Origin of the sequence: Aliiglaciecola sp. 2_MG-2023 (assembly GCF_030548145.1) — a bacterium.
Classification (GTDB): domain Bacteria; phylum Pseudomonadota; class Gammaproteobacteria; order Enterobacterales; family Alteromonadaceae; genus Aliiglaciecola; species Aliiglaciecola lipolytica_A.
This window is the reverse complement of record NZ_JAUORY010000009.1, coordinates 115,343-173,013: the sequence shown is the minus strand read 5'-3', so window position 1 is coordinate 173,013 and position 57,671 is coordinate 115,343. Positions and strand designations below refer to the sequence as shown.

At 39.3% G+C, this 57,671-nt stretch carries 51 protein-coding genes and 2 pseudogenes (2 of these 53 running past the window's edge); 22 read left to right on the top strand and 31 right to left on the bottom strand.

The features are described from left to right. The 3 genes in view from Q4567_RS11695 to Q4567_RS11685 are tightly spaced (at most 30 nt apart) and all read right to left on the bottom strand, a layout consistent with a single transcriptional unit that may run on beyond the window. Positions 1–1,617 carry the 5' portion of an RHS repeat domain-containing protein gene (locus tag Q4567_RS11695; RefSeq protein WP_216048992.1) on the bottom strand. Its footprint begins 2,934 nt before the window's first position, so 1,617 of the gene's 4,551 nt are visible here — the first part of the coding sequence; the start codon lies at positions 1,615–1,617; the stop codon falls past the left edge of the window. A gap of 5 nt (positions 1,618–1,622) precedes the next feature. Next, positions 1,623–2,051, bottom strand: a complete 429-nt coding sequence (locus Q4567_RS11690) for a hypothetical protein (RefSeq protein WP_216048993.1) — start codon at positions 2,049–2,051, stop codon at positions 1,623–1,625. Between the two features lie 30 nt (positions 2,052–2,081). After that, a complete protein-coding gene (locus Q4567_RS11685) occupies positions 2,082–3,773 on the bottom strand; it encodes an alpha-amylase family glycosyl hydrolase (RefSeq protein ID WP_216048994.1) in 1,692 nt (563 codons plus the stop codon). Positions 3,774–4,041: 268 nt separating this feature from the next. Between Q4567_RS11685 and Q4567_RS11680 the strand changes: the two genes are divergently transcribed. Further along, complete coding sequence (locus tag Q4567_RS11680) at positions 4,042–4,230, top strand: hypothetical protein (protein WP_216048995.1); 189 nt, start codon at positions 4,042–4,044, stop codon at positions 4,228–4,230. A gap of 365 nt (positions 4,231–4,595) precedes the next feature. On the opposite strand, the gene Q4567_RS11675 is transcribed toward Q4567_RS11680, so the two are convergent. The 4 genes from Q4567_RS11675 to Q4567_RS11660 all read right to left on the bottom strand — a co-directional run bounded on the left by Q4567_RS11675 (position 4,596) and on the right by Q4567_RS11660 (position 8,308). Continuing rightward, the gene (locus Q4567_RS11675) at positions 4,596–6,026 is read right to left on the bottom strand and encodes an IS1182 family transposase (RefSeq protein ID WP_303500489.1); all 1,431 of its coding nucleotides are present in this window, start codon (positions 6,024–6,026) and stop codon (positions 4,596–4,598) included. A gap of 304 nt (positions 6,027–6,330) precedes the next feature. Further along, the gene (locus Q4567_RS11670; protein ID WP_216048997.1) at positions 6,331–7,263 is read right to left on the bottom strand and encodes a hypothetical protein; all 933 of its coding nucleotides are present in this window, start codon (positions 7,261–7,263) and stop codon (positions 6,331–6,333) included. Positions 7,264–7,336: 73 nt separating this feature from the next. Next, complete coding sequence (locus tag Q4567_RS11665; RefSeq protein ID WP_216048998.1) at positions 7,337–7,591, bottom strand: hypothetical protein; 255 nt, start codon at positions 7,589–7,591, stop codon at positions 7,337–7,339. A 465-nt stretch (positions 7,592–8,056) separates the two neighbouring features. Continuing rightward, positions 8,057–8,308 carry a helix-turn-helix transcriptional regulator gene (locus Q4567_RS11660; protein WP_216048999.1) on the bottom strand — a complete coding sequence of 84 codons (252 nt, stop codon included), beginning with the start codon at positions 8,306–8,308 and terminating at the stop codon, positions 8,057–8,059. A gap of 233 nt (positions 8,309–8,541) precedes the next feature. Between Q4567_RS11660 and Q4567_RS11655 the strand changes: the two genes are divergently transcribed. Further along, complete coding sequence (locus Q4567_RS11655) at positions 8,542–8,778, top strand: hypothetical protein (protein WP_216049000.1); 237 nt, start codon at positions 8,542–8,544, stop codon at positions 8,776–8,778. Between the two features lie 326 nt (positions 8,779–9,104). Here the strand turns inward: Q4567_RS11655 and Q4567_RS11650 are convergent, their stop codons facing one another. Then, a complete protein-coding gene (locus tag Q4567_RS11650; protein ID WP_216049001.1) occupies positions 9,105–9,938 on the bottom strand; it encodes an HD domain-containing protein in 834 nt (277 codons plus the stop codon). Positions 9,939–10,253: 315 nt separating this feature from the next. On the opposite strand from Q4567_RS11650, the gene Q4567_RS11645 reads away from it, so the two are divergent. The 3 genes and pseudogenes from Q4567_RS11645 (at position 10,254) to Q4567_RS11635 (ending at position 11,586) form a co-directional block, all read left to right on the top strand. Continuing rightward, positions 10,254–10,850 carry a type I restriction-modification system subunit M N-terminal domain-containing protein gene (locus Q4567_RS11645; protein ID WP_252729257.1) on the top strand — a complete coding sequence of 199 codons (597 nt, stop codon included), beginning with the start codon at positions 10,254–10,256 and terminating at the stop codon, positions 10,848–10,850. Further along, a pseudogene (locus tag Q4567_RS11640) lies at positions 10,831–11,160 on the top strand (ATP-binding protein); the annotation flags it as partial. The gene Q4567_RS11645 and the pseudogene Q4567_RS11640, both read left to right, overlap by 20 nt. A 66-nt stretch (positions 11,161–11,226) precedes the next feature. Then, on the top strand, positions 11,227–11,586 hold the full coding sequence (locus tag Q4567_RS11635; protein ID WP_303500499.1) for a response regulator: 360 nt from the start codon (positions 11,227–11,229) through the stop codon (positions 11,584–11,586). A gap of 472 nt (positions 11,587–12,058) precedes the next feature. On the opposite strand, the gene Q4567_RS11630 is transcribed toward Q4567_RS11635, so the two are convergent. Then, positions 12,059–12,877 carry a hypothetical protein gene (locus tag Q4567_RS11630; RefSeq protein WP_303500488.1) on the bottom strand — a complete coding sequence of 273 codons (819 nt, stop codon included), beginning with the start codon at positions 12,875–12,877 and terminating at the stop codon, positions 12,059–12,061. An 803-nt stretch (positions 12,878–13,680) separates the two neighbouring features. After that, a pseudogene (locus Q4567_RS11625) lies at positions 13,681–14,130 on the bottom strand (integrase core domain-containing protein); the annotation flags it as partial. Positions 14,131–14,409: 279 nt separating this feature from the next. Here Q4567_RS11625 and Q4567_RS11620 point away from each other — a divergent pair. After that, entirely contained in the window at positions 14,410–15,264 is an 855-nt protein-coding gene (locus Q4567_RS11620) for a hypothetical protein (RefSeq protein ID WP_216049004.1), read from the top strand. Between the two features lie 22 nt (positions 15,265–15,286). Here Q4567_RS11620 and Q4567_RS11615 read toward each other — a convergent pair whose 3' ends face one another. The 5 genes from Q4567_RS11615 to Q4567_RS11595 form a co-directional block, all read right to left on the bottom strand. Next, entirely contained in the window at positions 15,287–17,788 is a 2,502-nt protein-coding gene (locus Q4567_RS11615) for a DEAD/DEAH box helicase (protein ID WP_216049005.1), read from the bottom strand. After that, positions 17,785–18,678 (bottom strand): DUF1837 domain-containing protein, encoded by an 894-nt coding sequence (locus tag Q4567_RS11610; protein ID WP_216049006.1) that lies wholly within the window; start codon positions 18,676–18,678, stop codon positions 17,785–17,787. Before Q4567_RS11610 ends, Q4567_RS11615 begins: the two co-directional genes overlap by 4 nt. A gap of 63 nt (positions 18,679–18,741) precedes the next feature. Next, positions 18,742–19,707, bottom strand: a complete 966-nt coding sequence (gene kwaB / locus Q4567_RS11605) for an anti-phage protein KwaB (protein ID WP_216049007.1) — start codon at positions 19,705–19,707, stop codon at positions 18,742–18,744. Continuing rightward, positions 19,707–20,285 (bottom strand): anti-phage protein KwaA, encoded by a 579-nt coding sequence (gene kwaA, locus Q4567_RS11600; protein ID WP_216049008.1) that lies wholly within the window; start codon positions 20,283–20,285, stop codon positions 19,707–19,709. Before kwaA ends, kwaB begins: the two co-directional genes overlap by 1 nt. After that, positions 20,282–20,869 (bottom strand): recombinase family protein, encoded by a 588-nt coding sequence (locus Q4567_RS11595; RefSeq protein ID WP_216049009.1) that lies wholly within the window; start codon positions 20,867–20,869, stop codon positions 20,282–20,284. Before Q4567_RS11595 ends, kwaA begins: the two co-directional genes overlap by 4 nt. Positions 20,870–21,103: 234 nt before the next feature. Here Q4567_RS11595 and Q4567_RS11590 point away from each other — a divergent pair, with 234 nt between their 5' ends. From Q4567_RS11590 to Q4567_RS11580, 3 genes are all read left to right on the top strand, one after another. Next, a complete protein-coding gene (locus tag Q4567_RS11590; protein WP_216049010.1) occupies positions 21,104–21,712 on the top strand; it encodes a DNA-binding protein in 609 nt (202 codons plus the stop codon). Between the two features lie 537 nt (positions 21,713–22,249). After that, entirely contained in the window at positions 22,250–22,507 is a 258-nt protein-coding gene (locus tag Q4567_RS11585; protein WP_216049011.1) for a hypothetical protein, read from the top strand. Next, positions 22,483–24,609 (top strand): diguanylate cyclase, encoded by a 2,127-nt coding sequence (locus Q4567_RS11580; protein WP_368509320.1) that lies wholly within the window; start codon positions 22,483–22,485, stop codon positions 24,607–24,609. The genes Q4567_RS11585 and Q4567_RS11580 overlap by 25 nt, the downstream gene beginning before the upstream one ends. A gap of 295 nt (positions 24,610–24,904) precedes the next feature. Here the strand turns inward: Q4567_RS11580 and Q4567_RS11575 are convergent, their stop codons facing one another. After that, positions 24,905–25,729: a WYL domain-containing protein gene (locus tag Q4567_RS11575; protein WP_216049013.1), complete on the bottom strand. Its 825-nt coding sequence runs from the start codon at positions 25,727–25,729 to the stop codon at positions 24,905–24,907. A gap of 103 nt (positions 25,730–25,832) precedes the next feature. On the opposite strand from Q4567_RS11575, the gene Q4567_RS11570 reads away from it, so the two are divergent. The 7 genes from Q4567_RS11570 to Q4567_RS11540 all read left to right on the top strand — a co-directional run bounded on the left by Q4567_RS11570 (position 25,833) and on the right by Q4567_RS11540 (position 34,130). Then, positions 25,833–26,642 (top strand): hypothetical protein, encoded by an 810-nt coding sequence (locus tag Q4567_RS11570; RefSeq protein ID WP_216049014.1) that lies wholly within the window; start codon positions 25,833–25,835, stop codon positions 26,640–26,642. After that, positions 26,635–29,508 carry a hypothetical protein gene (locus Q4567_RS11565; RefSeq protein WP_216049015.1) on the top strand — a complete coding sequence of 958 codons (2,874 nt, stop codon included), beginning with the start codon at positions 26,635–26,637 and terminating at the stop codon, positions 29,506–29,508. Before Q4567_RS11570 ends, Q4567_RS11565 begins: the two co-directional genes overlap by 8 nt. Beyond that, on the top strand, positions 29,498–30,868 hold the full coding sequence (locus Q4567_RS11560; protein ID WP_216049016.1) for a hypothetical protein: 1,371 nt from the start codon (positions 29,498–29,500) through the stop codon (positions 30,866–30,868). Before Q4567_RS11565 ends, Q4567_RS11560 begins: the two co-directional genes overlap by 11 nt. Then, the gene (locus Q4567_RS11555) at positions 30,861–31,424 is read left to right on the top strand and encodes a hypothetical protein (RefSeq protein ID WP_216049017.1); all 564 of its coding nucleotides are present in this window, start codon (positions 30,861–30,863) and stop codon (positions 31,422–31,424) included. Before Q4567_RS11560 ends, Q4567_RS11555 begins: the two co-directional genes overlap by 8 nt. Before the next feature lie 18 nt (positions 31,425–31,442). After that, a complete protein-coding gene (locus Q4567_RS11550) occupies positions 31,443–32,435 on the top strand; it encodes a nucleotidyltransferase (protein WP_216049018.1) in 993 nt (330 codons plus the stop codon). Next, the gene (locus tag Q4567_RS11545) at positions 32,435–33,382 is read left to right on the top strand and encodes an S-4TM family putative pore-forming effector (protein WP_216049019.1); all 948 of its coding nucleotides are present in this window, start codon (positions 32,435–32,437) and stop codon (positions 33,380–33,382) included. Before Q4567_RS11550 ends, Q4567_RS11545 begins: the two co-directional genes overlap by 1 nt. Positions 33,383–33,902: 520 nt before the next feature. Then, a complete protein-coding gene (locus Q4567_RS11540; RefSeq protein WP_252729258.1) occupies positions 33,903–34,130 on the top strand; it encodes a helix-turn-helix transcriptional regulator in 228 nt (75 codons plus the stop codon). A gap of 270 nt (positions 34,131–34,400) precedes the next feature. Here Q4567_RS11540 and Q4567_RS11535 read toward each other — a convergent pair whose 3' ends face one another. Together Q4567_RS11535 and Q4567_RS11530 are read right to left on the bottom strand one after the other, a co-directional pair. Next, entirely contained in the window at positions 34,401–35,786 is a 1,386-nt protein-coding gene (locus tag Q4567_RS11535) for a PhoH family protein (RefSeq protein ID WP_216049021.1), read from the bottom strand. After that, positions 35,786–37,150, bottom strand: coding sequence for a PhoH family protein (locus Q4567_RS11530; protein WP_252729259.1), 1,365 nt, complete (start codon positions 37,148–37,150; stop codon positions 35,786–35,788). The genes Q4567_RS11535 and Q4567_RS11530 overlap by 1 nt, the downstream gene beginning before the upstream one ends. Before the next feature lie 396 nt (positions 37,151–37,546). Between Q4567_RS11530 and rapA the strand changes: the two genes are divergently transcribed. The 5 genes from rapA (at position 37,547) to Q4567_RS11505 (ending at position 43,986) form a co-directional block, all read left to right on the top strand. Further along, a complete protein-coding gene (gene rapA / locus Q4567_RS11525) occupies positions 37,547–40,387 on the top strand; it encodes an RNA polymerase-associated protein RapA (protein WP_303500487.1) in 2,841 nt (946 codons plus the stop codon). 35 nt (positions 40,388–40,422) lie between these two features. Continuing rightward, complete coding sequence (locus Q4567_RS11520) at positions 40,423–41,121, top strand: RluA family pseudouridine synthase (RefSeq protein ID WP_216049023.1); 699 nt, start codon at positions 40,423–40,425, stop codon at positions 41,119–41,121. Positions 41,122–41,144: 23 nt separating this feature from the next. After that, a complete protein-coding gene (locus Q4567_RS11515; RefSeq protein WP_303500486.1) occupies positions 41,145–42,035 on the top strand; it encodes a DUF3530 family protein in 891 nt (296 codons plus the stop codon). Positions 42,036–42,207: 172 nt separating this feature from the next. Beyond that, positions 42,208–42,531 carry a hypothetical protein gene (locus Q4567_RS11510; protein ID WP_216049024.1) on the top strand — a complete coding sequence of 108 codons (324 nt, stop codon included), beginning with the start codon at positions 42,208–42,210 and terminating at the stop codon, positions 42,529–42,531. Between the two features lie 99 nt (positions 42,532–42,630). Further along, positions 42,631–43,986, top strand: a complete 1,356-nt coding sequence (locus tag Q4567_RS11505; protein WP_303500484.1) for an MFS transporter — start codon at positions 42,631–42,633, stop codon at positions 43,984–43,986. Between the two features lie 67 nt (positions 43,987–44,053). Here the strand turns inward: Q4567_RS11505 and Q4567_RS11500 are convergent, their stop codons facing one another. From Q4567_RS11500 to rppH, 7 genes are read right to left on the bottom strand one after another with little or no spacing between them, the layout of a single operon-like run. Next, positions 44,054–45,007, bottom strand: coding sequence for a sensor domain-containing diguanylate cyclase (locus Q4567_RS11500; RefSeq protein WP_216049026.1), 954 nt, complete (start codon positions 45,005–45,007; stop codon positions 44,054–44,056). A gap of 6 nt (positions 45,008–45,013) precedes the next feature. Beyond that, positions 45,014–46,057: a response regulator gene (locus Q4567_RS11495; protein WP_303500482.1), complete on the bottom strand. Its 1,044-nt coding sequence runs from the start codon at positions 46,055–46,057 to the stop codon at positions 45,014–45,016. Between the two features lie 12 nt (positions 46,058–46,069). After that, positions 46,070–46,903, bottom strand: coding sequence for a thymidylate synthase (locus tag Q4567_RS11490; RefSeq protein WP_216049028.1), 834 nt, complete (start codon positions 46,901–46,903; stop codon positions 46,070–46,072). After that, on the bottom strand, positions 46,904–47,734 hold the full coding sequence (gene lgt, locus Q4567_RS11485; protein WP_216049029.1) for a prolipoprotein diacylglyceryl transferase: 831 nt from the start codon (positions 47,732–47,734) through the stop codon (positions 46,904–46,906). An 8-nt stretch (positions 47,735–47,742) separates the two neighbouring features. Next, a complete protein-coding gene (locus tag Q4567_RS11480; protein WP_216049030.1) occupies positions 47,743–48,543 on the bottom strand; it encodes a sulfite exporter TauE/SafE family protein in 801 nt (266 codons plus the stop codon). Then, positions 48,544–50,832 (bottom strand): phosphoenolpyruvate--protein phosphotransferase, encoded by a 2,289-nt coding sequence (gene ptsP, locus Q4567_RS11475; protein WP_216049031.1) that lies wholly within the window; start codon positions 50,830–50,832, stop codon positions 48,544–48,546. A gap of 13 nt (positions 50,833–50,845) precedes the next feature. Next, positions 50,846–51,367 carry an RNA pyrophosphohydrolase gene (gene rppH, locus Q4567_RS11470; RefSeq protein WP_216049032.1) on the bottom strand — a complete coding sequence of 174 codons (522 nt, stop codon included), beginning with the start codon at positions 51,365–51,367 and terminating at the stop codon, positions 50,846–50,848. Between the two features lie 129 nt (positions 51,368–51,496). On the opposite strand from rppH, the gene mutH reads away from it, so the two are divergent. Continuing rightward, positions 51,497–52,180 (top strand): DNA mismatch repair endonuclease MutH, encoded by a 684-nt coding sequence (mutH, locus tag Q4567_RS11465; RefSeq protein ID WP_303500498.1) that lies wholly within the window; start codon positions 51,497–51,499, stop codon positions 52,178–52,180. A 393-nt stretch (positions 52,181–52,573) separates the two neighbouring features. On the opposite strand, the gene thiH is transcribed toward mutH, so the two are convergent. The 6 genes in view from thiH to thiC are tightly spaced (at most 3 nt apart) and all read right to left on the bottom strand, a layout consistent with a single transcriptional unit that may run on beyond the window. After that, positions 52,574–53,689: a 2-iminoacetate synthase ThiH gene (gene thiH / locus Q4567_RS11460; RefSeq protein WP_303500479.1), complete on the bottom strand. Its 1,116-nt coding sequence runs from the start codon at positions 53,687–53,689 to the stop codon at positions 52,574–52,576. Continuing rightward, positions 53,676–54,446 (bottom strand): thiazole synthase, encoded by a 771-nt coding sequence (locus Q4567_RS11455; protein WP_303500477.1) that lies wholly within the window; start codon positions 54,444–54,446, stop codon positions 53,676–53,678. The genes thiH and Q4567_RS11455 overlap by 14 nt, the downstream gene beginning before the upstream one ends. Before the next feature lie 3 nt (positions 54,447–54,449). Then, complete coding sequence (thiS, locus tag Q4567_RS11450; protein WP_216049035.1) at positions 54,450–54,665, bottom strand: sulfur carrier protein ThiS; 216 nt, start codon at positions 54,663–54,665, stop codon at positions 54,450–54,452. Next, positions 54,662–55,552: a HesA/MoeB/ThiF family protein gene (locus tag Q4567_RS11445; protein ID WP_303500476.1), complete on the bottom strand. Its 891-nt coding sequence runs from the start codon at positions 55,550–55,552 to the stop codon at positions 54,662–54,664. Before Q4567_RS11445 ends, thiS begins: the two co-directional genes overlap by 4 nt. After that, the gene (thiE, locus tag Q4567_RS11440; protein ID WP_303500474.1) at positions 55,552–57,252 is read right to left on the bottom strand and encodes a thiamine phosphate synthase; all 1,701 of its coding nucleotides are present in this window, start codon (positions 57,250–57,252) and stop codon (positions 55,552–55,554) included. The genes Q4567_RS11445 and thiE overlap by 1 nt, the downstream gene beginning before the upstream one ends. Before the next feature lie 3 nt (positions 57,253–57,255). Next, on the bottom strand, positions 57,256–57,671 hold the 3' portion of the coding sequence (gene thiC / locus Q4567_RS11435) for a phosphomethylpyrimidine synthase ThiC (RefSeq protein ID WP_216049038.1). The gene runs 1,549 nt beyond the window's last position; only the last 416 of its 1,965 coding nucleotides appear in the window; the start codon falls outside the window, past its right edge; its stop codon occupies positions 57,256–57,258.

The following is a 57,671-nucleotide window of genomic DNA, read 5'->3' as shown; positions in this document are numbered from 1 at the left end:
ATCAGTTTCCGAGATACTACTTTGCTGTAATTTATCAAGAAGCCATTGGTCTTTATTGTGCTGGTATTGATTAAGAGTGAATCTTGAGTTTCCAGAAATGCTACTGATCTCATCAATTCTATCTGACGGAAGCGAAGTGCTATTTGAAAAAGTCTCTTTATACTTAGATATTGCGAAGTAAGAAGAGTAATCAATGTATTCTTTAAAATAAGTATCGTAACCGTTATCGGCTTTGTAGCTAGTGAATTCTTTTATTTTCCGCACATCTCTGCAATGAGGTGTTGAACTGTAGTTTGGAGAATTTAACTGTTTATGGCAACCAGAAGTGCCAAGTTTGTATGAGTCCCATTGCACCTCATTCTTGACCAACAAAGCTCCCTCTTCCCATCGAGAATTGAACACCCACCCAGTTGATAAAAGCTCCCCTAAGTACACTTCTCGTTTGTATATTTCTCCCATAAAATCAGCACTGCTGTGTATATAGTTAACCTGCGTTAAAGCGTTGCTCTGATCATCTACATTGTATTCATATACAACAGAACGATGTCCTTGAAATCCAGGGTAATTAAGTTCAGGCGATGTCAATGTATATGTGAACTGTCGCGTGGCTATATCTGGACCGGAAATAGTTTTGCTGCTAACGGTTAAGCTGTTTCTACTATCTTCCCAATATCCTTGATATGAGTATTCAACTTTTAACTTTGAAGGAAAAGTAATGCTTTCTATGGATGTCGGTGCTCCCGTGAAAGGTCCAGTATGAGTATATTTTGTAATATTACCATCTGGGTCAGTAATGGATTCTATTTCTTTCCTGGCGTTGTAGTGGAAAGTTGTTTCATAGTCTTTTTCGCTAGACTTTAAAATTAATTTATCCAATCTACCGTTAGAAATGACTCGTTGAATTTCAACACCATTTGCAAGTAAAGTACCAGAGGAAAAATCAACAATATTCCCATCTTTATCAGATACACTTGCCAATGACCAAGTGAAATAGTTTGAAGTGCCACTTGCAGACTGTTTAGCTCCAAATTTAAACTTGACTCCATCTGGATAGGTTATAACAGGTAGTGCAGATTCGCATGTAAGAACACCATTATCTTTAAACAGTGCTAAAGAACCTTGAGGCATATCTCCAGTATTATATCCTAATGGTTTTGAGTATTGAGGTTGACCTACTGAGCTTTTTCTTAACCCAAGCTGGCTGAGGTTACCTAGACAACCAAATCCTCTCAAACTGAAGTAACCTCCAGTAGAAGAACTGCCTCTTAGTTGAAGTCTCGTATCACGCCCATTCAGCATTAAAAATGGCTCAACTATGCCACCACTGAACCCTTTGACTTCATAGCCAACTTGCACTTTCGAGCCATTTGAGAAAGGAATGCTAGCCACTTCAAATGTATGCCTTAATTTCAAATCCTGAATGCTAATTGATTCTGAAGGCAGGTCGCTGTAGCTGCTTTTGAAAACGGATCCAAACCCTTCTTCGCTTGAAGAGTCTGGTGGTATTATTGGATCATCCGCTTTAACCGCTACAGAAAATGAGAGCGCCAAAGCAATTAAAAGTGGTTTAAAGATGGCATTCTTATAAGTATTTGTTTGTACGATGCTAATTTTCACTGTTATTACTCCAAAGTCTCAGCGACAGGACTGCCTAACAAATCCGTGTGAATAAAAATAACTTTAGTATTTGGATCGATTTCTTCTATATCCACCCTAGCTTGACCAGCATATAGCCAACTTGAGGAGCTCGGGGATGTACATTGACGATAAAAAACACCGAAGTGATAAGTAGCAGGAACAGTAATATTATTGATGTATTTATACTTGATATAGCTCCAACGCTGATAGAGAGTAGAAATAAGCTGACCGTTTCTTCTAACTGATATTTTGTAACTGTTTAAATTTGAACAACGGCTAACATCTGCTGTATTGGTCCACTGTATTTTAACCGTTCCATTGTCATCAATGGTTGGTGCTAGCACTGCCCCATTAACGGGAAAAAAAGATAAAGTGATTAATAGTGAGAATAATAATTTAATTGTACTTGTCATAGTAATATCAGCTCCATGGTTACTTGACTTTTAGCGTGCTATATCCAGAAGCATGACATCGCCATGATTCAATTTTATTGTTTGCGGAATTTGAATTTCTTGGCCTGAGATTAGCTCAAGTCCATATTTACCAGTGTGAGTACCCATTTCGATTTCAACAACGTGGTTGGGATAGGGATTTGCCAGCAGCAATCTGAACTCAGTTTTGTTTTCATATCTTAAATAAATGGCTCGAGCAGAATCGTCTTCGATAGAAACAGATTCAACAGCAGACATTACGGTATCATTAGTTTTGACTTCTAAAGCTGCTTGATAGAAACGTAAGAGAGAATTAGTGTCTTGAAGTTGGGAATCAGCATCTTTATCTTTGTCTAAATTTACTGCGTCTTCAAACCAAGGAAGATAACTTCTATTCCAGTCAAGCGTCACTTCATCTATCCAAGGCGTATGACCAGAATTGAAACCAGCGTTCTGAGTTTTGTCCCAAAGCATGATCCCTCGCTTGTATATATGCTCGCCTATATTGCGTTGCGAGATACCCAATTCTTCACCATAATATACAGAAATATTGACCGGACTAAACACGCTCAAGGCCGCGATTATTTTTTCTTCGCCATCATTGTTTACCGTCAATCCTTTGTATCTGACGACATCGTGATTATTCAAAAACGTATAAATTTGCTTATCTTTGGGCTTAAAGTCCAAAAGCATTTTATAATCGCTCTGAATAGATTGATTGATGAGAGAGCCTGTTTGCATTTGGCTTTCTAATTTTAATGTCTCCTCACTTAATGTGTCTCTAATCCCATTAAAAAACTCAAAGTTAAAGACTGCATCGAACCCGTTCTCAATCTTCAAATACTGAGAGCTTGTTTCAATATCAGCAAAAGTTTCTCCAATGACAAATACTTGAGGGTCGATATCTTTGATATAGCCAATCAATTCAGAAATAAGTGCAAAATTCGAAGCTGTATCCTCTTGTAGTGGGTTGGAACCTTCTTCAACCAAATGCCTTGCTGCATCAATCCTAAAACCATTTACTCCTTTATTAATCCAGAAGTGAAGTATGTCCTTTACTTGCTGTCTAACCTCATCATTCTTAAAATTCAAATCTGGGCTGGCATAGCCAAATAATCCATAGTAATACCCATCACGTTCTTTTTTGGTATGCCAGACAGATGTAGCAGGAGATGTTTCATCCCAAGGTTGCCCATAATCTTCAGGTAATTCACCGTTCCACCTATAAAAATCTTGGTAACTGCCATCCTTAGAATATGAATTCACAAACCAAGGATGCTGGTCAGATGTATGATTTAACGGAATGTCTAAGATTATTTTTAATCCATTGGCATGCGCTTCACTCAACAACTTATCGAAGTCTTCCATTGAGCCAAAATCGAAATTTATCGATTTGTAATCAATAACATCGTAACCGTGATTAGAAGGACTCGCGAATATTGGACTCAACAAAATAGACGTGACATTGAGTGATTTGATATACGGGATTTTTTGAGTAATTCCTTTTAGGTCGCCGTTTCCATCATTGTTGGTATCGAAGAATGACCTTACCCAGACGTGATAGATGACATTATTCTTCCAAGAAGGGTCTAAAGGCTGTTTTTTAACTACGGATACATCTTTTTTAGCCAAATCGACATCGATATTTGGCTGGCAAGACACGCAAAAAGATAAACATAATAAGGTAAGAGAAAGCTTAGTCATAAAGTGAGTCCATTCGACTGCGTTTTAAAATCCTTGATTTAGTTAGACTTCCTCGTGCTATGAATAACTAAATTTATTTCGGTACAAATGTTTACCGTAGAGCCAAAATATCACCATTAATCCGAAGGAGCAATATAGATAAACCAAATTATTCTCAAGTATTTTGACCCATTCAAACTTTACGTGATTATTTACACATGCTTGGTACCCGGGCACAGTGAATGGTAGATCTTTCGCCTACAACTTTTATTACAAGGAATTGGTGGTCGTGGACCAGTCTGCTATCCAAACGCTGGCAAATGTGCCTGACGCTTATGCCGTGATGTCACCGGCGGAGTATCTTGCCGAACTATATGCAGTCTATTACTACCTGGATGCAGACATCAGTTTTCTGCCCGAACCAATCAGGGCATGGTTTGAAGAGAATATTGGAGTGCGTGGCTCTCAGCTAGATTAGTGAATCATGTGAAACAGACATTATCCTACTGATTCATCTAAAGAGGGACTATAACATAATTTCAAAACCGAAGAGTTGAACGTTCGTTTTTTCCAACAGTTAAACTTACTGTTCAACCGATTAAACTATTCTGAGGAATATGACTCTAGAGGCAAGTTTAAATGTCCGCTCTTTGTCCAGACTGTGTGAAAACCACTAAAGCAACTGCGTCTTTGCCGGATCTAGCCCACTTTTTGCAAAACTAATGTGCAGTTTCTTTTTTAAGTTTCAGGTTTATCAAGAATTGTAGCTGATACGAAAATAAAATAAGTGGTGAGCAGGTTGTTGGGCTTAATTAGGCAACTTAACGGTAAAAAAAGCCGCGATTATGCCTTCATTGCTTGTATCAGTGTCGGTACGCCAAATATCGATATCATTCGTCTAAGGTTATAAGCCAACACATGCAGGCTCATCTCGGTTTTGACGTTTTTTAACCTTCTCATTAAAAAGTGAGTCGACCCCATCCACATTTTAATTGTGCCAAACGGGTGTTCGACGGTTTGTTTACGCAGAACCGTCGTTTCTGGTGACTCATCTAATGTCGTTTGCATCGTATCTATTAGTTTTTCGTGCACCCATCGCCTCATTCGTCTGGGGTCACGTTTAGCTGTAGTGCATTTTGCTCGAATAGTGCAATCGCGACAGGCAATATGATTGAAGTAAACATCTTGCTCTAGGCCACTATCAAAGACCCGCATTCGATTTTGTAACTCTTCTCCCGCAGGGCAAATATAAATATCCTTTTCTTTGTCATATTTGAATAACGATTTATTAAAAATGCCTTTGAGTTTGGCACCCGATGTATCGCTTTGGGGGATAAGTGCGGTGACACCAATATCGTCCAATAACTTGATATCGTTTCGACTAAAATAACCTTTGTCTGCGATAACGGTGATGTCCTGTTTATTGAGTGCTTCCTGAACTTGTTTGGCGACTAATGTGAGATACCCCATGTCGGTAGATTGAACAATGTCATGGCTGACAATTAGATGATGTTTGGTATCTACTGCGCTTTGCACGTTATAGCAAACTTGCCTGTTCAGATGATGTAACTTCATTAATCGAGAATCAGGGTCGGTAAGTGATACTTGTTTATCTGGATGCTCTTGAACGGTTTCCTCCATTTTTTTGAGTTCTGCCAAGCGTTTTCTTAACCACTTAATTTTTGATGATGATGCTTTTTCTTCAGTTTGCTGATTGTCTTTGTCTTGCTTATCTAATCCGTCAAGATACTCTTGAATACTATTTTCAACGCGCGTGATATGAAACTTTACTTTGCTAGATGTGTAGTTTCTTGATTTATTGTTGACGGCTTTAAACTTGCTACCATCAATGGCAATCAGTGACTCGGAAAACATGTTCATCTGGCGACATAGCTCGATAAACTGACGGCAGACCCCTTTAACTGCTTTGCCATTATCTTTTCTAAAATCAGCGATAGTTTTAAAATCGGGTGTTAAGCGCTCAAGTAACCACATCAACTCAACATTCCGATGTGACTCTTTTTCGAGTCTACGGGAAGATTGAATGCGATTCAGATAGCCGTAAATATAGAGTTTAAGTAAGGTTGCAGGATGATAACCGGGGCGACCTGTACGTTTGGCATGTACTCGTTCAAACCCTAGTTCAACCAAATCGATTTCATCCACAAATACATCGATAACACGAACAGGGTTATCATCAGTGACAAAATCGTCTAGTGCTTCAGGAAATAGAGTCGTTTGTTGTCGTCCTTGGTCTTGAATGTGATGAGACATAGCAGCGCACTTGATGTTTGTGATACTACTAATTTTACCCTATGACAAAACAGTTTTGGCGGCTTAACTAGACTGATTGATCATATGAAAAAGCTGCTTAGACCAAAAGATGATCAAGACAGAGTTTTCACACAGTCTCGGTCGTAAGCCGTCGTTCAAAGACAACGAAACCAATTACCGCTATTCGCTCACTTCCGTCGGTCAAGGTTGAGTACCAATACCGACCGTTGAAGTTCACGTTAAGTAACGATTTACCAAGAGTTGAGTTTTCTACCAAGATATGATTTAAGCCATAGCAGTGAGGTCATGGTCGAAGAACCCCTCCCCCCATTGACGAAACAATTGACAACAATGTCATCGCAATGACTACGATCACACCAATTACGCCAATTACGCCAATTGTTAATATCGCATTGCCAGTGGATTTCGAAGTACCAACGATGGATGCTTTGATAGTCTTCCTAAAAACTTGTTGGCGCTTTACGGATAAATCCATCTTATCGTAGAACATTCCAATTAAATGGGCAGAAAAGTTGTTGTTCTCTGTTTCATTCAACAACATCGCCCCGCCCCCAGGCAATGGGAAGCGTGTAATGTTGTCGCATAAATTCGTTACCAATACTAGCTCATTTACTTTGGTTTTATTTGTAGGCGATATTGAGGGAAGGTCTTTCTCTTGAGCGGTTTTTGTATACCAATTAAGGAAAGCCTCATGTGAATTGGGAGGGCATGCAATTAACTCAAGCTGATCGCGCTTTAGCATGTGTGCGGGTATTTCAATATTTGAATGTCGGGCATTTGTCACGACTGCATGTTCTATGTCAGTCCATTGAGTATATTTCTTTTGAATGACTTTTTCTGCCAGCTCAGATGCATCCTTAGTTCGTAAACCAATATAAAATGCCTCTTTGAGCGGACTGACGACATTATTATAGATTTCCAAATCTTCATTTTTGGAACTAAAATACAATTCCATCGGAGTATCACAAGTGAGAGATTTTTCTAGTAGCTGTATTACTGATGTAAATGAAAAGCCGGTCTTGTTACATTGTGCAATCACGGCCTTTTTTTCTGTCGTGAGTATTGCTTTTAAAACGGCTAATTCTATTTGATTTTCATGCTGACTTGTTGTTAGGTGGCTATAGCTTTTGAGGATGGACTTTTTGCGCTCTTCAATTGGTTTATTATCTTGCTCAAAAAAATTAAATTTGGTGGAAGAAACACCTAGATTTAACAAGTATACGTCGGTGGCTGAAAAGAAATGTGTTAATTCTGGTAAGTCCGCTAGAGATAGCTGGCTGTGACGAAGTTTAGCGCCAAAAAAAAATTTGCATCAGATGTGGGTAAATTCTACACATAAATACTTGGTATTCGTTGTATGGCAAATGCTCTGACTCATCTAGAGATAGTCGACCTTCGATTATTTGATCCAAAACCCTAACAGTATCATGTTTAGCTGTACTTCGTTGCAACGCAGCTTCTAATTGCTCACTTTTAATATTTGCTTTTAGCAACGATAACGCCGCACTAAAGTGGTGGTCATCAATCAAGTAATTAGGGTACATGTTTGAACCTTTTTGATTTTAAAAGCAGTCTATGGTCGACAAGGTGGCTATGAAGACGTCTTATGTTATAGAGTATTTATATGTAATCAAATAAATCGGTTTTTGCGTCACTTCGCGTCAGTGAAATTCTTGGTTCTCATGTGTCCTTAGTCGCCAATCTTCCGTAATTGGAATACTAACCAAAAACATCGCATACTTTAAAGTAATTAGGTAACTCGAACGGCCGGTCCTCAAAACGGTCATACAAATTGAAAGAAAAATTACTAACTGACATCTTGTCTACGACAAAGTCGCTCGGTAATTAGACCGACAGTTTCCCTTGGTAATCACACTAGTACACTTGTTCATTGTGATTACCAAGGGAGACTGAGACTGCATCAGTTGCTGTTTCTTCCATATAACTTTTATTTTTACTCATCCATAAAACTCTATCAAAATGCCTATTGTTATGAGCCTATTAAATGATCACCTATCAGATTCCGATCCGTTTTTAAGTTGTTTCAATCCATGTTTTGGATCCAAGCCTAACGCTTCACAGTACTGCACATATTCATATACAAAAAGTTTTCGCTGTCCTTTTTCTATTTTACTGACTGTTTGGAAAGGCTCGTCTAATAGTAAGCCTAACTCACGCGCAGTCATGCCCTTCTTAATACGCTCATTTTTAAGCCAAGAAAGCAATCGGGTGTAACTTTGGTCATTGGTGGACTTTTTCATCTTGTCCCTATTATGACGACATGGTACGATGTCCCGAAATTAGGGACGAATGGATTGAAAATTTGAAGTATTGTGTCAGATTTTAGCTGGCCTATTTCAAAATGATAATGAGATTAGAATTCCTAAGTCTACTGAATAGAAGAAGTTAGCTGTCCTATTTTGAAATATTTGTCCATCAGCAAAATATGATAATGAATATCTAGCATCTAAACTATAAACACGAGGTGTTTTTCATGAGCAATGAAGATAGAAATAAGAATAGCCAATATACAATGTTCAAAACATTGGACGATACCGGTCTGCATTCAGCGCATATTACTATCTCAAACCCAACAGATTTGGCCATAAGGGTTGACACATCTAACTCAGGCAAAACCACTTCCCAATTGACAATTGAAATCGCAGGTGAGGACTTTGATAAATTAACGAAAAATTGGGTTGAGATGAGGTCTAAGGAAGAGCGGGGTTGAAGCATATACCGATAGCGATTTACGTTATAGATGTTGTGGCATTAAGGGAAACTCTGCCGCAAGCCAGCCAAGGATATTGCTTTCTAATCCGAGATGAAGAGAGGGGAATAAATATCTCGGCCTCAAGCGGCCGAGTTTCAAGAGCTGTTTAGCTTAAGCAACACCGCCAAGTGCAATAGTATTAATATATTTCAAAGCATCATAAATATTCACCCGCGCTACAGCAACTTTAGCTGTGCAGCTAAGCTCCAATATATGTTCGGGTTCGTGCTATTTGGAGGCGGGTTTGTCACTGTCAGCCCATGTGTTAATTTTAAAACTATTTGTTATTCGTCGTTTACCGCAGTTTCTAATAATTGTACTTTTAAATTAAATTGATCATATAGCCGCTTAGATGAAGATGAGCATACTTTTGCTACTTTTTTGCACCAGTCTATATAAGCTAACTTCCGTTCAAGCGACCACTGGCTAGGGATAGAAGATACGTTAGATATTACTTCAGCTAATTTGATTGATTGCGCAGCATTACTCCCTATGGAAATCTGATTAAGTAATTCTATTTTTTTATCATCAGAATTTTCCGCTGAGTTGCACGTCAGCTCTAGAACTATTTTTGAAACTTCGCTTCCAAATAGGTACTTTAGACCAATACTGGTAACCTCAGTATCTTCTAAAATGTTATGCAAAACTGCCGCTATAAACATATTTTCATTGCTATTTGATTCATAAAACTGGATGAGTTGCACCACTTCAATCAAGTGGTTTACATATGGCTCGCCAGTACTCTTACATTTTTGGTTCGCATGATGTAGTGAGGCAAATTTAATCGCAGAATGTAGAGAGCAGGAATGCTGATATCCGTATAATTTAGCGCTGAACACACAGCGAATTAGTGTCTCATAGGGTTTCATCTCATCTGTAGTGGTATGCTCAATAGGTAATGTTGATAAGACAACAGCATGTAGTTCATTGCCTTTAAGACTGCTATTTGAAATTAAGCATTGATATTCGCTTGGCAACTCATATACGTCAAAATTTCCTAGGCCGGCATAGAATCCGTATAAATATTTCTTGCGCTCTGGACTGTAATAAAGAGATTTAGCCGCTATCCAGTTGCTAATATTTTTTAACGCTATCTTAAGACTTGTATCGTACCCCATGATTTCTCCCGTCTAGCTTTCTATTAATACGCTGAATCTAACTTAAGTAGCCAAGCCTGATGTACGAATAGGAGAATTAGGAGTGTGAGTTCATATCATCATTATTACCGTTACTTAGCCGAATCTTAATTCATGAAAAATAAGCGGTCAATGAAAAATAAACGTAACCATTTGTATTTAATACACTTTTAAAATAAATGATTGACAAAATATCAAAGAAAAACTCTCTATCAGAACATTTAGCTGTTGGTAACCATTAACAAATGTAAATCAATCACCCCTTATATAAAGGAAATTATAAGAAGGATTATAAAAATGGCAGATTTTAAAAAGATAGAAGAATTAGAAAAACGATTATGGTCAGCAACTGACTCACTTCGAGCCAACACAGGCTTAATAGCGCAAGAGTATTCCCGACCAATACTAGGCTTAATTTTCCTTAAGTATGCTGAATATCGTTTTTCACTCGCAAAAAGTATGATTGAAGAGCAAAACAGTTCACGGCGTCGAGGTGGGGCTTTATTTGGTCATGGTATTAAATCAAAAATTCAAGCAGAAGGCGCTATGTATGTGCCGGATGATGCACTCTACTCTAATTTATTGGCATTACCAGAAGGTTCAAACATCGGTATTAATGTTAACAACTCCATGAAAGCACTTGAAGCAGATAACGAAGCAATTAAAGATGCCCTGCCTAAAACTTATACTCGCTTTGAAAACGATATACTCAAAAGCTTGCTTAAAAACTTTAACGACATCGACTTCAGCCTTGGTTCTGATATTTTCGGTCGAATTTACGAATACTTCCTTAATGAGTTTGCTAAAACAGAAGGTCAAGGTGGTGGTGAGTTCTTCACGCCCTCAGCATTAGTAAAGCTAATCACAGAAGTGATTGAACCTTATCAACGGTAATCGTTTTAAACAAATTTTGGTTAACTTTGTATCTAACGCAATTAAGTTTACTTTAATCGGTAGAGTAGAAATTAGAATATCTGTAGAAGCTAAAGCTTTAGAATTTACAGTGAAAGATACGGGTATTGGAATGTCTCAGGAAACCATTGATACGTTGTTTGATCGCTTTTCTTAGGCAGACACCTCAATAACACGAAAGTTTGGCGGCACTGGATTAGGTATGTCTATTTGCAAAAATTTAGTGAATTTGATGCAAGGTAATATCACCGTCTCTAGTGAACTAAAACTAGGTGTTGAATTTACCGTTACGTTACCGCTAGAACGGGCAGAAACAACAATTTATAACGAACAGGCTTTCAGATCTGAATTACCTAATTTGAGCAATAAACGAATATTATTGGCAGAGGATAATCAGATCAATCAAATGGTATTTCAAGCTATGCTTGAAGCAACCAAAGCAGAGTTGGTTATAACAAATGATGGGCAACAGGCAGTCGATTTATTCCAAAATGGACAATTTGACATTGTATTTTTGGATATTCAAATGTCTGTGATGGATGGGATCGAAGCTTGCCAGCTTATTCGGCGAATTTCTAAAGATGTACCATTAGTGTCTCTAACTGCCAATGTATCTTCTCAGGATATAAAAAAGTATCTAGCTGTTGGGTTTGATTATCATATTGGTAAACCTATAGACCTAGAGGCGTTATTTATGCCACTTAAAACTTTGGTGTAGGCATTTTGAGTTTTATTACCTCGACTATTATTCGAGAAACAGTGAATGTAGGCAATGTCGGAATTTTTTTCGTTAGTAGATTGGTAAAAATCGACACACTCGCCAAAATCTTCAGTCCATTGAGTATCTACAAACAAGACACCTATAATTCCGGAAAGGTTGTCATGCCCGCAATAGAGTTCTTATTAGACAGTTCACTTATAAATTAAAAGCCAGCATAAAGTGCTGGCTTTAAAAATATCAACTCGTTCTACTACAGGATATAAATCACTTGTCTAGAGACTTTTTATTTTCCAATACTATTGAAAAAAGAAAGTAACCTATCCAGCTAAAAAGTAGTGTCCCTAAAAGCCATAAAGCTTTTTTTGTTCCTGAATGTTTATTCGAAATTAGAACAAGGACTATAGGCAAAAAAATTATCAGTAATACGAACAATACTTGAACATATCCAATAGATCCCATCATTTGCTCCTTAGTGAACTTTACATGTAACGGTAAGACCAGTTTCAGTCTCTTTCGATGAACAAGTCATAGAGATACCACTTCCTGTACCACCACCATTAATCGTGACTGGAATGTTTAGTCTGTTGATCGCTTCTAAGTAATTGTTTACGTTAGTTTCACCGGACAATTCAACTGGCGCACCAGATGCGACAGCTGTAGATGTCTGGTTAATGGTGTTATTTTGACTATCAACCATCTCGATAAACTCCCCCGATAAGCTACCATTAAAGCTTATTTTAGCAGTACTACCATCTGAAAAAGTAATATCTAATATATAAGGGTAATCTTTAGTTAAATAAAACATATCCATTATTTGATAGATTTGATAATTTAGATAATCCTCAAATGTGCGATTTTCAATTGCATAATCCATAACATCATTAGATTTATTTGATTTAACAACATCATAGGCACTATCTGCGATTTCGCTTGGGATTGTTACATCAAGAGCGCTAATTTTAGCTGCCCCCCACAAATCTAACAATGTACTTACTTTTTGAATTTCGTCAGTGGTAGGTACGAGAGTTATAATATGAACAGAAGGTGGAACCCCTGGCTCTTGAGTAATTATATTTATAACTCTATACTTTTTATGCTGAGCAGCAGGACGATTAACCACCGTAACGGTGTTCATAGAACCTCCGTGGTCTATGGCATCGAACCTAGCTTTTGTTTCAAAATCATATTCCGAAACGCAACTGTCACAATAACTAAATAAATTTTCACTTAAGCTCAATTTTGAGTAAAAACTACAGATAACTACTAAACTTACAACTATATATTTCATTACAACTCCAATTAAATAATTTTATATTCCATTTTAGAAATTTTATATTTGGGTACGTTCTTGTGCCTTATTATCGAGCTAATAGAACCCGCCCTAAAATTTCGGGTGAGGATGTTATCATGTTAAAACCAGTGATAAAAGGTAATATTTTTATACACCCTTTGGAGCAAATGAATTGGCGAATGATAAAAATACTTCTACATCAAAACTTTTTACTAGAGCATAAATATCCACACACAAGGAATAATTGTTAACAGCAGTTTAAATTTCGCCTTTTTCGGTGATGGAGGTACGCGAGGTAACTGATAACTGAATGCACGGTTAAAGTACCTCTTTTACGATAACCTTCTAATCTATTTTCACGTACCATGGCAGGAATTGCTCAATATCGATTTCTAAGTTGATAGGCTGCGACAGCAGGTGCATTAGGTAACCGAATAACAACTAAACCAATTGTTTTGGCGGTTTCGATGATTGCTTAAAGCACTGCAACAGCCAATCATAAGAGGCTTTATCTCGTGTTCAGCGGGTGCTAGCAATGTGGATTTTGGTCGTGGTCACAACCACAATTTTAAACGCTGAATCAGGTGCTTGCTGATTACATGAAGGACGCGTTTATGCCCTCAGGGGCGTGTTCACAAGTAGAGTCAAGTCATCCGCATAGCGGGCAAATTTGCTAACGCATTTCTTTAAATCTTTGTCCAAAGGATCGATAATTATGTTCGCTAAGAGCGGTAATAATGCCTTGCATCTGTTTCACCGCTTGTTGTCCATTTCGACTTGATAAAGCTAAAATGTGTGATTCATAGAGATCGTTTCAATCTTGAGATCTCTAAATCTAGTTTGTAATTGGCATCCTGAATCTTTTCATTACTAATTTCATAGTTATCTAAAACTTCATCTGAGAAAGGTGTTCCGTTTGAGACTATGAAATACTTTTCCATTGGCGTTTTACCTTTATGCACGCCGTGTGGACGATTCCACTTGTAGTAGTGCTGCCATTCAGAGAGTTGATTATCCAAGTAATCAGAATCAATATCTACAGTTGCGTAGAATTCGGCTCTATCCGTTTTTTGCGAACGCTCGACCTTTCCATTTAAGTGTGGCGATGCCGGTTTATTTGGACGAAATTAATACCTAGTGTCATCATTTGATTCTGAACTTTCTCAGCAAAAAACTCTCTACCTCGATCTGTTTGGAAACGTCATCTCTTCAACCACTGCGTCAATAAAGTCTAATGTGTTTGCAGCTGTACTGTAACCCTCCCTTTTATCGATCACATTTAAAGAAAGTTTCCCTGATTGTAGCCGTAGGCTGAGATAACATAAATATACTGGTCACATATATGCCACAATATAGAGCAAAGTTACTTTCTTTAGGCTAACCCTATTTAGTATTAGTTAAAGTTAGGTTTACAATAATGACACACTGTATGTTAAAACAGTTGTTATGGACTTTTTCTTATAAATATGAGAAATTCTCTTACAATAGTACAAAGCATTTAAATACATTTGATTACATAACGGATTATTATGAACAAATTAAAAAAGAGCATTACTGTCAGGTTTTTCTCAATTGAAGCTGAGAACTCTTTTTTTAGTGAGTTTATTTCCAATTACCAAGCTAATCAAAGTAACGATAATCAAACTCGGATTATCAACATTCGAAATAAGAAGCACTTAGTAAAAGCATTTAACTCTACCAAGCTAAATGTTTTTCCAGTAACAGTAGTTCGTGAAAGGAATACATGGCAAACAAAAGCCACAAGCGATGGTAAGATTTCCTCCATAGCGATAAACCAAGGTATTATTGGTGACCCATATTTTTTTAAAATAGTACCAAATTTAAAGCTTGTTATCGGCTTTACGTCGGGGCCAAGTGTTAGCTTGAAAAGCGTTGGAACGTCATTGTTGGAACAGTTCAGTAATAATAGATCAAGTAAAATTAAATTAGAGCTTATTCCAAAAGAAAAAGAGTTTTCAAAATTAACTGAAATAAGTGATTACAGTAGTCTGCATTTTAAAATAGGAACATCGTCACTTTCAGATGTATCTGAAAATGCCCCCCAGTTAATTCGAGATTTAAGTTGTGCTCCATACCTAGAGAGCAACATGCAACTTGCTTTAGATTTTGCCATTGATGAAAAAGAAGATTCGGGTTTATCAAAAGAGAATGTCATTGAGATTGTAAATTATTTATCAAATCATGATGACTGTACACTTTTAAAAGTTAAAGGAAAAAATGAAGACGGCTCTGTAGTTCATTTAGATTTTGGTAATGCATTCTTTAATTATAAAACTGAAATTACTACACGCCATAAATATATCGATGAAAAAGCTGCTCAAGAAGTTTTAGAAGCAGCCCTAACCAGTTTTAAATCCTTGTAATAACGAGTGCATAATCGTTATTTTATTTAGACATTGATAATATTTCTTTTCTGGTTATAGGGTGAATGCCAGCCAACACGTCATTATTGAGCAACTCTAAAAGTTTATGTAAAGAACCTACTTCAATATTATCAGCAAGCGTTTCATTAATTTCTTTAGAAGCTTCACGAGATAAACCGATATTAATTAATTCAATCACTCTATCGTCACTTGCTCCTATTTCAATAAATGTATGTAACTTAGTACTCGATAGTTCTAATTTTTTTAGGGCTATAACATTTGTTAGTAATACTTGATAGCACCGTAAAGCATTTGCCATTCTAAACCTAATATCATTATTAATAACTTTAATAACATCCCTCACGGCTTTATTAGGGTTTATTCCATCCCCCTTATTTTTGCGTTTTTCCATCCATAAGATTTGTTCATTTATAATCTCTTTTAAACTATCACCTTGAACCCATTTAGCGGCAATAACGCACATGTATGACATATGATATTCTCCAGTCGGAGCATAAACACCAAACTCCTCCAACTTCTCACAGACTTTTACTAATACGCTATAGAGACTTTTTGATTTTGGATGGGGTAATATCCAATCAGTCAAATCATCAATTCCATTCAAAAAATTAAACAATTTGTTTTGTTGTATATAACCAATAGTAGGACTTGCTTCAAGTGTGAAGGGTGCAACTTTCAAGCTTCTATAAGCAATTTTAACTGCGTTCTCCAAGGCAGTAATTTCATGTTGGCTTAACTCTAACTCAGGAGACTCTAAAGTGTTATATAATTTCCCTTCTGCAATTTCTTTAATCAATTTGTTTGCAATAGTGTAAAACTTATACTGGTTGTCCTCATCGTGCGCAAAGGTTCCGGCTAATGCTTGAAATACAAAGACGAGTTCCTCATTTAAAGCTTTATAATATGTAGGGATTTTGTCTTCATCACCATCATTTTCATCGAAATAATCATCTACTTGCCATTCATCAGGTTCAACTATAAAAATATTACCAGCAAAATGTTCAAGCATTCTTCCAGCTCGACCAGTAATATTATTAATTTTGACATCATCCAATCTTTCTGGAGCACCCCTTCCTTTTGACTGCATAGGCTTAAATAAAAACAAGTTCTTGGCAGGTAGATTAACACCTTCGGCTAGTGTACTAGTACATGCAACAAATTTTATCTGATCCTCTTTAACAAGGTTTTCTATCAGAACTCTCAATGAACTAGGTAGTGGTCCATAGTGAAAGGCAACTCCTTTGCGCAGGTTATTAGCCAATGTGAAACGATTATGGATAAACTTTTCCACATAATCTGCGGCCTCTTCAAGCTCATCAGTTGTATCAAAACTGTCTATCTTACTAGCTATATTTTGTGCAATATTTTCACAGTGGTCAGTTTGATTTCTATAAATAATATTACTTTGCCCCTGCCCAAGCCGTAAGGATATGTCTGCCAAATGTAGGCCTGTAAAGTTCTTTGGAATTCGTATACTGTCGTTGGTATTGAGTCTATTAATAGCTAGTTCTCTACCTACAAGCTTTACCTCCATCATAATTTTCGCAACAGGAGAAAAAGATGTAATTTCTTTTTTGAATTCAACATCTTTAAATACAGATGAAAAGGAATCTTGATAGCTTGCAGAAGGCATACTTACAATTACTTGAGGGAAACTATTTTCCAGCAATTTATCTATTGTTAAGTGAAGTAATACGCCTCGGCTTTCATCAGCAATATTGTGAGCTTCATCAATAAACAAAAAGTTAAAAGATATGTCACCTGATTGCAGTGCATCAAATAACCTTTCTTGAGTCATTACGAAAAATGTTCTATCGGCATAACCACCATCTTGAGGAACAGTGCAAATTTCAATTTCCTGCTCAAAACTTTGTTCTTTGGCAATTTCATATAATTTACTAGCCACTTCAGAAATTAACGCTCTAGTTGGAACGATTATCGCAGCAAAAGCACCATCTGAGTCAATCATCCGACGTGTTAAATAACTCAAGATAATATGAGTTTTTCCCGCTGAAGTTGGCGCAACAGTTATAACATCATTATCGGACATTAAGTTTTCCCAAAGCGTTCTTTGGAAGTCCGTGAGTGGAAAATTTAATTCCTCTACTGTATTCAACTCTTGTCTGAACTCCATTTCAGCTTCAGAATAAAAACTATATCTAAAGTTGAGTTCGGGATAATTATTTTCAATAAGTGTAATATTAGGAAAATCACCTGCGCTTGAAAATACCTTATTCGCAATACCTATTACCTCTGGGTATGTATCACCAGATACATCTATAAGCATTGAGAGCAATGCTGCCCCTTCTTTTCGAAACTTGCTATCATTAACCTGATATAAGTATTGGGCTACTGAAGCCAACTGTTTTACATGTTTCCTATCAAGCTCCCCATTACCTCCAACCATCTTGAATATATAAGAGCGAAACAATTCATTGCTAGCACTTTTAAAGTCGTCACTAGCCATAGCTTTTAAAGTAAGCTTTTTTACAAATTCACTCATTTTTTAATATCCATATATTTAATAAATTGCTTAACGAGATCATCAATACACTCGAAAGGTAATATCATCAGTACCGTTTTATTGACAGGCAACTCTTGTTTTTCAAGTTTCCTATAAAAATCACCTATATAATCACCAGCAATATCAATATACTTTTGTTCGAATTCATCCGGAGTACATTCTTGCAACTCAGGTTTCGCAAAACCAATGAAGCAGGAATTGTGCAATATATCTTCGAGGTCAGAATTTGAAACAGGATTCAAAATATCTAAAAGGTGATCTTCCAACTCTTCATCTAAATTTGGGAAGTCCATGAAGCTATCAATTAAATCAAACTCATCTTGATATTTATCTTTTGCAGATTTAATTGATTTAGTAGCATCACTTGCGGCAGACTTGAAATCCTTATAGAGCTTAGATTCACCAAGGAAAAGTTTAAACTTTCCATCATAAAATTGCCCATGTACACCATCTGCACCAAAAACAGGCACCTTGCGAGAAGTCTTAGTAGAGATTTTACTGAGCAACTTTGGGGCTTCTAAATAAACATCCATTAACGTAAATAATATTAACTCTCCCAACTCGCCTTGAGCTGTGTGTTGGCTCAGTTTTCGAATTGCCTTTTCAAAGAGTCTATTAGCAGCGCCATCTTTCTTGATGCCAAGTTTCTTTTCAATTTCAGAGCATTTAAAAACAAAATTAGCCATTATTCCGTTTTTAATTGCTAAAAATAATTGTGTAAGTGCGTCATTTGTATCGGCAGGAGGCAAATAAACTAGCAAAGTTTCGACACATCTTTCATCAGCTAACTGAAAGGAAACATTCACTCTTCTTAAAACTGTTTTAATTTCTTCGTTATTTTTTATTTGTGGCTCTAAACGTGCTTCCATATCGTTTTGTTACGTCCCTTTAAATTAGATCTATTTTAATGAAAACCATCTAAAAATATTATGCTATGTAGTATCATTATCAGCTTGCTCATCAGCTTCATCTTTAGCTAAGCTTGTATAGTGGAAACTGGTTAATTCAGAAGTTAAGAAATCATCCATCAATAATTTAATAAATAAATTCTTTGACACTTTAGTATCCAATTGAATCTTATCGTTGGCTGCGTTGAATCTAATTTTCCCCCTCAATGATGGGAATGCTCTACAAAATTCAACAATGCGCTGATTTTCAATGCCAGCTTTTAAAACAGGGGAATTCTTTGCTATCTTGGTGAGTTTCCTAGCAGTTGTTACATCGTCAATTAACTCATGTAAAGTTTCAGGATTTTCCAACAACTCAATAGCTTCAACAGCTTCGACCGCTAGCATAGCTTCTTTTTGTATCACTTCGTGGAAGCCAAATGACTTTTCCAACGTTTTAAGATCAATTACCAGTAAGGAATCATCAATCCTAAAAAATTGAAAATTTGAACTTAACCTGAAGAACTCTTCTTTTAACTCTTCAAACCGATGAGCTGATTTTTTCAAAAAGAAACTGGATCGCCCGTATATATTAATTTGAGCCATCGTTTTATATAATACAACTTGATTTTGTTCGTCACCTATTTCAATGATAAGAGAGGATACAGAAGTAATTTCATCATTCTCAAGATCAAAAGTATCTTGATCATCTGACTCGATCACTGACTGTAAGCCCTGCAAAGACTCAGGTACATCAATATCATATTCGTAAATAACATTCTTTCTTTCGTCAGAAGTAGATAAAGGAACAACACTTAATTCTTCATCATTAATTATTGTATCGACGAGATTTCCGACAAACATTGCTCTAATACTAGGAAGATCATCCGCTCTTATATCTAGTTTTTTCGGAACAATTTCGCCTTTCAAAAGTACATATACTGTAACGCCAATTTGTTCGATATTGTCGGAGAAGTATTGCAGCTTATTATTAAGTTCTTCCTTGTTCATTATTCAACTATTGCTCCGTAGTATATTCTTTCATCTAATTTAATGTATGACACTCGATCTAAACTTTTTAACTTACATCGAGTAATGATTATTATATTTTGCCTAGACTCATGGTTTTTGAAGTCACCATCAGCCTTATAAATATGAAATCCCAGTAATGCTAATGAAGGGTTTGCATAGAACAAATCCGTCTTTATGTAGATAACCCCCATAAAGACTAATAACAAAGCTAACACAATCAAATATCGAGTACTTTCAAAATCAAAGGTTACCAATGGAATTATATATGTCGCCAAAAATGTTAAGTGTTCGTAGTTGATACTTTCAACCTTAACCAATTTAAAAGGAATATTGGTTGAGCCTTTTATTGCAAAATCAAATTTTTTGAATTCATACCCACCCCAAATCAAACATACAACACATATTGCCGGGACTATGATAGAAGAATTTAAATTTTCGATACCAACAAAGTGACAACTATCCCCCCAACAGATCGGAATCTTCGCCGTAATTATTATGACTAACAAAAATAATAACCAAAGAGAAATAATGTATAGCCCAAATTTCCGTCTGATCATTTATCCTCCTTTTTAGTAATCCCTTTCGCGATACGTTCTAATGTGCGATGAACAGTAGGTCTACCAATACCATATTTTCGTGAAAGAGCGGATATAGATTCGCCTTTTAATTTCGCTTGATATAACTCTTTAGCTTGTTTGTCTGTCAAGGCAGATGTTCGGCCAAGGTGTTTACCTTTGGCCTTCGCTTCTGCTCGCCCCTCCGCAGTTCTCGCCTTTATCAAATCCCGCTCTAGCTGAGCGAAGACTCCACACAAATTTATCATAGCGTTAGAGAAAGGATTATCATTGCTAGTATTGAATGAGCCGTCAATGATATTCAAACACGCGCCCTTACTATGAATATTATCTATCGCATCAAGAATAGACTTTAATGAGCGCCCTAAGCGATCAAGGCGTGTAACAATAACTTCATCACCTTCACGAATAAATTCAATTAATTCTTTAAGTTTTTCTTCATTTTTAATTGAAGCGCCTGATTGCTTACCTTGAAAAACTTTTTCACAGCCGAAGCCATTCAACTTGGACAGTTGAACCTTTAAATCTTGTTCTTGAGTAGAAACTCGTGCAAACCCTACTTTCATATGTACGAAACCAATACCTTTCGTACAGGCTAATCAATGACTGTACGTAAGTCAAAATCTATACATTCGTACACGAACGAAATAACAAAGGTACTTACGTACGCTAAATATATGTCGCTTACAAAGAGCAAGTGAACAAATGCGGGTTGTGAGCAATTTTTGATTTGAAAATCAAAAAATTATTTACTAAACTTATTTAAGTTAAATAACTTAATTAACTTATTTGGGTGAAGTATGGGTAGAAAAGCTGAATTTACAGATCAACAAATTATCGATGCGGGAATTATCATCGAAACAGAAGGCAAGCTTGTGAGTCCGTTTGCAATTAGAAATCGATTGGACGGCGGTAGCTCAGAACGAATAAAAAAAGTATGGGAAAAATACGTAGCCCAAAAAGAAGTGGTAGTTGATGAAAAAGTCGAAGAAATTGATCTACCAAGTGAAATTTTAGATAAATTAGAAAAGAATCAGCAAACTGCCAAACTCCAACTGGAGAAATTAGCACTTGAAAGTTATCGGGTAGCTCAACAAGTAGCTGAAAAGAGAGTTAAATCTACTATTGAGGATTACCAATCAAAAATAGCTGCGTTTGAAGAATCCGAAAACCAAGCTTCATTAGCTATCGACTCAAGTGACAGAAAAATAGATCAACTTGAATCAACTTTAGACTCTCTAAGTACGAAAAATGAAAAACTATTAGCGGAAAACTCAAAGTTACAAGGTTCACTCGACACCTTAGTTGAGCGTTCCCTCAAGTTAGAAGAAAAAGAAAAACAATACGAGAAATTGCAACGTGATTTTGGAAAGCTCGAAGGAAAATTAGAGTCATTGCAAAAACGGTAATGTTAGTTACTCTTAATTTTAATCAAGTAGTACGTATTAAAATTGGTTTATTGTACTAAGGAATTTTCCCTAAGCTGTCATTTGCAATATGCATTAAATACATATTCTTTAGTCTGAAAAGTGCTCAATGAAGTTAACTTGCTTACGACAAAATTTATAAAAAAGCTGACCTAAGCAACTGTGGAATGATGAATTTATTGCCGGTTGACTTAATGGCAATTCGGAGCGCCATTAATTGCGGTATGAATTCTAACTATTTATCCGTAGTGATTAACACTTGACAGCCGATTATAGCGTTGCAACTATAAATTTGTATTGCTTAGGTGATTCAAGGACAGCGTAATGTTTTTTATGCCGCCAATAAGGGCGGACTATTGGTGACGTAAATTAAGCAAATTTACTCAGTAATGAGCCAGCCCAATATCGGTTGCGTTAATTTTGTAAAGCGCGGAGTCTGATTAGCATTTTAGCGAATAGACTAAGGTCAGGATATTCAAACATTGCACATAGTCAACCAAGAGGCGGTTAAAAGCGTTTATGAAGGAAGCTATATGTTTGTTGTTTAAATGGTGTCGCGTAAACCTGATTTTAGTTTTAACTATTTTCGTTTTTGTGACGAGTCTATCGCTGACTCTAGTGGCATATCAGTACACTGTAGATATGGTCGCTACAAAAAAACAAAAAATCTTCCAGCAAAAAACCACCAATATTCTGGATTTAGTCCAAGAACGGTTTGCAACTTATGAACAAGTGCTTCATGGCGTGAGGGGATTGTTTGTTGGTTCAGAAAAATAAGTAGAAGCGAGTTTAAAGCCTATATAAACGAACTTAATCTGGAAGAAAACTATCCGGAAATCATTTGCGTCTCGTTCATTACTAGCATCGCGGCGAATAAAATCGAACAGCACATAGCCAGTATTCGGTCTGAAGGTTTCCCTCAGTATACTTTGACACCAAAGGGGGAGCGGGAACAGTATACTGCTATAAAATTTATCGAACCTTTTAGCGAAGGTAATTTAAGCGTTTTCGGATTCGACATGTATACCGAAAAGGCGGCTCAACTTGCAATGGATGATGCAAAACGGAGCAATGCATTGACACTTGCAGGTAAGGCAAGTCAGATAAGCGAGAGTGTTCCTGATCCTTTATCTGGTGTAAGGCTGTTTCTTACTTTGTACAGAGGGGGCGTGAATCAAGCGAATGGAATTACGGATAATTTTCTGGGTTGGATTGAGGCGTCTTTAAGTTTTAGTGCGCTAATTGAGAATATCCTTTTAAATGAGTCGCAAATTAACGTGGCAATCTACGATGACACCATTGCCAACGGAGAGTCATTGCTTTATTCCTCGAAGGGTACATCTCAACAAACCATCGAATTGCCTTTTCTTCGAACCAAACAGTTAGTGATTGCCCAACGTTCATGGACATTCGTGTTCTCAGCAGACAACCGTTTTGCCCAAACATATGACAACATCGAGCCCAGTATTGTGATGTTTGTAGGTGGATTATTTACCGTACTTTTGACTTTCCTTATCTGGACATTATCTTCCAGCAAAAGACGTGCTGAAACTAAAGCGGCGGCAATGACCCGAGAGTTGTCTGAAACAGAATTCAGGTTAAATGTCGCGCTATCTGGAGCTGCACATGGCGTTTGGGATTGGAATAACCTGACCAATGAAGTGACTTATGACTCTAAATGGAAATCCATGCTGGGGTATGCGGATGATGAGATCAAGAATGAATTTTCAGAGTGGCAGCGTTTGCTTCATCCCCAAGACAGGGAGCGGGCTGAAGCTGTTATTGATGAATTCATCAGCGGTAAAACGGAGTTCTACAGCTTAGAGCACAGGCTTAAAGCCCGTGATGGCCGATGGCTTTGGATTGTAGCCAGAGGAGACATCGTTAGCTGGACTGAAAATGGCGATGTTGCTCGCACTATTGGAACCCATACCGATATAACATCTCAAAAAAGTCTGGAGTTGGCGCTCAGAGAAAGCGAGCAACGGTTTAGAGGAGTATTTGAAACGTCGGCAATAGGAATCGCTCTGGTGGGATTAAACGGCGAATGGATCAAAGTCAATCAGTCATTGCTGGACATGCTTCAATATGAGGAGGCAGAACTTTTAAATCTGACTTTCCAAGATATTACTCACCCTGATGACATCAGCTCAGACCTTGCACAATTAAAAGCGCTTACAGCAAAGGAAATACAAACCTATCAGATGGAGAAACGTTATTTTCGAAAAGATAGCTCAATTATCTGGATCTATCTCAGTGTTTCAATGGTAACCGACATTTATGGAGCCCCTATTCACTATGTATCCCAGATTGTGAACATCACTGACCGAAAGGAGCTTCAGAATAAAATTTTGCATCAGTCTACTCATGATGAATTAACGGGCCTGCCCAATCGTCGGTTATTGTATGACAGACTATCCAGTACTTTTGCCCTAAGTCGCCGCTACAACCGCCCTATTGCGGTTATGTATATAGATATCGATCATTTTAAACAGGTTAACGATGAATATGGCCACGATGTTGGTGACAAACTGCTTAAATGGTTGGCGAACAAAATAAGTTTCTGTATCAGAACATCTGATACTTTGGCTAGACATGGTGGTGACGAGTTCGTATTGATGTTAACCGAAATCAGCAAACCTGATGACACCGTAGTGATAGCTGAAAAGATTTTTCATACGATAAGTGAAGTATTTAGTGTCGATAATATTCAGATGCAGGTTACTCTTAGTGTTGGCATTGCTATCTTCGACCCTCAGAGTTCAGATTCAATTGATGACCTTTTGAAAAAGGCTGACCTCGCGCTCTACCGGATGAAGCGCAATGGCAGGAACGGTTTCAGGCTTTATGAAGACGGAGACGAATGCTCGACGAGCTAAGACATTAGGTTCGCCAGTCAGGCTTGGGTTTTACCATCATGAGAAAATTTATAAAGGCCTTGTAATAACCGACTTTATTAACTGAAATTGGTTGCTGATATTGACATGGCTTTTTAATGGGCCGACAGATATAGAACGACCTCTACGTTAGATCAACTTCAATTCTGGGCTGAATGTTCGCCTTGTTTGCTTGCTCATTTTGTCACCTAACTCTACTATGCCAATAGCATAGCACCTCTAGTTAGGTGGCCAAATCAACTATGCCATTACACTGATAGTTTCACCAATTACATAGTTACAATGTGGTAATTTCCAGCACTTTGAGGGGGAAAAGCTTATCTGGTAGACAGTCGTACTCTAAAGGAGCAATATTCCAATCAGATAAAAAATAGAACACTAAGGCTTTTCTCATCTTAAGTACTATTTGTCCTGACTCTAATCCGTAATCAAAGGTAATGGCTTCAGGTTTTTTTGGTTTACCATTGATACCAATTTTAATTTCAACCTCTTGATTCCAATCAGGATCAAAAGGTTTGGTCTGTTTTTCCTCAACTGAAATCTCAGAGTCACGAGAGGCAACGACTCGATTCAACTTAAAGCTTCTGAAGTCTCCTGACTTGTGGTCAAAAGCCCTGATGTACACAAAATTACCTGTTTCGATCAGTGTGTGCGGGGCAATTATCCTGCTGGATTCGCCACTGCTACGCGATAAGTAATTAATGTCTACTTTAATTCCAAGGTTGAGTGCTCTGAAAATCGGTGCGACAACCTTTAACTCCGGCATAACACTTGGAATTCTGTAACTATTTACGTTTTTGGCAAACTTAGGCTCACACACAAGTCGTTGCGTACCAGAAGAAACTAGATCAATTGCTTCTTCTATTTGATGTTCAAAACAAGGGCTGAACCATTTTGTTGGAGCGTAGGCTCTCAATCGATGGTTATAAATAAGATTGTTCTCAGCCATTTCTTGGTAACACTTAAAGTCACGGGTGGACCAAGCTTCTTTGATTTCAAAACGATTCATTAGCTGACGTCTGTTTGTAGTTCCGAGTACAAAAGCACATAAATCGATATAACGTAGTCGTCTTTCTTGCCGAATGTCGGTGATGTTTTCCATTGGTCAATAAAATCCCAGTTGATCTATCTACATAATATAATATATAGTGCATACTAATGTATAGTGAATATTAATATACACACAAATCTTTGTGGAATGTAAAATGAATTACGGCAAGCAAATTGTAAAGTACTTAAAGAAGATTGATGAAGGAAGGGCAATTGATTACGCCCAATTCCTCAATTTATTGAATTCTCCTGAGTTAAATCTTGACGCAACTAATCGAGACTTTGAAGTGAGAAGGGTTGGGACGAATACCTATAAAGTTACGCATATAGCGCCTTGGCTCAGAGTTCAATTTGATAATATCATTGGAGAGATATATAAGGATCGTAATTCAGCAGCTAAACAAAACAACAGCCACGCATACAGTGTAAATGGCTCAATGCTTCTCGTCAGAGAAGGGATAATACATCCTCAGGTAGTAATGTTTGATACTGATGGAAATTACTTACCCAAACGAGAATGGCATGATTACGCCTTATTAATTGAAAACAGACAAAATTTCATCAGCATTGATAAAACCTTATCTTTTATAAAAACATACTGCGATATCGGGGATGTAGATTTACAAAAAACATTAACAGTTTTCACCGAAGGTAACGCAATTACTAACGCTTTACACATATCATTTCTTTGTAAATTCAAGTCGATTTTCCTGTTGTTGGATGTAGACGCTGGGGGGCTTCAGATAGCTAGTAACCTCCTCACTCTTTTACCTAATTCAAACGTAGTTTTTCTCGTACCAAGTGACATAAAAGATAGATTGAAAATGGTAAGGGTACCAGCAAAAACAGTATCAATTGAGAAAGCCATCACACTGGGACGAAAACACCCAGAGCTAACTCATATTGCACAACTGATTTATAAAACCGAAAGAGAATTGGAGCAGGAGAGCTACCTTGATGAATAATTTTGTTACTAAAGGATTATTGGCAGAGGATTACATACTTAAACGTCTAGTTTATGTTAACTCAGCAAATCATGGGTATTCGGAGATATTACTGGATAGGCACCTTGCAATGTTTGGTGGGAACAATGTTGGAAAAACTGCGAGTCTCGCTGGCACCAAATTGCTACTGTATCCAGAAGTTAATTTTAGCCGCTGTGAAAAGAAGTTTAAATTTGTTGGTAATAGAGGGACCTTTTCACAAGAAGACTCCTATGATTTTTACTTTCCTGATTTAACCTCGTTCATTATTCTCGAAGTTCAGAACCCTGAGGGGTCGTTTTGTATGTTGTTATACAAAACCAACAATTACACCTACAGCCGACTTTTCGTCCCCTTATCATTCGATGAAATGCGCCATCTTTTTTGGGATGTGGATAAAGATGATTTCAATGACGACCTGAGTGTCAAAACAGTTAAGCAGTTTGTTATCGAAAACGACGGTCTGCAAACATCGGACGCGGCAGAAATACGCTCCTTAATGTTTGAAGGTATGCGTGGTACTAAAAAGCAACGCCGCTTTTGCATTCTACCTATGAAAGATGCTCGTTTGGACTCAATTGAAGCTTTCAGGAATATTTATCAACTAGCGTTTGACATTAAAAGCTCGGAGACAGATACCTTACCTAAAGCCATTGCCACGCTTCTTGAGATGGGCCGGGGCAGAGATGAAGAGCGACTGAGCGCAGATCTCCTTGACTTAGCAACAGACTACGAAGAACTGTTTGCAAAACAAGCGCAACTTCAAACTTTGAAAAATGCTGAGCCAATTTTCAACAGAGTGTCATCTAATTTTGAACAACTGACAAACAGTTACAAACATTACACACTTATCCATAAATCGTTGCGACACCTGTTAAATGAAGCAAAAGAAAGCTTTGATGAAAGATACGTCAGTATGCAGAATCTTACTGATGAAGCGAGTAAACAACAATTTACTACCAGAGAAGAAGTCGAAAAAGCTAACGAGGCTTCCATTAAAGCTAAAAGCCAAGTGGAGTACTTGGAGGAACAATTAACGCTTCAGTCTAAGCGAGTAGCTGAGGTGAAAAATCTATATACTTCTTTAGGCTTTTCTTCAGTCGAAAATACTCTTGAACATCTGGACCATGAATATCGCTGCGTGGATAGCTTATTAAGAGAACTTCGCAAGGAGGATGGCGTTAAAAGACAACTCCAGAAAGAGCTAACAAAGAAAAAGCAACTTTTAGGTTCAAAAAAAGAACTACAAAACATAATAGAAGATCAATCGAGAACGGTTGCGAGTCAGTTAAACAATTCTACAAGTGCGAGTATTTTGTACTCATTGAATCAAAATATTGCCAAAACAATAGTACCTCTGACTGAGAGTCATCGCGATGCGGTAGTCAACTTTACTTCATTATTTGACTCTGATCATGCAGGATTACTTACTTTCCTCGATAAGCCGATCAAAGGTGTCAATTTTAAAGAGATAAATCCTGAAAGAATGGTTGAAGAGGCCACTCTTGAGTTAGTTAGAGTTGAACAGCAACTTGAGATTGTGGAGCAAAATATCACCGAACAAGGCAGAGCTTTAAAAAATAATGATATTGAATCGCTAATAACGAACACCGAACAAACTTTACAAAAAGTTGAAATTCAGCGTGACAATATTCGTGCTTTAAGTGAACTCATAAGAGCCGAAGACGATACATCCAAAAAACTTAAAGATAAAAGAGATATGTATATTAAGGCGAATATCTCGTTTGAAAAAGGGCGTAATAAACTTCAAGAACACACTGCAACTGCTAATCAGTGTCAAAATAAACTTGATACCTTGAAAGATGAGTCAGCCAGACTTAAAAGGTATGAGAGTGTTTTTAATACCATCCAGAGGCATGCCGATATTGACTTTCTGTTTGAAGAGATCTCTGACGAAGTAGTACTAAATGATTCGTGGTTTGAAAAGCTATACAAATTGAGCACCGATCTGTCTTCTTTGAAAACCAGTGTTATTAGAGAATTACATCTTTTATCAGGACAGGTTCAGATCGAAGGTGTTGATCCCCACAAACAATTCGATTCAGTTACCGCAATATCTAAAGCTGTTGACAGTTACGCAGGCGAGTACGCCACGTTACAGTATGATTTAATACAGTTGAATACAAGCATTTGTACTCACAATCAATTTGTTAGCAATCAGATAAAAGAACTGAAAACATCGAAACAGTTTCTTTCAAATTTCATCAAAGAAATTAATGATGAACTCAATAGTAAACTTGTTTCAAACCTCTCTGAGATCAACTTACGGCCAGAAATCAATGTACGATTTGAATCTTTACTATCTACTCTCGATAAGCAAGATATTTCAGATGAGACATTGTTGGAGCCTGAGTTTTATCAGGCGCTGACCCAGTTTGCAGATAGTTACTTCGATAAGCGGACACGAAAACTTAAGATGCATGACATTATTCATGCAGTGCATTATGAATATACCCTAGAAGAAACTGGTGAGCGTTTTACTAAAAGCCAGTCAGGAGGAACGACTAGTACAATAACAGCCTTCGTGCTATCGGTGTTACTTAAGAAAATCACTCCAGACTATGTATCGCTCAAGATGCCGATTATTGTGGATGAAGTGGGTACGTTAGATTTCAAAAATACAAAAGCTACTATTCAGCAAATCAGTGAGCACGGCTTTTCAATCTTTTGTGCCACACCAACATTTTCAGGCTTTGTTAGCAAAAACGTTGGTCGTTGGATAATGATTGATAGAGCCAAAATCAAAAAGCCACGTGTCCCAAAATGCCACATGCACATCCTACCAGAGTATATTGAAAGTTTTGGGAGTCAATCCAATGAGGCTTAATCGTGATGTGATCCTCAGTTCTATCCTCAAGCATCAAAATAGTTTTCTAAAAATATTGGATTTTATTGACAAGGAAGGTGGGGTGCCAGAGATACCAGAAAAACTTTTTCTAGATTTGTATAGTCATTACATTTGTGAAGATGATGATCAAAATGTTCATGCGCAGTTAAGTTTGGCGGCCTTACTAAAGAACGGAGTATTCATTCATCATGATAAGAATACTGGGACCATTTCTGTTGCGGATGTAATCATCAATATGCTCCGGTTTATAGATGTAAAACGTGCGAGGGAATTGAACAGGCATGATCTAGAAGATTTGCGCCAGCGTGTGTCTGACTTTGTAGATAGGTTATTGGAGTGCGCCTATCTGGAAGATGATGATACAAGAGAACTGTATGGGAGCTTCTATCGATTACTTAGCGAAATACATTCGAAGATAAAAGAAAATGTATCGGCACTGGATGCACAAGTAAAGCGCGTCTCGCAGCAATACAAGGAATTCAACGCAGGGGATAGTGAAGCCTCGGTTTTTGAATTATATGACCGTGTAACAGATCTTTACAGCAAATATGTATTGCCGTGTTATGAATTTATTGACCCAAATATGGAAATGAAAGGAAAAAGAACTTTAACTCAGTCTATTGAGCAGTTAATAAAGCATCTCGCAGATGTACCTGCAAAACTGCATGAGTCAAACCGTCTTCAATACCGTTTTACGGCAATTAGCAGTTATTATAAAGACATAGGGCTACTCGTCCGTAAACTTAAGCAATACTCAACTTATTTGGCTCAGGATCGCGATAGATACATTGCAATTGACAATGCATTCAATGCCTTAATGGATAATGTTGTGCCATTACGCCACGGAAAACAGAAAAATAAGTATTTAACACCAAATGCACCAATATTCTTAACGCTGTCAACTATAGATGGGTTGAGAGACCTACGTACAAACCAAGCACCAAAATTTAACTGGGATGAAGGTAAAACAACACTTCGATTCAAAGAATATTTGAATATGCTCCAAAGTGTGGAAAGTAAACCTAAAAAACAACAGATCAAACCTTTACCAGAAGAGGTCCGAATCGAAGAGGAAAGACAGATAGAGATTGCTAGATTAATAGCTGAGGCCGGACTTCCAATCTCAATCCCCGACGTACATAAGTTCGTATTTGAGTTGCTAAGCCAAAACTTGGATAGTTTTTGGTTAGGAGACGTTTTGTTTGGTATTGAAGAGGTGATGCCGTATGCACCATTAGAGCATTTGGTCTTTAGTCGAGAGCGACGGAGGCAGCAGGATGAGCAATATTACTTGGAATATTTAAAAATTGAATTAGCACAAGGTGAACTGGATGTATAACACTGACTTGAGCGTAGAAATCTACCAAACACTAACGGCTGGAAAGATCATAAATAACCGGATGCTTAACAACAGTGGCCAGTGTATTTCAAATCCGCTCTTTGAAGAAATAATGAATAACCTTTCTACATATGCAACACAGTATGAAATGTCGGGACAAGAATTGGTTCGTAATAAAGACTTTGTTTACTTGAGAAAGGGCGCTGAATTAGCGGAAGATGTTAAAACTGACGTTACGATGAAAGCCGCACTTCTATTACTTATGCTAGGTAAGTACATTAATGAGCAAAACTACCGATTTAGCAAGTTGACTGAGCAAAATGGCGGAATAACCAAAACAGACATTCTGGCACTCCAAGAGATCGATGATATTCAAGAGCTTATCGAGAAAGCAAGGCTCAAAAGTGATTTGTTCACGGAATTCAAGAACGTGCTGATTAACCGCAACTTATTACTTGAGTTACCCGGTAATGAACGGTTTATTTTATCCGACGCGGGGCGAGTTTTTTATGAAGAAGTTGTTCGTGTATATCTTGAGCCAGAATTACATATTTAAAACTATTAAGGACTAAAATTGTCAACAACAGTCACCACAGCATTCAATGCATTTCAAAAAGAAACGGTCAATCTTGATGCCGAAAGAACTAAAAATGCACGTAATAGTCGAAATTGGTTGGTGGGGAAGATAAACACCTTTACTGATTTTTTTCCTTTATACAAAGCTAAACATATTCATTTTGGTTCTTTTGCAAGGCGGACCAAAATTAGGCCGTTAGACGACATAGATATTATGATTGCATTGATGGGGGAAGGGTGCTCGTATTTTGAAGATGCTTCAGGGAAAATAACAATCAATGTCCCAGATGATTGTGATGCCTATAAATATTATAAGCATGCTTCTTCGAATACATTGAACTCAATTCGAGTTGTGAATGAGTTCGTCAGAAAATTGTCTGAAATAGACCAATACAAATCAGCAACTATCAAACGAAACCAAGAGGCTGCCGTCCTTAATTTGAAATCATATGATTGGGCTTTTGACATTGTTCCCTGTTTTTTCACTACGGAAGATGCGTATGGACAAACCTATTACATTATTCCTGACGGGAGTGGCCACTGGAAAAAAACCGATCCACGGAAAGACCGCGACAGAGTTAGCACAATTAACACTACATGTTCAGGCAATATGCTGAATGTATTGAGACTTGTAAAGTATTGGCAACGTCGCCCAACTATGCCATCTATGGGGTCATATCTTCTGGAGTGTATGGTACTCAATCATTTTGAGAGCAATGGAGCTTGTTCGCAATTTCAAGATTTGGAACTTGCTGGAGTGTTTGAATACATTGCAAATCATATTTATTCAAACGTCTCCGATCCTAAGGGAATTCAAACTAACTTGAATGACAAACTAACAAGGGAAGAGCGCTCAAAAATCTCTAATAAAGCGATAACTGATGCAAATCTAGCATTGGAAGCTAGGCATTTAGAATCAAATGGAGATCAAAAGGGCAGTATCAACAAATTGCGGCAAATTTTTGGTGCTGAATTCCCGGAGTATAGTTAATGAACAACGAGATAAATTCCAGGCAAAACCATGAAAGCTCCATCAATATGATTGCGGCTTTCAGGCAGAAGTATTCTGATGTTAAGCAGTTAAGTTTTATACAGATGTTGATGTCTGTATGGGTGCCAATTGTATTGGCATTACTCGCTTTAGCGTTGAAAAATCAGTTAATTGTAGGTTTTCTAGGTATCCCCCAATTAGATGTAACTATTTACGTTTCTTTTTACTGTATTGTGATTGCGCTCGCGGACTTATTTTTATTTAACAACTTCATTGAGACTGGGAAAGAACTTGCGGCGAAAATCCAAGAACTTTTTGATACAAACGTTCTTGGATTGTCTTGGAATAAAACCTTAGCTGGACCCAAGCCAGATGGCGAAGTGATTTACAACCTTCAAAAGGCTTTTTACAAAGTTAAGAGCAACAAAAGGGAACATCTGAGCAACTGGTATAACCCGAAGGTCGCCAATATAAGTCACAACAAAGGGGCGCTGTTGTGTCAACGAATGAATCTGTACTGGGATAAGTCCTTACGAGAGACCGTTAATCAGCGTGTTTTTATTTCTCTACTTTGCTGGTGTGTTTTTATTATGATCATTGCTCTTAACCAAGATTTCTCGCTTAGAACGCTGCTATTAACCGTAATTTGTCCATTGCTACCTATCCTTAGTTATTCAGTGAAACTAATTTCAGATAACAGGAAGTCAATTTCTACCTTGACGAGATTGAAAGAACTGTTGGAATCGGCGTGGGCGGATGCAGCTAATCAAGCACTCACAATTGAAAGACTTCGTGAAGTTCAAAATGAGATTTATCAGCATAGGAAAACGAACCGTCCTATTTCTGATCGCTTCTATTGGAGACGTAAAGATGACTTTGAAGGTGATGCAGAATACAGCATTGAACAGATGATTACCGATATCGAACGAACCGGTCAAAGTAGTTGACGCCCTATACATTTCTTTTTTAATATTAGCTTTTTCGACTAGATGCATAACTATTTGAATTAAATAATGTAAATAAGGAACACTACCAAATCTATTTCTACCGCAATGAAAATTGATGAAAATCATCGTGCTTAATAGATCATCTCCATACTTTTCAACATTAAAGTACTTACAACTACTAACTTTTTTAAGTTTCGCGGGAACTGGTTCACATCGAATTACCTTCGAGCCATTCAATGTTAATTGTCCATTACAAAATGAATAGTACTCTTTGTCTTCGATTGTTTCAGGACTGAAATAACCTGTCAGTTCCGGCGGAATCACATAAAATTCACTATCCAACTCATTTGTATGCTTTTAAAGCATAAAAGCATCACTAAATTCGTCAATAAAAAGAGAACCTTCATTCACTTGACGTTTAAATAATAAAATACTTTGTCTATTAATCATTATGTCGTAATTTTCACACAGTCCCTAATTTCGGGACACCCTATCACATCCCTATAATAGGGACAACATGATGAAATCTAAAAACACACCAAAGTATCAGGCATTACTCAAATGGCTCAAAAGTCAGCGTTTAGAGCAAGGAGCAACAGTTCGCGATGTTGGGTTATTAATTGATGAGCCATTCCAGATTGTGAGCAAAATAGAAAAAGGACAGCGTAAACTGAGTGTTGATGAGTATATGCAGTACTGTAAAGCACTTAATGTTGATTATCGTAAAGGGTTGAAATTGCTGGAGTGACTTTTACTGTTTTCTTAATATCTAAATTGAAATATACATAATCAGTACCTCAGATCCCATATGAATCATTGAGTAGAAAGGTTTCATAATTCGTTCAATAGCGTATTGAACCTATGATGAATTGGCATATATTACAATTATGATGTGTACAGTTTATATGGTGATAAAGACGTGTAAGTTGTTAATTATTAATTACTGAGACACTCATAAGGCCAAACCAATTAAGGTAATGGCCTTTTTTCTGTATAAGTTAAATAATAGAAAATAACTTTAAAAGTTCTTCTCAGTGAAATCTGCCAACGAGCTACGCTCAACTTCATCAAAAATTAATACACTTCCTTTTTCATAATTTCGAAAAATATTTACAGCAGCACTGGCTCCAGATGAAGCTGGAGTAACAAATCGATCATCAATTTGTGCAAGGTTTCCTAGAACAATCGTTCGGCAATTTTTACCACCACGGCTTAGCATCCCTTTCATCTGCGCCCTAGTCATGTTCTGAGCTTCATCAATGATTAATACAGCATCATCTATAGAACGACCTCGAAAATAGGCCATGCTAGTGAACTCTATATTAGCTCGCTCAATGATGTGTTCAACAGTCGCACGAGTACTTTTTTCATCATCACTATCATCTGCATGCATTGAAATTAATGCATCTGTAACACCAGCTAAAAGTGGTAATGACTTTTCAGTTAAATCCCCCGGCAAAAAGCCGGGATCATCGTCCATAAAGTCTCTAGAGCGCACAACGACTATCTTTTTATACTGTTTCAACTCCAAAACTTGGTGGAGCGCCGAAGCCACCGCCAAAAATGTTTTTCCCGATCCTGCTGGACCAAGGATGATATTTAAATCGTAAAATGGGTCTGTTAACTGGCTAATAGCTACAGATTGCCGAGGGTTTTTAGGTGAAATACCCCAAATTTTCTCTTGCTGTCTCGGCAATAATTTAGTGTAAACACTGCCTTCAGCTACTTCAGTTACAAGTCCAATATGTCCAGCATCATCGTACCAATACATATTTGCCTGTACCTCTTCATAAAAGAAACTTGCTGGAAATTTATAAACTTCTCCAGAAAGTTTAAAATCGTTATCAGATTTTAGACGGTCAAATAAATCACCATCAAATGATTGGACACCTGTGTACAACAAATCAACATCAGAAATCTGGTTATCAACTAAAACATCTTCCGCGTCAACGCCAATCGTCCTAGCTTTGAGTCGCATATTAATATCACGACTAACAATCGTGACATTTTGCTTAAGCTCCTTCTGCATATGCAGAGCGTAATTAATAATACGATTGTCTGCATCACTCCCAATTGCATGTTTTAATTCTTTGGCAAAATCTATTTGAGTGTCTATCCCAATAAATAATCTGCCGCGCTTTGCTGACTCTGTTGACGGTAGCTCAATTCCTTTCTCCATCTCTTCAGATGTATGGCCATTAATGATGTCCTCAAGCATTCTGATTACTGCACGAGCATCTTGGCTTACATTTTTATCAGTGCGCTCTTTTAAATTGTCTAACTCTTCTAGAACAGTTAAACAGATATAAATATCATCTTTATAAGCAAGAAGGCTTTTAGGATCATGAACTAAAGCAGAGGTATCTAGTATGCGGGGATTTCTGTTTTCATTTGAATTTTTCATTATGCTGCTTCCCCTAAAATTGAGTCGTTGCTAGACTTTGTAGTATACTTTCGATGTAGAGCACGTCTTAAAAGTAAAGGTTTAAGGTTTTGCGGTGAACTTGAAAGCACAAATAAATTAGAATTTAGATAAATTCTTTTTACATTGTCTATAAGCCTTAAAAAACAAGACAGTAAAAATTTTAAATTATTTTCATTTCGGGGTTGCAAAATCACAATCGCATTTTGGATACTACGACCACGCATAAAGTTTACCGATTTGAATTGTATATTGGCTTTTTCCATGATGTAACTCATCGAGCCTTTTACGTTCTCATCGTTTTTGTGCAAAACTTCCAAAGAGTCGGTAATAGCCGCTAACCAAGGCGCCATCTTTTCTTCTTCCGTTCCGGGCAAAAAGCCGATGGATTCAGCAATTTCTGGGGTGCTTCGAGTCACAATGATTTTATCATACATGTTTTTCTCAATGACCATTTCCAACGCCGCCGCCAGTGCTAACAATGTTTTACCACTGCCCGCAGGTCCGGTGAGTATAACCAAATCGATATGTGGATCGAGCAAGGCATGAAAGGCCATAGCCTGACCAATATTTTTAGGTGTTATTCCCCACGCATTGCGTCCCATAAGACGATCGTAGCCTAAGTCGAGTACCTCGAGTGTATCGTCGGTTATGTTTTCCACTAAGCCAGCGAATTGCTCTTCATCATCAATCAAAAACTCGTTGATATAGGCTTCAGGCAACGCTTTTTTATCGATAGTATGAATAGTATCTCGACCTTCGGTTCGGCTATCAACAGTTTTCACGCATTGCCAAAAATCGCCATTGAAGGTGTGATAACCTTTCGATAAATACTTGATATCACTAATTAATTGGTCAGTTCGATAGTCTTCAACATGGGCTAATCCAGCGCCCTTGGCTTTTAAACGCATGTTGATATCTTTAGTCACCAAGACTACTTGTCTAGGCAGTTTAATCTTTTGCAGATGCAAGGCTGCATTGATTATTCGATTGTCGTTATCGTTACTGGTAAAAACCTGCTGCTCAAAAGGTAAACCATGATCAGCAAAGATAGATAATAGACCTGTAGGCGCTGACTCTCCTGATCCCAGCCCTGACATAGCAACCCCTTCAATCATTTGTTCAGGTGTTGCCTCGTGCAGCAGATCTTCCATTGCGCGAATAGAGACTCTAGCATCCCGCGCAACATCTTTTTTACTATCTTTAATGTAATCCAGTTCTTCTAGAACCGTCATAGGTACGACAACGTCATGTTCTTTGAAAGAGAGAAAAGCGAGAGGTTCATGTAAGAGGATATTGGTGTCGAGCACATAAAGTTTGGTATTCATTTCAGCTTTTTCTGGCATCCGCTACTCCGATTAACTGCCCGCATAGAAAAAATAGGCGCATGGTTTTGACTAAATTCATCCTTACCATAAACCACTTTTTCACCACTTTCATTAACTTTTACAAAAGACTTTTTAATCTATAAAAAAAATCTTATACATCAATGTGTTGACAAGATACTGCGGATATTCAACCGACAATTTCAACAGGCTAATGAGCACCTTAGGCGTTCCTACCCTGGGGTTTTTACTCCCCCTTACTGAGTTGTTAACCAATTTGCTAAAGGCTGACAGATAACACACTGCAAAAGTCCGTTATAAACGTTATAATCGCGCTCTTTATGATTTGGCGAAAGCCCTTAATTGGCTCAAAGGCAAGCTAAGATTTAGCCTTTACAGCCCAAGAGATTTTCTACTATGACACAAACAAACAACTTTGCTTTAGGGCAACGTTGGCTTAGCAATACTGAGTCAGAACTTGGCCTAGGCACTATCATTGCCGTAAACAATCGAACCGTTGAAATACTCTTCCCTGCGATAGGCGAAACGCGCACATATGCCCCAGCTTCTGCGCCTTTAACCAGAGTAACCTTTGAGGTTGGTGATAAAGTAACTAGTCATGCTAATTGGCAATTCATAGTAGAAAATATCAGCCAACGAGACAATATGCTTACCTACCATGGCAAGCGTTTGGACACTGGCGAAGATGTGGATCTAAAAGAAACTTTTGTAGACCACCATTTTCAATTGAATCAACCGCAAAAACGACTTTTAGCCGGTCAGGTGGATGAGCCCAAATGGTTCGAAATGCGAGAAAAATGCATTACTCACCAATATCAGCATGACACCTCTGATTTGTTAGGTTTTTTGGGGGCTCGAGTCGACATTATTCCCCATCAATTACACATTGCCTCCGAAGTTGGTCGCCGACATGCCCCACGAGTGTTATTAGCAGACGAAGTAGGTTTAGGGAAAACCATTGAAGCGGCGCTGATTATTCATCAACAATTATTAACTGGACGAGCCCAAAGAATATTGATTGTGGTGCCAAATAGCTTGGTTCACCAATGGTTAGTGGAGATGTTAAGACGGGTTAACTTGGCTTTTTCCATCTTTGACGAAGAGCGCTGCCAGGCCATGGCCGAAGAGGCGGGTAACCCGTTTGAAGCGGAACAGTTAATTCTTTGTAGTCTCGACTTCCTTACCCACAACAGTCGTTATTTCCAACAAGCATGTGAAGCACCTTGGGACCTAATGGTAGTGGATGAAGCCCATCATTTAACTTGGTCCGAAGGACAACCATCTCAAGAATATGAAGTGATTGAACAACTGGCACAAGTGACTAAAGGCGTTCTATTATTAACCGCCACCCCAGACCAGTTAGGTCATGAAAGTCATTTTGCCCGATTACGCATATTAGATCCCGCGCGATTCCATAGTTACCAAGAATTTGTGCATGAAGAACAACAATACAGCAAACTTGCTAAAGCCATTGAACCCTTACTGGCCAAAGACAATCAAGAAATTGCCTTGGATGAAAGCGCAATTCAGGCAATCCAAGAATTTGCAGGTGAAGATCTCGTATCGAATCTTGAACTTGCCGATGCAGCAAGCAGAGATAAGTTAATTCATCAACTATTAGATAGACACGGTACAGGGCGAGTGCTTTTCCGAAACAGTCGTTCTGGAGTAACAGGTTTTCCAGCCCGAGAGTTGCTTTCTTACCCGCTGCAGATGCCTGAAGAGTATGAACAACATCTTGAAGTAGAGCTTGATTCAAGCCGCTTGCTCTCGCCAGAACGCATTCCAGAATTAGTCGACAGTTGGACTGATTTTGATCCCAGAATAGATTGGTTTATCGACCATCTACAGCAACTGCGCGGTGAAAAAGTGCTAACAATTTGTGCTAAAGCGTCAACCGCCTTAATGTTAGCCGAAGCAATTCGCCGAAAATCAGGGATCAGAGCCGGAGTTTTCCATGAAGGATTAAGTATTGTAGAGCGAGATCGCACAGCCAATTACTTTGCTCAATCGGAAGAAGGCGCTCAGGTACTTATTTGTAGTGAGATTGGCAGTGAAGGTCGAAATTTCCAATTCGCTCATCATTTGGTGTTATTTGATTTGCCTCAAGTTCCTGATTTGTTAGAACAACGCATAGGCAGACTGGATCGCATTGGACAAAAACACGATGTTAAATTGCATGTGCCGTTTTTTGTTAACTCGGCCCAGCAGGTCATGCTCGAGTGGTATCATGATGGACTCAACGCCTTTGAATTAACCTGTCCTGCAGGCACCAGCGTTTACGAAGAAGTAGAAGAGATGCTACTCACTTCTTTGCAAAATCCCCATGATGAGTTAGCTAAGCGCAAACTCATCGAAGACACACAAACCATTTATGCCCAATTGAAAAGTAAATTAGAGCAAGGCAGAGACAAATTATTAGAGATTAATTCATCCGGTAAAGGGAAAATTCAACAGCTTATCCAAGGTATTGAAGACTCCGATAACTCGCCCAAACTTGAACGTTTCATGACCCAGTTGTTTGATACCATTGGAGTATTGCAAGAAGAAAAAGATGACGACTGTTATTTATTAAAACAAACGGAGTCGATGCATACACAACTTCCAGGATTAGAAGAAGAGGGTATGACTATCACTTATGAACGACAAACAGCGACGAAGCTAGAACACGTTCATTTTTTCAGTTGGGACCATCCAATGGTGCAGCATGCAATGGATACTATTACTACCGATGTACAGGGTAAAAGCGTGATTGGTATGAATAGGGATAAATCACTTCCACCAGGATACTACTGGTTAGAATGTTTGTTTGTGCTCTCAACCAAAGCAGAAAAGCACTTGCAAGTTAATCGTTATATGCCCGCCACTCCGATTAAGATAACGGTAGATCCGAAAGGTCAGCAAACCGATAAAGTATTTCATATGCTTGATAGTGTGAATCCGAAGATGTCAGCTCAGTTGGTGAATGCTCTGCAATCACAAATTGAAAGAGCAATCCAACAAGCTACCGACATTGCAAGGGTAGATGCCGACAAGATTAAACAGCAATGCATAGACAGTATGCAAAGTAACTTGCACGAAGAACTCCAGCGTTTGCAAAGTTTAAGCAAAGTGAATAAATCTATTCGAGAAGAAGAATTAGATTTTATTCGCAATCAATTGGACGCTTTAAATAATGCTTTAGGGAGCGCGGAAGTGCATTTAGAAGCGGTAAGGTTAGTGGTTAATAATCATTAATGAAGAACAATAAACACACTGGAAAAACAGCGTAAATGGCAATTTTGAATTATGCCCCAAGCCGATATCCCTATTTCGATATCGTTTATCAAGATGAGAGCATGCTGGTGCTAAATAAGCCCAGTGGATTATTAACGGTGCCTGGAAAAGCACTTGAACATAAAGATAGTTTGCAGCTCAGAGTCCAGCGGTCTTTTCCAACAGCGACTATTGTGCATCGCTTGGACATGGCAACGTCGGGACTTATCGTCTTAGCATTGGATATGGATAGCCACCGTAAAATCTCCAAAGCATTTGAGTTACGGCAAACGGCTAAATCTTATATTGCCAGGGTATTTGGTAAATTAAGTGAAGAACAAGGTAGCATTGATTTACCACTGATTTGTGACTGGCCTAATCGACCAAAACAAATGGTTGATCACGAACGTGGCAAAAAAGCATTGACCCATTGGAAACGATTAGCCTGTGATAAAGACGAATCGCTAGTTGAACTAACACCGATAACTGGACGCTCTCATCAACTAAGAGTACATATGCTAAGTATCGGTCATCCAATATTAGGTGATCGACTTTACGCCCATGAGCAAGCCCTGCAAGCAGCGAATCGTTTGCAACTACACGCGAAATCACTCAAATTAAACCATCCATTAACGGATGAGCCCATGGCATTTGAATGCCCAGTGCCGTTTTCATTCAAGTCTCAAAGCGTTGCTACCGATATAGATAATAATTAGCGTTAAATGAATTGTGAGCAATTGTGGGTAAGTCATCGTTAGGCAAAATACTCGGCCTGATCATATCAATGATCGGCTTTGCTGCGCATGGCATGCAATCACCTGAAGCGGCTCTGAATGACATTCAACACAGTCAATTTGACGATCAATATGATGTACTTTTGGTAGGTGAAAAACAAATTCCACTTGTTATATCGGAATCAAATACGGCGATAACCCGTGGCGTCGCTGTTTTGATCAGTGAGTCAGGCAGAAACCCATTTAGTGAACATGGATTATCTCAACTGTCTACGTCGCTCAATAATGTTGGCTGGGTGACGATGATAATGCCTGCGCCAATCAGTGGTTTTTGGCCCGCCCTTGATGAGACCACAACTAATAATCAAGCCGCTGACACTAGCAGCCAAACTCCAGATACGCCCACTTCTGTCGCCGTTCAAGAGACCTTAACAAAAGCGGCAACAAGTCAAATTGAACAGCCCGCATTTGAACTACATGAACAGCAGATTATTCAACAGATGCAGGCAGTTACAGGTAAAACACGTCAATATAATGGTTTTTTCCTAGTCATTGCGCAAGGAACAAGTGCCGCATGGCTAACCAAAATATATGCTGAAAATAAATTAGATCAACCTGATGGCATGGTGTCAATTAGTCCGCAATGGCCAGACCGTAGTTACAATCAACAACTCCCTAAATGGGTAGCTGAAACGCAAATGCCTTACCTTGATGTTTATTCAGCGTGGGATACCTCTTGGGCAAAAGCGACAGTGAGTCAACGGAAAATACAATCGATAAAATCGTTGAAAATGATGTATAGGCAAAGAGAGTTAATAGGTCAAACTATGGACAACCAACAGTTTGCCCGCTTAGGCAAAGAAATTTATGGTTGGTTGACCCATATGGGTTGGTAAAAAAGCCAAGCTCCACCTTGCCCACAAATTTACCCTTAGCCGTTTTTTTTGCGTAGTTAATTTCTCAATATATCAATTGGATGAAAATTTTATTCCAATCCTAGGGAACATTCGTTAAGTTTGCGGTCTATACTTCATAGTATTCTAAAAAACGGAGTCACTCAAAATAGCCGTGAATATTGAAAACTTTATAAATAATAAAGCTGGTCAACTAGCTTTTTTTGTTCGGGGATATTGGTCTTACAAAATCCCCTACATAGAGTTAGACCTATATTTTTGGGACACTCTTGAAGAGTGGGCGCATGTTAAAAAAAGAGTGGATGAACCCTACTCGCAAAAAGAGCGTGTTTTCTGGCACTTGCTACATCAGCTAAATTATTGGCCAGAACAAAAATTGTTACATGATCAATATCTTCGTTCAGAACTTGAAACCTGCTTAAACTATTTAGAAGGTGAAGGGCAATACCCCTTAGATTGCATCGGTATCCGACCGTAACCCTCAACAACCGCCCTTTGTGCTGCAAAATTGAATTAGATATTGAACTGTTAAGTTATACGTGATCCAATAGCTCTTTTCCTAAGCTATTGAAAATTTGTGTCTGAAACATTAAAAAATACACTTCTTTGTTATAAAGATAAGCGTCTTCTTTTTGTCTTTTTATTCGGTATCGCCAGCGGTTTCCCTTGGGTGATGATCGGTTCTGCGCTATCGGCTTGGCTGCAAGAAAGCGGTCTTAGCCGCTCGTCTATAGGTTTAATTGGTTCAATAACAATTGCTTATTCAATCAACTTCCTATGGTCTCCGTTACTGGATAGAGTCCAACCACCGGTACTTGGTCAACGCCGAGGCTGGATTGTGACAACACAATTAATGATTATCATTGCCTGCGTCGGTATGGCTGTGGTTCCGGCAGAGGAAAACCTGTTAGTGATTGGTTTAGTGGGATTTTCAATTGCGATATTTTCTGCAACCCAAGACATTGCCATTGATGCTTATCGAATCGATATTATTAAACCCTATGAAAAAGACAAGCTCGCCGCCGCATCCTCTATGGCGACCGCGGGTTGGTGGACAGGCTATGGGGGCTTAGGCTCAATTCCCTTTTTCATTGCCGATATGGCAGGTTGGCAATGGTCGGATATCTATTTTGTTTTAGCGGCAATCATGGCTGGATTAATGCTGTTGGTTTTCTTTAGTGATGAGCCTGTCACTAGCCGCTTAGAACAGCAAGTCGCTGCGAGTGCACGATATGCCAAAGCCATGGTCGGCGATCTGCAGTTAAATCGCTCTCAACGGGTGACAAATTGGTTAATGGTGACTTTAATTGAACCTTTTCGAGATTTTTTCAGCCGCAATACCGTAAAACTAGCGCTGTCTATTTTAGCCTTTATCTTTTTATTCAAAATCGGCGAAGCTTTTTTAGGTCGCATGAGTATTGTTTTTTATAAAGAACTGGGCTTTACCAATAGCGACATTGGCAGTTATTCCAAAATATTTAATTGGTGGGTAACAATTGTTTTTGCTGTTTTAGGCGGAATGGTCAATGTTCGATATGGTATCTATAGAGGGTTAATGACCGGTGGAATAGCCATGGCAGCAAGTAACCTGATGTTTGCACTTATGTCAGTTGTCGGGCCCGATAAAGCCTTATTTGCAGCCACTATTTTTGTAGACGGCTTTACTGCAGCTTGGAGTTCAGTGGCACTGGTTGCATTTATTTCCCTTCTTTGTAACCAAGCGTTTTCTGCTTCTCAATATGCGCTTATGGCGTCTTTGGGCACCTTAAGTCGAACCCTAATGGCATCTGCCAGTGGCTTCTTAGTTGATTGGATGGATGGAAATTGGGCTTTCTTTTTCATACTAACAGCAGTAATGGTTCTGCCAAGCTTGGTCATATTATGGATGATAAAGGATCATATATATGCGTTGGAAAAACGTGACCTGCGCTGATGTCAATTCGCCACATTGGCAGAACCAACATCTTAAATCTTATCAAACTAGGAACGCTGTCAGTTGGTTAATATTTACTAACCCGATTCCGTCCCTCTTTTTTAGATGTGTATAAAGCTTGGTCGGCTTTTTCTAACCAAGCCATATGATCTTGATAAGTAACTCGGAATTCAGCGATGCCAATACTCACACTAAAGGGAATTTCATTGCCCTCGTAAACCGGCAATAAGTTTTCGCAACTAGTGCGGATCCGCTCGGCAACAATCATAGAATTTTCGGCATTGGTTTCTGGTAGTAGCACCGCAAACTCCTCTCCTCCATAACGCCCAGCAAGATCAGTTTCTCGGATGGATTGTTGCACAACCTTAGCCAAGGTTTTTATAATATAATCACCTGCCGGGTGACCATAGGTATCGTTGACTTTTTTAAAGTGATCGATGTCTAACATCAGTACTGATGCCGGGGAGCCATTACGTACAATCCGCTTGTGCTCCAGTGAAAACTGTTCTTCCCAATAGCGCCGATTAAATACGCCTGTCAATCCGTCAACACGGCTAATCTGTTCTAATTGCTGATTAAGAGATTCGATGCCTTTTTTGTTTAATGCTTCATCAGTAACATCGTAAACAACGATACAAATCTGCTCTACCCTTCCTTCTAACGAGGTCAGTGGAAATATGGTGACATTTTGATACATGAAGTCTGAAGCAGAGGTAATTGGGCGACTGGTTTCAAATTTAAACAAGAATGGTCGTTGTTCCCAAATAATAAATGCTGAACTCTTGAGCCTCAGTACCGGCTCTGTTTTGACTAAGAACCATTCTTTATCTATTTCAGGAAAAAATTCAAAAAGGTTTTTGTACTTGATTTGACTAGGTAAAATACCGCTGTTATTTTCCATGAACTGATTCCACACCAGCACATTAAAGTCACGGTCAAGTACGGTGATTCCCACTTCAATTGAGCCAAGCAAATCAAACTGCCAATGTAGTGCATTTATGTCAGAGAAGTCATCACTCATTAGTTATTAGTTACCTTCTACCAGTTTTTCAAACATTAGGTCGATTGATTTATCTGGAAACAGTAAGAGTAAATCAAAGTGAATAGATTTAGCTTTAATGGCATATGCAATTTCTATAGCAAGCACCCTATTCCATCTAGACACATTATTTTGTAACAGCTCATCCAAACCACAATGTTGTCCTAACACTATGGGATGATTATGGGTAAAAGTCACATTCAACTGGTCTGATAAAGCCCTCAAACATGCACTTACCACAATATTGGCGACATCCATCAATGCTTCTAATTCCATGGATTCATCAAGCTTAGCTTTCTTGTAATTTAGCAAATCCACCATATTTGCAAAATTACCATCATTAAAAATCAGTATAGCTTCGCCATTGATGCCGGCACTAATGAACCCCTGAGAAATGGCCGACACACTGTCATTATTGTTAATTTCAGCCATTGCCATGTGCAATTCTGTGGTTTCAATCAAATTGACATTGGGTATGGGTAAATCGATAAATATATTCAGCAACTGTGCTAACTTTTCACCGGCTTGTCCCATAGCAACATTGGCCATTTCACGATAAACGTCCAGTTTTTCCGCTACAGAAAATTGCTGTGTTTTCAATAGGCGTGTTGGAGCACTTGGGGTGGTGCCGTGGTGGCTGGTAGTATCTGGGCGTAAATCACTTCCTGAATAAATACCGTATTGGGTTAAAATCGCTGCCAGCTTTTGACTATCTACCGGCTTTCTAATGAAATCCAACGCTCCCATTTGTTGCATTCGAGAGCGCGCTTGTTGTTGAACATCACCTGACACCACAATCACTAAAGAGGGTAAGTCCTGCTCTTTAATCACCTGCATGGTCTGATAACCGTCCATAACCGGCATATTTAGATCTAAGAAGACCAAATCAGCTTTACCCGCTTTGATCATCTTAATCGCTTGCTCGCCGTTTTCGGCAAAACTGATACTGACATCCCAACCGCGCGGTAAAGCGCGCGCCATTTGCTTGCGAGCGAAACCAGAGTCGTCACAAATGAGTATTTTAGTAGACACGCAAAAAACTCATTAGATGGCGACCGGTGCTTTGATATGTGGATAACATTGATAGTCGATTAATTCGAAATCATCAATCGTAAAATCGAACAAACTTTTGATGTTTGGATTCAGCTTCATTTTCGGCAATGGCAAAGGCTCTCTACTTAACTGTAATTCAGCTTGTTGCAGATGATTAGTATAAAGGTGAGCATCGCCAAAAGTATGGATGAAATCACCTAATTCTAAATCGCACACCTGTGCAACCATCATGGTTAATAAAGCATAACTAGCAATATTAAAAGGAACGCCCAGAAAAATATCACCGCTGCGTTGATAAAGCTGACAGGACAACTTGTTATCAATGACGTAAAACTGAAACATAGTATGGCATGGCGGAAGCGCCTGTTTACCTTGTTTGGCGTTCTCTTTAGGAGATAATTTGCTATCTGGCAATACCGTGGGGTTCCAAGCACTTAACAATAACCGACGAGAATCAGGATTATTTTTTATTTGTTCAAGCAGGTCGCTAAGTTGATCAACTACTTTGCCATCTGTGCCTTGCCAACTGCGCCATTGTTTCCCATATACTGGGCCAAGCTCACCTTCATCCGTGGCCCATTCATCCCAGATGCTAACACCGTTATCCTTTAGATAGGCGATATTGGTTTCACCTTTTATAAACCACAATAATTCGTGGATTATCGAGCGCATATGACATTTTTTTGTGGTGATTAATGGAAAACCTTCGGCCAGATTAAAGCGCATTTGATGGCCGAAGATACTTAATGTGCCAGTACCGGTACGATCTTCTTTTTTGCTGCCATTTTCTAAAACATGGCGCATTAATGATAAATATTGCTGCATTTAAACTTTCTTACCTTTCTTTTGATTAGTGCTTTGAGGTTGGTATATTTTGTTTTGTTTGTAAGCCCAAACAATCATTAATACGCCGGCAATTATCATCGGCAATGACAACATTTGACCACGGCTGAGGAAACCTAAATATAAGTCTAAATGGCCATCCCATTGACGGAAAAACTCCACAAAGAATCTGAAACAACCGTAACCTAATAAGAATATGCCACTAACAGCACCGATTGGGCGCGGCTTTTTAGAATATAACCACAAAATAATAAACAACAAAACCCCTTCAAGCGCAAATTCATAAAGTTGCGAAGGGTGACGAGGTTCACTGCCCGCATTCGGAAAAATGATAGCCCAAGGCACGTCTGTCGTGCGTCCCCAAAGTTCAGAATTAATGAAATTGCCTATGCGCCCAGCGCCCAGGCCGATGGGGACTAGCGGAGCGATAAAATCCCCCACCACTAAAAATGGCACTTTTAAGCGTCGAGCACTGAGCCATAATGCCGTTAAAACGCCAAGTAGTCCGCCATGAAACGACATCCCACCTTCATTAATTTTAAACAGATACAGAGGGTTATCAATAAACAAAGCAAACTGATAAAACATCACGTAGCCAACGCGACCACCAATAATAACCCCTAAAAATCCCCAAAATAACATATCGCTAAGCTGTTCTTTGCTCCAGCCTGTGCGAGCAAGGCGACGATTAGCTAACCACCAAGCTGCAACAAAACCGACCAAATACATCATTCCATACCACTTGGGACTCAGGAAACCCAAATTAAAAATAGCAGGATCAATTTCAGGGAGGGTGTAATAACTTTGCGACATAATTTCAATTATCCTAAAAACATTTGCAGGCTAACTATGACCAAGAATGCCGCAAATATTTGTTTTAAACGTTGTGTATTTAAACGGTGGCTAATTTTAGCCCCCAATTGAGCGGTAAATATTGATGTCATAACAATGCCCAATACCGCAGGTAAATAAATATAACCAAATGAAGCTGATGGTAGATCTTGCACTTCCCAACCAGCCAAGACAAAACTAAAAGAACCAAATATCGCAATGACCATTCCACAAAAAGCTGCACAACCAATGGCTTGTTTAATATCAATTCGAAACCAAACCAAAGCAGGAACCATGATTGCTCCGCCGCCAATGCCCATAAACGCGGAAATAATCCCAGTCACACAACCAATAGTGATTAACATCGGCTTTGAAATTGCGCTTTTGACACTTTTCGGCTTTAAAAAAATCATTTGCAAGGCAATAAATAGGACCATAAAAGCAAAGATTAGTTTTAGACTTTCGGCTGGTATTCGCACCGCTATCTGAGGACCAGCCAAAGCGCCGAGAATGATACCAAGTGCACACCAGATGACAATGTTTGAGTTGATATGACGCAACCTAAAATGGGATAGAGTGGAGGATAACCCCGTTAGAATGATGGTCGATAAGGAAGTCGCTATGGCCATCGGCAATGCATGTAACAAGGGCAAGCCCAACTGTCGTTCAAATACATACATCAATACAGGTACAATAATCAGCCCGCCGCCGATTCCTAGTAAACCGGCTAGAAAACCAACAACCGCTCCAAGCGCTAAATAAACGGCAAAAAGTGTAGGTATCTCAAACAATTAAATACCTGCTCGAACTAAACCGCCTAACCCGATTGACTCAAGATATTGATTAATCTGTTCACGTACTTCCAAAGGGTCGTCGCAAGCAAGAACACTTTGTAATAATATTTTAGATTGTTTTACGGTGACGCTTCTAACAACCCATTTAATCTTCAACAAGTTGTGACTATTCATACTGAATTTATTGTAGCCCATGGCTAACAATAAAATAATACCACCTGGTTCGCCGGCTAATTCGCCGCAAACAGTAATAGGCACATTATGCTCATTGGCCTGCTCTACTATGCTCAACAGCGCTGCCAGTACTGCTGGATGGTAACTGTCGTATAATCCTGAAACACGGGCGTTATTGCGATCTACAGCAAGTAGATACTGAGTCAAATCATTGCTACCAACTGAGAAAAAATCGACTTTTTTAGCCAATTGTGGAATTTGATAAATAACTGCAGGGACTTCCAGCATCACCCCAATTTTAGGCATCTCTAATACAGTACCAGTGTCTAAAATTTCTTCTGATACTTCATGGTAAGCTTGCTTGATTAAGCGTTTAGATTCGTTAACTTCTGAAACGGACGTGACCATTGGTAACATGATTTGCAGGTTACCCAAGCCAATATTTGCGCGCAGCATAGCGCGTATCTGAACCAGAAAAATTTCCGGATGATCAAGGGTCAGTCTAACTCCACGCCAGCCCAAAAATGGATTTTCTTCACTGATCGGGAAATAGGGCAGAGGCTTATCTCCCCCAACATCCAAGGTACGCATAGTAATGGGTTTATCTGGAGCAGATTCGAGCATTTCCCGGTATAAGGTCATCTGCTCTTGTTCAGACGGAAAACGCTCTCGCAACATAAAAGGCACTTCGGTGCGATACAGGCCAACTCCTTCACCATAAGTGAAATTGGTGTTCTCCATCTCCGCCGAAAGACCAGCGTTGATAAACAGAGATACAGGGTAGTTATCCTCAGTAACACAGGGAAGATGAGCTTTCTCCAGAATACGGTCAGAGAGTTCTTGCTCTTCGTTAACCAATATATTGAATTCTTGTCGAACACTTTCTGAGGGCGAAACGATGACTTCACCAGAGTAACCGTCGACCAACAATTTTTTACCATCGAGTAAAGAAAGTGGCGCATCAGATAACCCCATCACCGCAGGTAAACCCATTGCTCGAGCCAAAATAGCGGCGTGAGAGTTGCTAGAACCTCGCACAGATATAATGCCGCATAACTTCATTGTAGAAAATTCAGCAAGCATAGGCGCGGTAACTTCATCAGCAACCAAAATCGCATTTTGATTGACATCCAGTGGTCGCTGATCTGGGCTGTCACCTCCCAATATATTAGCCAATATACGGTTGGAAAGATCTTCAATATCAACAGCTCGCTCTTGCATGTAAGGATCGCTCATGTTGCGAAACTGTTGAATGTAATTTTCAATGATATATTTTAGTGAACTGGCAGCATCCCAGCCGTCTTTAATCCGTGCTTCTACCTCATGACCAAGACTATTGGCGTCTAAAAGGTGACTGTAAATTTGGAAAATAGCCTGAACATCACTGGGGACTTGTCCCTCAATCCGTGAAGATAGCTCCTCGACTTGGCTACGTGTAACATTCACCGCCTCACGATAGCGAGCGATTTCTAGCTCTTTGTTGTCTGATCGTTTGGCAACATGACTGGACAGACTGACTTTAAAGTGAGGTACAAAACCAATCCCCATTCCCAAGCCGGCAGAGCCAGGCACACCGGATATTTTTCGTTGCCATTTATCTCGATTATTGTCGTCCATAAAAGACAGAAAACCACGGGTTTCTGCATGCACGATTTCTAACGCAATTTGCGTAGAAAGGGTAACTAAAAAGGCTTCTTCATCTTCACTGAAACGGCGTTTCTTTTTCTGTTGTAACGTAAGAACACCCAAGACTTTTCGTTGATGTATTATGGGAGTTCCAAGAAACGCGTGATATTTTTCTTCTTTGACTTCGGGATAGTGTTTGAAGCGCGGGTGCGACTGAGCATCAAGAATATTTAACGGCTCTTCACGTTGACCGATTAAACCAATCAAGCCCTCGGAAAAGCCAATTGCCACTTTACCGACAGCCGCAGAATCGAGACCATCAGTTGCCATCAGCATAAAATGTTGTTTTTCGTAGTTAGCAAGGTAAACCGAGCAAGAGTCCACGCCAATAGCTTCTTTAATGCTGCTAGTCAGGTGCTTCAGCGCCTCCTCCAGTACGGGGATTTTACTGACTTCCTGAACTATCCGTTTTAAGCTAGTTATCATGGGCCTTTTAAAACTATCTCCGTCGCCTTCGGTTGCGTTGAGGCTGCGTGTTTTTGCTGTAAATAGGCATCGCAAAAGACACAAACTCTTTCATTACTCGTCGATACACATCTCGTTTAAATGAAACAACGTTTCTTACTGGATACCAAAAACTAACCCAACGCCAATCATCAAATTCAGGATGCCCTGAACTTAACACATCGACATCTGATTCTTTGCACTCTAATTGCAACAAAAACCATTTCTGTTTTTGCCCGATGCAAACTGGATTAGTACCTTGCCTAATCAGCCTCTTGGGTAATTTATATCTAACCCAATTTTTGGTAACTCCGAGTATTTTTACGTTTTCTGGTTTTAGTCCAACTTCCTCATTTAACTCTCGATACATAGCCTGTTCAGCAGTTTCACCTTGATCTATTCCGCCTTGTGGAAACTGCCATGAATGTTGTCCATAGCGTTTTGCCCAAAATACTTGCCCCATTCTATTGCAAATCACTATACCGACATTCGCGCGGAATCCTTCGGCATCAATCACTTTGACTCCCGGGGGGATTGATTTCTTTAATATTTTGCCATTCTTCCATAAACTAAGGGTCAAGCAAAGAAATATCATCGCCAACTATGTTAAGTGGTAATAAATAATATTGAGGTAAGGTTCATCTTGATCACACCAGCTACCGCCCCACCAGACACAATCGAAGAACTCGTTTCTCGCGCTCAAGCACTAGCGGGCCTGACTTTAGGAGAGTTAGCTAAGTACGCGAATGTTCAAGTACCAGCCAATTTCAAACGTGATAAAGGTTGGACTGGACAGTTATTAGAACTATTTTTGGGGGCACACGCTGGTTCCAATCCTGAGCAAGATTTTCCGGATTTAGGGGTAGAGTTAAAAACCTTACCCATAGATTCAATGGGAATGCCCCTAGAAACTACCTATGTTTGTTTTGCGCATTTGCTAAATGTTTCCGGTATTACTTGGGAAACCAGCAACGTAAGAAATAAGCTTAATTGTGTTTTATGGGTGCCTGTCGAAGGCAGTCGAGAGTTAATGCCCGCAGAACGAAGAGTAGCCTCCCCAGTTCTTTGGCAACCAAGCCTCGCTCAATTAGACTTGCTTAAGCAAGATTGGGAAGAATTAATGGATATGATTGTATTAGGTGAGGTGGAAAACATCACTGCAAAACATGGACAGGCATTACAAATTCGCCCCAAAGCTGCAGATGGAAAAGCGCTAACAGAAGCAGTAGGCGCCCAAGGAACAATAATAAGAACCCGGCCAAGAGGCTTTTATTTGCGTAAACAGTTCACCCACCAAATATTAATAAACGCGTTTTCAGACATAGACTGAAAAAGCGATAACGATATTTTGATTCCCTCAAAAAAGTGTCCGTTTTTTTACACAAACAGTGAAAATAACTGACAATTCAAAAAATTAATAACCGGTTTGTATATCAGCAGTCTGTTTCTCCAGTATCAGTTCCGCAAGTACATTCGCTTTTTCGGCGATGAATCCGTTTCAGTGTTTAGTCTTAAAATAAGAGCCATACTATTCCAAGACCAGTCACTCATTTAGCTGCCAGTTTCTCCAAACTAAGGCTGCATGGTCTGCATACTTAGTTTGTGCTACAACAACTGAAATAGTTGTTTAGGATGTCATTAGCAACAATGCCTGCCTTAATAACCGCTTATTTACCAATTGGAGAATGAACTTAGCCAGCTTGAATCCCTGTCGCTTAACTGACTAAGTCGCAATCCAGTCTCCTTGCCAATCTTTATAAACCGGGGTATATCCGTTGTTTTTTATAGTCTCGGCAACTTCCCTTACCGAGCGTTCATCGCTGATATCAAACTGTTCTAATTGATCCGCTGGTTTCCCATAACCACCGGGCGCAGTAGAACTACCGGCACTCATATGGGTAATGCCCAGTGGCATGAGATTATTTCGAAATTGCTTTGTTTCACGGGTGGATAAGCTGATTTCTAAAGTTTCACTGAATAATCTAAATGCACAGACTAATTGAACTAGTCCTGTGTCGGATATTGGCATTTTAGCCTCAATTCCCCCCGTACAAGGTCGTAACCGTGGCAATGAAATACTATATTTACTGCGCCAATAGCGGTTTTCTAGATAAGCTAGATGATGCCCCATTAGTAGTGCGTCGACACGCCAGTCGTCTAAGCCTAACAACACCCCTAAGCCAATTTTATCCACATTCCCCTGAGCGACTCTATCCGGACTGTCTAAACGGTACAAAAAATCCGACTTTTTGCCTCGAGTATGATGTTTTGCGTAGGTAACGGGGTGATAGGTTTCTTGGTACAGCAAGACTCCATCTAATCCTAGGCCAACTAGTTGTTTGTATTGCTCGGTTTGCAAAGGTTGCACTTCTATTGAGACATGGCTGAATTGACTTTTACATTGAGGTAATACCTGCGCGAAATAGTCTATGCCTACTTTACTTTCATGCTCTCCTGTAACCAACAATAGAGAATCGAAACCGCGATCTTTAAGAATATTGATTTCTTGCGCTATCTCTTGGGTAGATAACACTTTTCGTTTGATTTTATTGCTTAGGGTAAAACCACAGTAATCGCATTCATTTGCACACAAGTTAGACAGATACATGGGCGCAAACAGCTGAATATTATGACCAAAGCGTTGTAAGGTAATTGCTTTGGCTTGCTGCGCCATTTGTTCCAGATAGGGAGTGGCTGCTGGCGACAATAACACCATTAAAGCATGAAGATTTCCCCTTGGATGTTGCAATGCTCGCTCAACATCTCTGGTGGTGGCGCTATGTAACGCCAGTTGTAAGGCGGTTAAATCTAATTGTTTATATATATCAACAAAGCTCATTTAAAAACCCCGTTAATGGACTGGTGTGGCTGGCTTGGTTCGAAACCCGTGCTAACCCCGCATGATAAGTTTTGCGTCCAGTGATAACGGCGTGACGAAAACACTGGGCGATAGTGACAGGTTGTTGGCTTGAAGCAATCGCGGTATTAACTAATACGGCATCGGCGCCCATTTCCATTGCCGCAGTGGCATCTGAAGGACTACCTAGGCCTGCATCGATGACTACAGGTACTTTAGCTTGTTCAATAATGATCTGTAAGAATGCTTTGGTCAGTAAACCTTGATTACTACCAATGGGACTTGCTAGTGGCATTACAGCTGCACAACCAACTTCCTCTAGACGCCGACACAACACGGGGTCTGCGTGTACGTAAGGCATCACAACAAACCCCTGTTTCACCAAGGTTTCTGCGGCTTTTAAGGTTTCTATGGGATCGGGCATTAAATATTTGGGATCTGGGTGAATTTCCAATTTTATCCAGTGGGTGTGTAAGACCTCACGGGCAAGTTGAGCGGCAAAAATAGCTTCTTGTGCATTTCTGGCCCCTGATGTATTGGGTAATAACTTCACTCCCATCTTTGTTAAGGGTTCTATTAGATTGTCGGTGCCATGTTTTAAATCAATACGTTTCATCGCCAGAGTGACTAACTCTGTTCCTGATGCGTGCAATGCATCTAACATCACCTGACTACTGGAAAATTTTCCGGTGCCACTAAATAAACGCGAAGAAAAACGCTGTCCTGCTATTGTTAACATTCCTCAGCCTCCCGCCACAGCGCTAAATATTTCAATGTGATCATTTTCATGACAGATAGTTATCTGCCACTGGCTTTGCGGCACCAAATGTTGATTGTGAACTGCCGCAATGTTGTCTAATTTAGCAGCAAGTGATGGCATACCAAGCTCTAAAACCTGTTGTAAATTACTATTTTTTTCGACCTGTAAAGGGCGTTCATTTAGATAAAGGTTGATCATAAGGTTACCTCGCATTGAGTGGTTTGAAGCGGCGGGGAAAGTTGATTTTGTGGGCGCTTAGGCCAATGTCCACAGGTTTTACAATGTGGATCTCGGTGACGAATTAGCTGACGCCAGCTTAGTTGTAAGCCATCAAAAATGTGCATATATTTAAGCTCTGTATCAAGCTTTAACATATGTTTGATAGTCGCCAGCGCCTGCATACTGGCCATGATGCCAACACTAGGACCAAGTACCCCTAAATTAGCACAGCCTTGGGTGCTTGAATTGCTGGTGAAAAAGCAGTTGTAACAGCCTCTTTGAGGGGCGACTTGGCCATCAATCACCAATAGTTGACCGGAAAAAACTGCTACTGATGCGCTAATCAACGGGATAAAGTGAGCTGCACACCAAGCATTAATTAATTGCCGCGTGGGCATGTTGTCTGAACAATCAAGTATGCTTAACTGACCAGTTTGGTGGGCTTGTTGCAGGTCAACATTGTTATGCAATAAATGCTGAGCAAAGGTTTGGGTAAACTTTTGACAGTAATAACGTACTTGTGTATCACGATTCATTGCGGTGATTTTTTCAGCCGCACAAATGACTTTATGTGTGCCAATGGAGCTCGCATCAAACAGAATTTGTCTAGGCAGGTTCGACAATTCAACCACATCGTCATCAATGAGGTAAAGATGCCTGATTCCCGCAGCACTTAATTGCTGGCTGACATGACAGCCTAGTCCCCCCATACCCACCACGATAACATGTTGATTGAGCAAATTCTGCTGACCATGCTCGCCAACTTGAGACAATAATATTTGTCGGTAATATTGAATAAACTGATTGTCGCTCAAGGTATCAGTCGTATCTTTGTTTGTGCTGACGTTTATGTTTTTGTTTGTCATCACATTGCCTGCCATATTTGTTGTAGTTTTTGCCAGCTTTTTCCTGGCTCACTTGCTTTTTCGATGGCACGCACAACGGCGACGTCGGCCACTTGAGTTTGTTTTAATGCACAAAGGTTAGTGTGATCTATGCCACCAATGGCGACAAGGGGCATGCGATCACCCATCAAGGTGCAATACTTTTCAAGTTTATTCAGTCCTTGAGGTTGAGAAGGCATTGATTTGGTTGGCGTGCTAAAGATATGGCCGATGGCCAAATAACTGGGCGACATTTGTTGCGCCAGCAACAATTCAAAATATCCATGGGAGGACAATCCCAATGCTAAACCGGCCTCTGCGATTTGCGACAAGTCTGCTTGCAATAAATCTTCTTGGCCCAAATGCACGCCAAATGCCCCATGTTTAATCGCCAATTGCCAATGGTCATTAATAAATACCTGCGCTTGATATTGCCGACCTAACGCAACTGCCGCTTGTATGGCCTGTTCAAGTTGCTGTTCAGAGTAAACAACACTAGATGAGTTTTTCAAACGTAATTGCACGGTCCGTGCCCCGCCTTTTAATACGTCTTTGAGTATATTTATGGACTGGGTCACTGGATAGACCTGCAAGGGCTGCTGGACGTTGGCAAAACTAAGCTCATTGGCTTGGTTTATGTTTGGATATTTAGGCACAATGATCTTGGCAAAGTGCTCCAGATTTTGCGGCCAGCCTTTACGCGCTAAAACTCCCGGTCCTTTGCCTACCGGGTATGCATAGGTTAGTCCTTGATGCACATATGCTTTGGCAACCACAATCGCATCTAATAATGGATAGCCAACGGCCATGGCCGTGGCTATGGCGCTGGATAAGGTACAGCCGGTGCCGTGATTATGTTGGGTTACGACACGAGGGCTACTAAAGCCAATTCGCTGATGTTGGTGCTCAGGTGAGGTAAATGGAATCGCTTTAGCCGCTAACCAATCAATTGCACTGCCGTGATCTAAAGCGCTACTGTACAAAGCACTTTCTTTTGTTGCACTGATTGCTAAAGCGGCGTTATGTGACTCACTATTTCGAACGTCTCCACCGGTGTACAGTATGTTACAGCCAAGAAAGTTGGCGAGATTGTCGAGATTTGTTAGTTCCTCCTGTTGAGCGTGATTAGGTAACTGGCTTAGTTCCAGTAATACGCCTAACTCATATCGATTAGGGGTTATCAGAGTAACGTATTTTGCCAGTTGCAAATAAGCGGAGTACGAACTTGGTTGCTTATACCTTGATAAAGTTTGACCGCTAGTAGATACCATCACAGGATCCCAAATCACTGGAATTTGCAAATTATTGGTTTGTTCATAGGATGCCAACTTGCTGGCAAGCCATTCACTGATACATCGAATTTGCTCAGCGTTGGCTAACATACCAATCTTAATTGCCGCCGGAGGAATATCTTCCAATAAGCAATCCAGTTGCTTTATGAGCATGGCTGTTTGGGTAGCGGTGATCCCTTGAACGTGTTGTGAGTTTTGAGCGGTGATGGCACTCACAACTGTGCATGCATGCCCTCCCAAGTCGTTAATGGTTAGACTATCAGCCTGAATGCCAGCGCCACCGCCACTATCTGAGCCAGCAATAGACCAAACAATGGGGCGAGTAGTAGACTGCAACTTATTCGAGTCGATGTTCGTGCTTACATTGCTCGTGCTTACATAAACACCCATGATTTATTCAGACTCCCGAACGGTTTGTTCATTGATGGGGGTATAGACCTGAGCACCTTGGGCTTTAAATTCTTTCGATTTTTGAAGCATTGCAGATGCTATTTCCTGCGGACTCAATCCAGCTTTGCTCAATTGCAAACGTGAGGCATCTTGCTCTATCTGAACTTGTTGTTTGGCGGCATATTCGCGCACGTCTTGAGTAATTTTCATGGAGCAGAATTTAGGCCCGCACATGGAACAAAAATGTGCCACCTTGGCAGACTCTTGGGGTAAGCTTTCGTCGTGATAACGTCTTGCAGTATCGGGATCTAAACCAAGGTTGTATTGGTCTTCCCAACGGAATTCGAAACGAGCTTTCGATAGCGCATTGTCGCGGATCTGTGCGCCTAAGTGGCCCTTGGCCACATCAGCCGCATGAG

Excerpts from the sequence above, each read along its gene's own strand:
- Q4567_RS11490 (WP_216049028.1), bottom strand. The coding sequence starts at position 46,903 with ATGCAGCAATATTTATCATTAATGCGCCATGTTTTAGAAAATGGCAGC.
- thiS (WP_216049035.1), bottom strand. The coding sequence starts at position 54,665 with ATGATCAACCTTTATCTAAATGAACGCCCTTTACAGGTCGAAAAAAAT.
- Q4567_RS11645 (WP_252729257.1), top strand. The coding sequence starts at position 10,254 with ATGGCAGATTTTAAAAAGATAGAAGAATTAGAAAAACGATTATGGTCA.
- rapA (WP_303500487.1), top strand. The coding sequence starts at position 37,547 with ATGACACAAACAAACAACTTTGCTTTAGGGCAACGTTGGCTTAGCAAT.
- Q4567_RS11570 (WP_216049014.1), top strand. The coding sequence starts at position 25,833 with ATGAATTACGGCAAGCAAATTGTAAAGTACTTAAAGAAGATTGATGAA.
- Q4567_RS11500 (WP_216049026.1), bottom strand. The coding sequence starts at position 45,007 with ATGAGTGATGACTTCTCTGACATAAATGCACTACATTGGCAGTTTGAT.
- Q4567_RS11675 (WP_303500489.1), bottom strand. The coding sequence starts at position 6,026 with ATGTCTCATCACATTCAAGACCAAGGACGACAACAAACGACTCTATTT.
- Q4567_RS11575 (WP_216049013.1), bottom strand. The coding sequence starts at position 25,729 with ATGGAAAACATCACCGACATTCGGCAAGAAAGACGACTACGTTATATC.
- Q4567_RS11565 (WP_216049015.1), top strand. The coding sequence starts at position 26,635 with ATGAATAATTTTGTTACTAAAGGATTATTGGCAGAGGATTACATACTT.
- Q4567_RS11455 (WP_303500477.1), bottom strand. The coding sequence starts at position 54,446 with ATGTTAACAATAGCAGGACAGCGTTTTTCTTCGCGTTTATTTAGTGGC.
- Q4567_RS11555 (WP_216049017.1), top strand. The coding sequence starts at position 30,861 with ATGTATAACACTGACTTGAGCGTAGAAATCTACCAAACACTAACGGCT.
- Q4567_RS11660 (WP_216048999.1), bottom strand. The coding sequence starts at position 8,308 with ATGAAAAAGTCCACCAATGACCAAAGTTACACCCGATTGCTTTCTTGG.
- Q4567_RS11590 (WP_216049010.1), top strand. The coding sequence starts at position 21,104 with ATGGGTAGAAAAGCTGAATTTACAGATCAACAAATTATCGATGCGGGA.
- Q4567_RS11445 (WP_303500476.1), bottom strand. The coding sequence starts at position 55,552 with ATGACAAACAAAAACATAAACGTCAGCACAAACAAAGATACGACTGAT.
- kwaB (WP_216049007.1), bottom strand. The coding sequence starts at position 19,707 with ATGAACAAGGAAGAACTTAATAATAAGCTGCAATACTTCTCCGACAAT.
- Q4567_RS11610 (WP_216049006.1), bottom strand. The coding sequence starts at position 18,678 with ATGGAAGCACGTTTAGAGCCACAAATAAAAAATAACGAAGAAATTAAA.
- Q4567_RS11595 (WP_216049009.1), bottom strand. The coding sequence starts at position 20,869 with ATGAAAGTAGGGTTTGCACGAGTTTCTACTCAAGAACAAGATTTAAAG.
- ptsP (WP_216049031.1), bottom strand. The coding sequence starts at position 50,832 with ATGATAACTAGCTTAAAACGGATAGTTCAGGAAGTCAGTAAAATCCCC.
- thiE (WP_303500474.1), bottom strand. The coding sequence starts at position 57,252 with ATGGGTGTTTATGTAAGCACGAGCAATGTAAGCACGAACATCGACTCG.
- thiH (WP_303500479.1), bottom strand. The coding sequence starts at position 53,689 with ATGAGCTTTGTTGATATATATAAACAATTAGATTTAACCGCCTTACAA.
- Q4567_RS11530 (WP_252729259.1), bottom strand. The coding sequence starts at position 37,150 with ATGCCAGAAAAAGCTGAAATGAATACCAAACTTTATGTGCTCGACACC.
- Q4567_RS11690 (WP_216048993.1), bottom strand. The coding sequence starts at position 2,051 with ATGACAAGTACAATTAAATTATTATTCTCACTATTAATCACTTTATCT.
- Q4567_RS11655 (WP_216049000.1), top strand. The coding sequence starts at position 8,542 with ATGAGCAATGAAGATAGAAATAAGAATAGCCAATATACAATGTTCAAA.
- Q4567_RS11650 (WP_216049001.1), bottom strand. The coding sequence starts at position 9,938 with ATGGGGTACGATACAAGTCTTAAGATAGCGTTAAAAAATATTAGCAAC.
- Q4567_RS11540 (WP_252729258.1), top strand. The coding sequence starts at position 33,903 with ATGAAATCTAAAAACACACCAAAGTATCAGGCATTACTCAAATGGCTC.
- Q4567_RS11520 (WP_216049023.1), top strand. The coding sequence starts at position 40,423 with ATGGCAATTTTGAATTATGCCCCAAGCCGATATCCCTATTTCGATATC.
- Q4567_RS11620 (WP_216049004.1), top strand. The coding sequence starts at position 14,410 with ATGAACAAATTAAAAAAGAGCATTACTGTCAGGTTTTTCTCAATTGAA.
- Q4567_RS11615 (WP_216049005.1), bottom strand. The coding sequence starts at position 17,788 with ATGAGTGAATTTGTAAAAAAGCTTACTTTAAAAGCTATGGCTAGTGAC.
- Q4567_RS11685 (WP_216048994.1), bottom strand. The coding sequence starts at position 3,773 with ATGACTAAGCTTTCTCTTACCTTATTATGTTTATCTTTTTGCGTGTCT.
- Q4567_RS11585 (WP_216049011.1), top strand. The coding sequence starts at position 22,250 with ATGAAGGAAGCTATATGTTTGTTGTTTAAATGGTGTCGCGTAAACCTG.
- Q4567_RS11630 (WP_303500488.1), bottom strand. The coding sequence starts at position 12,877 with ATGAAATATATAGTTGTAAGTTTAGTAGTTATCTGTAGTTTTTACTCA.
- Q4567_RS11665 (WP_216048998.1), bottom strand. The coding sequence starts at position 7,591 with ATGTACCCTAATTACTTGATTGATGACCACCACTTTAGTGCGGCGTTA.
- lgt (WP_216049029.1), bottom strand. The coding sequence starts at position 47,734 with ATGTCGCAAAGTTATTACACCCTCCCTGAAATTGATCCTGCTATTTTT.
- Q4567_RS11560 (WP_216049016.1), top strand. The coding sequence starts at position 29,498 with ATGAGGCTTAATCGTGATGTGATCCTCAGTTCTATCCTCAAGCATCAA.
- Q4567_RS11545 (WP_216049019.1), top strand. The coding sequence starts at position 32,435 with ATGAACAACGAGATAAATTCCAGGCAAAACCATGAAAGCTCCATCAAT.
- Q4567_RS11535 (WP_216049021.1), bottom strand. The coding sequence starts at position 35,786 with ATGAAAAATTCAAATGAAAACAGAAATCCCCGCATACTAGATACCTCT.
- kwaA (WP_216049008.1), bottom strand. The coding sequence starts at position 20,285 with ATGATCAGACGGAAATTTGGGCTATACATTATTTCTCTTTGGTTATTA.